Raw genomic sequence first — 56,825 nt, 5'->3', positions numbered from 1 at the left:
CTGCCGGTCGCGCTGGGGCACGACGTGCGCTCGGCCGGGGAGGCGGAGATGGCCTTCGGGTCGGGCGGCGACGACGTCCTGTATCTGCCCATCGGCACCGGGATCGCGGGCGCGCTGGTGCTGTCGAAAGCCCTGTACGGTGGCGCCGGCGGCTGGGCCGGGCAGATCGGGCACATCCCGGTGCGGCCCGGCGGGGCGGCGTGCGGGTGCGGCGGGCGGGGGTGCCTGGCGGCGTACGCGTCGGGCGGGGCCATGGCGGCACGCTACGGGGTCGACGGGGCCGAGGAGGTCGCCAGGAGGGCCGGCGAAGGGGACGCCCGCGCGGCGGAGGTGTGGGACGAGGCCGTGGCGGCGCTCGCGCTGGCGCTGACCACGTACACGCTGCTGCTCGATCCCGCGGCCATCGTCATCGGGGGCGGGGTCGCGCAGGCGGGCGGCACGCTGCTCGTGCCGCTGCGCGAACGCATGGCCGGACTGCTGGCCTTCCGGCGGCCGCCGCCGATCCGGACCTCCAGGCTCGGGGCGGTGGCCGGGGTGATGGGGGCGGGGCTACTGGGGTGGCGGGCCCTGTAGCCCGGCGGGCACCTCGACCTCCCGCGCGCGCAGCTCCTCGCCCAGGGCCTTCGCCTGCGGGTCCATGCGAGGGCTCGCCGCGACGCCCCTGCCCAGGAGGCCGTGGACGACGAAGTTCAGGGCCTTGAGGTTGGGCAGGTCGTGGCGGTCGACGCGGCAGGCGGCCAGGCCGGGCAGGAGCTCCTTGAGCCTGTCTACGGTCAGGTACGCCGCCAGCCAGTCGTAGCGGTCCTGGGTATCGGTCCAGACGCCCAGGTTGGCGTTGCCGCCCTTGTCACCCGACCGCGCCCCGGCGATGCGGCCCAGCGGGATCACGGCACCTCCCTCCACCGGCGGCACCGGCGCTGGATCGGGGACCTCGGGGACGGCGGGCACCGCGAGCGGGATTTCGGCCAGGAAAGGGACCCGCTCGCCGTTCAGGAAGACCTCGGGGTGGACCTCCGTGGCCGGGACCAGGACCGGCCAGTAGACCCCGTACGGCGACGCGTTCCCGGGCGGGGTCAGGCCGTAGAAGCCCGGATAGCTGGCCAGCCCCGTCTCCACCACGGCCGAGGAGAAGGCGCGGCCCGCCTTCTGGGCGTCGGCGTCCATCACCGTGATGCGCAGCAGGCCCGAGTCCGTCAGGGTCACGTCCACGGCGTCGAAGGACTCGCGGGGGATCCTGGCCCAGATCGCCTCCTCCGCCACCCGGGCCTTGGCCGGCAGGTCGAGGCCGGTCAGGACGAGGGTCATCGTGTTGCGGTAGCCGCCCAGGTAGTTGACGGCGACCTTGAGGGTGCCGGGCGGGGGTTCGCCGCGGACGCCCGACACCAGGACGCGGTCGGGGCCGTCGTCGGACAGGGTGATGGTGTCGAACCTGGCCACCACGTCGGGGCCCAGGTAACGGGGGCCGCCGAGCTCGTACACGAGCTGGGCCGTGACCGTGCCGATCGAGACCAGGCCGCCCGTGCCGGGATGCTTGGTGATCACGGCGGAGCCGTCCGCGCGCAGCTCGGCGAGGGGGAACCCGCAGTGGGCGAGGTCCGGTACGTCCTGGAAGAACGCGTAGTTGCCGCCCGTGGCCTGGCAGCCGCACTCGATGACGTGGCCCGCCACCACCGAGCCCGCCAGCGGGTCGAGATCGTCCGGCCCCCACCCGTACCGCCAGATGCCAGGACCGGTCACCAGGGCCGCGTCCGTCACGCGGCCCGTCACCACCACGTCCGCGCCCGCCGACAGCGCGGCCGCGATCGGCCGGCCGCCGAGGTAGGCGTTGGCGGTCAGCGGCGTGGCGTCGAGGCGCTCGCCGGTGTCGGCGTTGACGAGGTCGAGCGGGTGGCCCGTGAGGTCGTCGCCGGTCACGTACGCGACGGCGGGGGAGAGGCCGAGGCGGGCGGCCAGCTCGTGTACGGCCTCCGCGCACCCCGCCGGATCCAGCCCGCCCGCGTTCGTCACGATCTTGATGCCCCGGTCGAGGCAGGGCCCCAGGACGTCTTCGAGCTGGCGCAGGAAGGTCGGCGCGTAGCCGGGACGGCCCTTGAGCCGGTTGCCGGCCAGGATGAGCATGGTCAGCTCGGCCAGCCAGTCGCCGGTCAGCACGTCGATCGGCCCGCCCTCGACCATCTCCCTGGCCGCCGAGAGCCGGTCGCCGTAGAAGCCGCTGCAGTTGGCGACGCGCAGGGCCGGCCCGCTCATCCCGCCGGCACCCACTTCGGGGAGCGCTTGCCCATGTACGCCGCGATGCCCTCCTGGCCCTCCGCCGAGGTGAAGCGCTCGGCCGACAACTCGGTCATCTGACGCAGCCCCTCCGCGAACGACACCTCGGGCACCTCCCTGACCAGCCGCTTCGTGATCGCCAGCGCCTCGGGGCCGCCCTTCATCAGCATCCCGGCGTAGTGCGCGACGGTGGCGTCCAGCTCGTCGTCCGGGACGGCCCGCGACAGCAGCCCGATCTCGGCGGCCCTGGCCGCGTCGAACACCTCGCCGGTCAGGAGGTATTCGGCCGCCGCGCGGGAGCTCAGTCTCCTCAGTACCGGCACCGAGATCATCGCGGGCGCGACGCCGAGGCGTACCTCCGTGAACGCGAACGACGCTGTCAGCGGCGCGATCGCGAAGTCGCACGCCGCCACCAGCCCCAGCCCGCCCGCCCTGGCGGTGCCGTTGAGACGGCAGATCACCGGCTTGGGGCTGTCCCAGATCACCTGCAGGACGTCGGGGAACGACGCCGTCACCGGGGCGTCGGAGCCGCGCTGCTCCTTGATGTCGGCCCCGGAGCAGAACACCTTGCCCGTGGCGGTCAGCACGATCACCCGGGCCGCCGGTTCGGCCAGCGCCCAGGTGAGGTGGTCGGCCAGCTCGCCGAGCAGGCGTACGGACAGGGCGTTGCGGTTGGGCGGCGAGTCCAGCGTGACGGTCGCCACGCCCGCCGCGAGGTCCTTGTGAACCAGGCTCATGAGTCCACCTTCTGGATGATCGCCAGCACGGCGCCCGCGTCCACCTGCCGGCCCTTCTCCACCTGTATCTCGGCCACCACGCCGTCCGACGGCGCGGCGATCCGATGCTCCATCTTCATCGCCTCCAGCACCAGGATCGCCTGGCCCTTCGTCACCCGGTCGCCGGGCTCCACCTCGACGCGCAGCACGCTGCCCGGCATGGGGGCCAGGAGGGAGCCGGGGGCGACGTGCTCGACGGGCTCAGGGAGGTGGGGGACGGGGGTCAGCTCGGCACGCCCGCCGGCGTGGTCGACACAGACCAGGCCGTCGTAGTGGGCCACCTCGAACGTACGGCGGACGCCGTCACGCTCCAGGATCACCTGGTACGGGTCCGCGCCGAGCACGGTGACGCCCTCGGGGAGCGGGTCGTAGACGACCTCGGCCTCCTCGAACCGGGCGCGGCGGGGCTGGGAGCGCACGTTGCGCCAGCCGCTCGGCAGGCCCGCCAGCGCCGGCGCGCCACGGCGGTTGCCGGCGGCCACGGCGAGGGCGGCGGCCAGCACCGCCAGGTCGTCGATCGGCTTCGCGGTGTCCCACACGGGGCCGTCCAGGAAGCCGGTGTGCGTCTCACCCGCCACAAAATCCCGATTTATCAGGATCTCTAGAAGCAAGTCCCGGTTCGTCGTCAGGCCGTGCAGTTTCGCCCCGCGCAGGGCGGCGACCAGCTTGCGCACCGCCGCCGCCCGCGTCGGCCCATGGGCGACGATCTTGGCCAGCATCGCGTCGTAGTGCGGCGACACCACGGACCCCGACTCCACCCCGGCGTCCACCCGCACGTCGCCGGGCACCTCGAACCGCCGCAGCACCCCGGTCTGCGGCAGGTAGGCCGAGTCCTCCGCGTACAGCCGCGCCTCGACCGCGTGCCCGGCCGGCGCGGGCGGCCCCGGCGGCAGCGTGGCCCCTTCCGTCACTTCGAGCTGCAGCCGTACGAGATCGACCCCGTAGACCAGCTCGGTGACCGGATGCTCGACCTGGAGCCGGGTGTTCATCTCCAGGAACGCCACCCGGTCGCCCTTGACCAGGAACTCCACCGTCCCGGCCCCGACGTAGCCGATCTTCTGGGCGGCCCTGACCGCCGACTCGTACAGCAGCTCCCTGACCGCGTCCGAGATCCCGGGCGACGGGCACTCCTCGATCACCTTCTGGTGTCGCCGCTGCACACTGCACTCGCGCTCGCCCAGCGCCCACACATCGCCGTGCCGGTCGGCCAGGATCTGCACCTCGACGTGCCGGGCCCGCTCCAGCAGCGGCTCGGCGAACACCGTGCCGTCGCCGAACGCCGACGCGGCCTCCCGCCGCGCCGACTCGACCGCGCCGGCCAGCTCCCCGGCCGCGCGCACGATCCGCATGCCGCGCCCGCCCCCGCCCGCCGACGCCTTCACCAGCAGCGGGAACTCGCCGGGAGCGGCGGGGTCGAGCGACGGCAGGACGGGCACGCCGGCCTCCGCCATCAGCCGCTTGGCCTCGATCTTGGACCCCATGGCCGCGATCGCCTCGGGCGGCGGGCCGACCCACACCAGGCCGGCCGCCAGCACGGCCCGCGCGAAGTCCGCGTTCTCGGACAGGAAGCCGTAGCCGGGATGCACGGCGTCCGCGCCGGAGGCCCGGCAGGCCGCCAGCACCCGCTCGATGTCCAGGTAGGTGCCGGCGGGCCGGGCGCCGGGCAGGCGTACCGCCAGATCGGCCTCGGCCACGTGCGGCGCGTCCGCGTCGGGGTCGGAGAACACGGCGACAGTGGAGATGCCGAGCGCCCGGCAGGTGCGGAACACGCGCCGGGCGATCTCACCCCGGTTCGCGACGAGCAGACGAGTGATCACGGCCGGAACACCCCGAATCTACCCGGCTCGGGCACCGGCGCGCTGTTGACCGCCGACAGGCACATGCCCAGCACCGTACGCGTGTCGCGCGGATCGATGACCCCGTCGTCGTAGAGGCGCCCGGACAGGAAGAACGCCAGCGACTCGGCCTCGATCTGGGCCTCCACCATCGCCCGCATCGCCGCGTCGGCCTCCTCGTCGTAAACCTGCCCCCTGGCCGCCGCCGACGCCCGGCCGACGATCGACAGGACCCCCGCGAGCTGCGCGGGCCCCATCACCGCCGACTTGGCGCTCGGCCAGCTGAACAGGAAGCGGGGGTCGTAGGCGCGCCCGCACATGCCGTAGTTGCCGGCCCCGTACGAGGCCCCCATGACGACGGTCAGGTGCGGGACGGTCGAGTTGGACACGGCGTTGATCATCATGGCGCCGTGCTTGATGATGCCGCCCTGCTCGTACTCCTTGCCGACCATGTAACCGGTCGTGTTCTGCAGGAACACCAGCGGGGTGCGCGACTGGTCGGCGAGCTGGATGAACTGGGTGGCCTTCTGCGACTCCTCGCTGAACAGCACACCCCTGGCGTTCGCCAGCACCCCCACCGGATAGCCGTGGATCCGCGCCCACCCCGTCACCAGCGAGGCCCCGTACAGCGGCTTGAACTCCTCGAACTCGCTGCCGTCCACCACCCGCGCGAGCACCTCCCGGGGGTCGAACGGCACCTTCAGGTCCTCGGGCACGATGCCGAGCAGGTCGTCCGCCGGATACGCCGGCTCGCGCACGTCCGTGCCGGGCGTGACGCCCCGTTTGCGCCAGTCGAGCGAGCGCACGATGCGCCGGCCGATCCGCAGCGCGTCGTACTCGTCCTGCGCCAGGTGGTCGGCCAGCCCGCTGACCCGGGCGTGCATCTCGGCGCCGCCCAGCGACTCGTCGTCGGACTCCTCGCCGGTGGCCATCTTGACCAGCGGCGGACCGCCCAGGAACACCTTGGCGCGATCGCGGACCATCACGACGTGGTCGCTCATGCCGGGCACGTACGCGCCGCCGGCCGTGGAGTTGCCGAACACGAGCGCGACGGTCGGGATGCCCGCCGCCGACAGCCGGGTCAGGTCGCGGAAGATCTGCCCGCCGGGGATGAAGATCTCCTTCTGCGTCGGCAGGTCCGCGCCGCCGCTCTCGACCAGATTCACGTACGGGAGCCGGTTGCGCAGCGCGATGTCGGCCGCCCGCAGGCTCTTCTTCAGCGTCCAGGGGTTGGAGGCGCCGCCGCGGACGGTGGGATCGTTCGCCGTGATCACGCACTCGACGCCCTCGATCACCCCGATCCCCGACACCATGCTCGCCCCGACGGGGAAGTCGCTGCCCCACGCGGCCAGCGGCGACAGCTCCAGGAAAGGGGAGTCGGGGTCCACGAGCAGCTCGACGCGCTCCCTGGCGAGCAGTTTGCCCCGGCGGCGGTGGCGCTCGACGTATTTCTCGCCGCCGCCGGCCACCGCCTTGGCGTGCTCGGCGTCGAGGTCGGCCAGCTTGGCGAGCATCGCCGCGCGCCGCAGCGCGTGTTCCTCGCTCGTGGTGTCGAGCCTGCTTCTTATCACGCGCCCTCCTCGGTGGCCGGAATTGACGTCGGCGTCAATCCGATGGCCCGCGCCCACAACCGGGTCAGATGGTCAACGGCCGCCTCCTCGCCCGACTCCTCGCCCAACTCTTCGCCCAGGTCGAGCCACACGTGGGCGAAGTGCTCCACCATCCCGCCCAGCATCACGGCGGTCAGCCGGGGGTCGAGCGACGGGTCGGCCAGCCCCTGCTCCTGCAGCCGCCGCAGCCCGTCAGCGCCCCGGCGCACGAACACCTCGCGCAGCTCCAGCAGCAGCCGCCCGAACCGGCCGTCGGCGGTGGCGGCCTGTTCGAGCATCCGGACCAGCCGTGAGTTGGCCGCCCAGGCGCGCAGGTAGAGGCGGTTGGCCGCCTCGATGCGGGCGTACGGGTCGTCGGGGGCCGCCGCGCCCACCACGCTGGCCGCGAACATCTCGCCGACCACCGCCTCCGCCACCTCGCCGAACAGCGCTTCCTTGGAGTCGAAGTAGGTGTAGAAGGTGCCGTGGGAGACCCGGGCCCGCCGGCACACGTCGTCGATCCGCACGGCGTCGTAGCCGTGCTCCTCGAACGCCTCGCGCCCGGCCTGCAGCAGCGCGGCGCGCGTCCGCCGGCCCTTCGAGGTCGGCACCGGAGATCTGACGATCACGTCAATCACGCTAGCGCAGCGCGGTCCCCGGGAACAGAGAAAGCCGCCGCCCGGTCGTACCGGACGGCGGCTCTTCCTTTCGTCAGAGGATCAGGTGCAGTGGCTCCAGCCGGACTTCCACGTCTGGCCGCCCCAGCTACCGCCCCAGATCACGCACTTCTTGTACGCCGACAGACGCACCGGGCCCGCGTACGCGGTGAACCTGCCCGGGTTGCTCCCGCTGCCGCCGCCCTTGACCTGCAGGATGGCGTTCATCTGCATCTTGCCCGGATACACCATGGCCGACAGGGTCGCCACGCAGTTCATCTTCGTGCCGGCGTTGTAGGCCAGGTAGATGGTGGCGCGGCCGAGCGCGTGACTGTCGATCACCTTGTAGCCGGAGCCGCAGACCTGCGTCGCGGTGAAGGTGCTCTTGTACGGCGGCTTCACCGTCGGCTTGGGCGTGGGCTTCGTGGTGGGCTTCGTGGTGGGCTTGGTCGTCGGCTTCTTCGTGGGCGCGACCGTGGGCTGCGGCCCGGAGGAGGCCGTCGGCTTGCCCGTCGGCTCCGTGTCGGGCTCGACCAGCGTCGGGTCGACGACCTTCTTCTTGGTCTTGGTCGGCGTGGGCTCGGGCCTGGGGGCCTTCGTGGTCGTCTGGGGCCGCGGGGCCTCCGTGACCACGGTGGGCACCTGGGCGATGGGCTCCTTGGTGGGCTTGGCGGACTTCTTGTCCTTGTCCGGCTCGATGTCCAGGACCGGCACCGAAGGAGTGGCGTCGGTGCTCGGGAGCACGGGGACCGAGGTCTGCTGGTCGGCGGTGGCCGGCGGCTCGCCGGGCTGTCCCGCGCCGGAGCCGTTGCCCGAGTTGGTCTTGTTCGAGGAGTTGCCCACGGCGACGACCGGGATCTCCTTGTTGTTCGCCTGCACCAGGACGGCACCGACGACCACGAGAGCGGCCGCGGCGGCGGCTCCCGACAGGGCCAGGGTCAGGGTACGACGCTGCTTGGCGGGCGCTCCGTCCTCGGGCCCACCCGACTTACCACCACCGGCGCCACCGGTCGCGAACCGCTGCCCGGCCTGCGCCTGCCCACCCTGCGGCCCACCGCGGGCTCCAGGCTGCCCGCCCATCGGCCCGGCCTGCGGGCTACCCATGGGACCGGCCTGCGGGCCACCCATGGGGCTGCCCTGCTGACCGCCCATGGCACCGGCCTGCGGGCCGCCCATCGGACCGGCCTGGCCGGGCACTCCCGGCTGCTGCGGTCCACCCGGCATTCCGGGGCCGCCCGCCATTCCAGGGCCGCCCGGTATCCCGGGCTGGGGCACGCCGTAGGGCGCCCCGGCGTGGGGACCCTGGGGGCCACCTGCCTGGGGACCTTGAGGGCCGCTCGCCTGCGGGCCACCGTGGAGTGTGCCGCCGTGGGGTCCGGCGGACTGCGGGCCGCCCTGAGGCGCGCTCGTCTGGGGGCCGCCGGGCATTCCGGCCTGGGCGCCCTGCGCGGCGGCGGCCGCGGCCTGGCCGTAGTCGCCCGTCTGGGGCGGGGCCACGGACTGCGGGCCGGTCTGGAGCGCGCCGTTCGCGGGGATGGGGTTCGGCTGGGTCCAGGGGCCGGGGTAAGACTGCCCGGCACCAGTGGCGGCGGCACCGGCGGCACCGGCCGCAGCAGCGGCGGCGGCTCCGGCGGTGTTCTGGGAGCCGGTCACCGGTTCGATGGCCGACTTGGGTGCGGGCTGGCCCGTGAGCTGGACGATGAGCTCGTCCGCGCTCGGCCGCTGCGCCGGATCCTTGGACAGGCAGGCGGCCACCAGGTCGCCCAGCACGCCGCCCTCCATCTTCCCGAGCTCCGGCTCCTCGTTCAGGATCCGGTTCATCACCACGGGAATGGAGTCGGCGCCGAACGCGGGCTTGCCCGTCGCGGCGAACACCATCGTGACGCCCCACGCGAACACGTCGGCCGCCTCGGACACCGCCGCCCCGCTGAGCTGCTCGGGCGCCAGGTAAGACGGCGTCCCCATGGCCATCCCCGTGGCCGTCGCGCCGGGAGAGTCGAGCGCGCGGGCGATGCCGAAGTCGATCACCACGGGACCCTCGGGCCCCATGAGCACGTTCGCCGGCTTGAAGTCGCGGTGCAGGATCCCCGCGCGGTGAATGGCCGCGAGCGCGGTGGCCGTACTGATGGCCAGCCGTTCCAGCGCCGCGCCCCGCCGCGGACCCTCGTTGATGACAAGCTCGCGCAGCGACGGCCCGGGCACGTACTCGCTCACGATGTACGGCCGGCTCCCGTCAAGGTCGGCGTGCAGCACGGGAGCGGTACAGAACCGGGCGACCCGCTGAGCCACCGCCACCTCGCGCAGGAACCGCGTCCTGGCGTCGGCGTCGGCCACCAGGGCATGGTGCAGCAGCTTGACCGCCGCCTGCTCCCCGGAGTCGCTCTTGCCCAAGTAGACAACGCCCTGGCCACCCTCGCCGAGCCGGGCGACGATGTCGTACGCCCCCAGCCGCCGCGGATCGTCCGCCGCCAGCGGCTGGAACTGATTCACGTCAGACCCCCATCACAACCCAATAGATGTGGCAAAACGCTACCAGCGTGACACTTGGGACGTCTGCCGGACCTGACAGAAGTTTCACGTTCTGACGAAGAAAGTCAGTGTTCCCCCGCAGGTCGTGTGCGCTTCTGTGGGCAAGGTCACGGCTTGGTCAAGCCGGGATCAGATGGCCTTGCCCGGGTTGAGCAGGCCCAGCGGGTCGAAGACCGCCTTGATCCCGCGCTGGATCTCGGTGCCCACCGGCCCCGCCTCCAGCTCCAGCCACCGCTGCTTCAACAGCCCGACCCCGTGTTCGCCGGTGAGCGTGCCGCCGAGCGCCAGGGCCTGCCTGAACACCTCGTCCGCCGCCGCCCACACCTCCGCCGGTGGCTCCAGGGTGCCGTGCTCGAAGATGAAGACCGGGTGCACGTTGCCGTCGCCCGCGTGCGCCACCGTGGCGATCCGCACGTCGTGCCGTACGGCCGCCGCCTCGATCGCGGTGATCATGTCGGGCAGCGCGGACCGGGGCACGCAGATGTCCTCGACCAGGCAGGCGCCCATGCGCTCCTTGGCCCCGTACGCCAGCCGCCGCACCCCGATCAGCTCCTCGGCCTCCTCCGGGCTGGACGACACGGCCACGAACGAGGCGCCGTGCTCCATGCACAGCCGCTCCATGCGCTCGACCATGGCGTCGGCGTCGGTCGCGTCCGACTGGCCGATCAGCATGGCCTGCGTCGAGGATTCGAGCCCGATGTTGCGCCAGTCGTCGATGGCCTGGAGCGTGGCCCGGTCGAGCAGCTCCATGAGCGACGGCTGGCAGCCGGCCGCCATGATCGCCGACACGGCGGCCCCGGCGTCCCGCAGCGAGCCGAACTCGGCCGCGAACGTCGACGGCGGCGCGATGGGCGCGCGGCGCAGCCGTACCGTGGCGGCGGTGATCACGCCGAGCGTGCCCTCGGAGCCGACGAACAGGCCGGTCAGGTCGTAGCCCGTGACGCCCTTCATCGTGCGCCGGCCGGTGTTCAGGATCCGGCCGTCGGCCAGCACGACTTCGAGGCCGAGTGCGGAGTCCCTGGTCACGCCGTATTTCACGCAGCGCAGCCCACCGGCGTTGGTGGCCAGGTTGCCGCCGATCGTGGAGATCTCGTACGAAGAGGGGTCCGGCGCGTACATGAGGCCGTGTTCCCTGGCCGCCCGGTCGAGGTCCGCGTTGATGACGCCCGGCTCCACCACGGCGATCTCGTCGGCGGGGGAGAGCTCCCTGATCGCGGTCATCTTGGCCAGTGACAGGACGATCGCGCCGTCACTGGCGACGGACGCGCCCGCCAGCCCGGTGCCCGCGCCGCGCGGAACCACGGGCACCCGGTGCTCGGTGGCCCACTTCATGGTCGTCACCACGTCGTCGCGCGAGGTGGCGAGCACCACGCCGAGCGCCTTGCCCGGCTCCAGGAACGTGCGGTCGCGGGCATAGGAGTCGATCACGTCCGGGTCGGTCACGACCTGGGCTTCGGACAGAGAGTTCACCAAGGCATCAATCGGTCTCACACCATGCACTCTATGGTTTGCGCAGTGCGTTCCTTAAGGCCAGACTGCCCGAGTGGAAGTCAGGTGCCCGGTATGTTCGGAGACTGACCAGGTCGTCGCGGTTCCTGGGGCGGTCGCCGCCGGGACCACGTACAAGATCGGGCGGGTCAGGTTACCGGGGGCGCGCGAGGTCGCCGATCTGCCCATGGCCGCGACCCTGGGCGCGTCGAAGCATGTCATGAGCCGTACGCAGCTCGCGGTCTGGCTGTCGTTCCCGAGCAGGCACTACACGCCGTGGGCCAGGAACCAGGGCTACGTGCTGCTGCTGGTGGCGGCCCTGGTGCATCTGGTCGTGTCGCTGGTGATCGCGATGGGGCAGGACCCGAAGTGGGGCGAGGTGCTCCTCGCCCCGTTCTGCCTGACGGGCCTGTTCTGGGGCTTCGGGCTGCTCAACGTGCTGGGTTCGTACGGCGCCCGCAAGCGCGACCACGTCGAGGCCCCGGCCAGGGAGCAGGCCCTGGCCGTCTGGGAGAAGCTGGCCTACTGCGCCCGCGACAACGTCGCCTTCGAACCGGGGGTCGGCGTCTCGTTCCATCCGAGCGAGACGCGCGAGTACATCTTCGGTTTCCGGGGCAACGGCCGCCAGGAGCGCTAAAGGGAGGGCCGGCCCCGTTCCTCGGCCACCAGCCGGACACAGACGGCCAGGCCGTCGATGGCCTGCTCCAGCTCGTCCAGCTCGGGGTAGGTCGGCGCGATCCGGATCGTCCGGTCGTCCGGGTCGTCGCCGTAGGGGTGGGTGGCGCCCGCCGGCGTCAGCGCGATGCCCGCCGCCTTGGCCTTGGCCACGACCTCGGCCGCGTGCGGCACCTCCAGGCTGATGAAGTAGCCGCCCTTCGGGCTCGTCCAGGTGGCCAGGTCGCCCAGCCGCTCGGTCAGCACCTTGTCCACCAGCTCGAACTTCGGCCCGATCAGCTCGGCGTGCCGGCGCATGTGCGCGGCCACACCCTTGGCGTCGCGCAGGAACTCGACGTGGCGGAGCTGGTTGATCTTGTCGGGGCCGATGGACTGCTTCGAGGTGTTGTGCAGGAACCACTTCACGTTCGCCGGTGAGGAGCCGAAGAACGACACCCCCGAGCCCGCGAGCGTCACCTTGGAGGTGGAGGCGTACACGAACACCCGGTCGGCGTTGCCCCGCTCGGCGCTGAGCGCCAGCAGGTCGGCCAGCTCGGCGGGCTCGTCGGTGAGGTGGTGCACCGCGTAGGCGTTATCCCAAAAAATCCGGAAATCGGGGGCGGCGGTCGGCATGGCGGCCAGCCTGCGCACCGTCTCGTCGCTGTAGACGACGCCCGACGGGTTGCTGTACTTCGGCACGCACCAGATGCCCTTGACGCTCGCGTCCTCGGCGACCAGCCGCTCGACCACGTCCATGTCGGGGCCCTCGGCGTTCATGGGCACCGGCACCATCTTGATCCCAAAGCGCTCACAAATCGTGAAATGCCGGTCATATCCGGGGACCGGGCACAGGAACGTGATCTCCGGCTCCTCCACCCACCGGCGCTCGGCGCCCGGCAGCGGCGTCAGCAGCGCGTGCACGATCGTGTCGTGCATCAGGGCCAGGCTGGCGTTCCCGCCGACCACGATCTGCTCCGCGGGCACCTGGATCAGCGGCGCGAACAGCTCGCGCAGCTCGGCCAGGCCCTGCAGGTTGCCGTAGTTGCGGCCGTCGGTGCCGTCGGCCGCCCGGTAGGACGCCGGCAGTTTGAGCAGATCGTCGGAGAGATCGAGCTGGCGCGGCGACGGCTTGCCTCTGGTGAGGTCGAGCGAGAGCCCTCGCTGGACGAGGGCGGCGTAGTCACGCTGAGCGGTCACGAGCTTCTCCTCCGAGTCGGTTCGGTTCGAAGGATAGAAGATGTCATCAGGTGAACAGGTAAGCATCCGCAATCTGGACAGGCCGCCGATCAAAGCTCTCGGCGGTGAATGTTAAAGAACTGCTTCCCCCACGGCGATCGTTGGCGTGGAATGGGTAGATCGGGGCAGGCAAAACTCCGCGCTGGAGGGAGCAGCCGTGACGACGGTTCGAGAGACCTCGATCGAGCAGGTCAGGCGCCGCCGTACCGGGACCGTCATCGCGTCCTGGATGTCGACGACCGACCACAAGGTCATCGGCTACCTCTACCTGATCACCTCGTTCGGGTTCTTCCTCGTGGCCGGGGTCATGGCCATGCTCATCAGGGCCGAGCTGGCCGCGCCCGGCATCCAGATCGTCAGCCAGCAGCAGTACAACCAGCTCTTCACCATCCACGGCACGGTCATGCTGCTGCTGTTCGCCACCCCGCTGTTCGCCGGGTTCGCGAACGTGGTCATGCCGCTGCAGATCGGCGCGCCCGACGTGGCGTTCCCGCGGCTGAACGCGGTGGCGTACTGGCTGTTCCTGTTCGGCGGGCTGATGGTGGTGGCCGGGTTCTTCACGCCGGGGGGCGCGGCCGACTTCGGGTGGTTCGCGTACACGCCGCTGTCGTCGTCGATCTTCTCGCCGCAGATCGGCGCCGATCTGTGGATCATGGGGCTGGCGCTGTCCGGCCTCGGTACGATCCTCGGCGCCGTCAACTTCATCACCACGATCATCGGCATGCGGGCACCCGGCATGACCATGTTCCGGATGCCGCTGTTCACCTGGAACGTGCTGCTGACCAGCATGCTCGTGCTGATGGCGTTCCCGGTGCTGGCCGCGGCGCTGCTGGTGCTGGAGTCCGACCGCAAGTTCGGCACGCAGGTCTTCCTGTCGGAGAACGGAGGCGCGCTGCTCTGGCAGCACCTGTTCTGGTTCTTCGGCCATCCCGAGGTCTACATCATCGCGCTGCCGTTCTTCGGGATCATCTCCGAGGTCATCCCGGTGTTCAGCCGCAAGCCGCTGTTCGGCTACATGAGCCTGATCGGCGCCACCATCGCCATCGCCGGGCTGTCGATGACCGTGTGGGCGCACCACATGTTCCCCACCGGGCAGGTGCTGCTGCCGTTCTTCTCGTTCATGACGTTCCTCATCGCGGTGCCGACGGGCGTGAAGTTCTTCAACTGGATCGGCACGATGTGGCGGGGCCATCTGAGCTTCGAGACGCCGATGTTGTTCGCGATCGGGTTCCTGGTGACGTTCCTGCTCGGCGGGCTCACCGGGGTCATCCTGGCCTCGCCGCCGCTCGACTTCCACATCAGCGACACCTACTTCGTCGTCGCCCACTTCCACTACGTGGTCTTCGGCACCGTCGTGTTCGCCATGTTCTCCGGCTTCTACTTCTGGTGGCCGAAGATGACCGGCCGGCTGCTCGACGACAGGCTCGGCAAGGTGCACTTCTGGACGCTGTTCATCGGCTTCCACACCACGTTCCTGGTGCAGCACTTCCTCGGCCAGATCGGCATGCCCCGGCGTTACGCCGACTACGGCGCGGCCGACGGCTTCACCACGCTCAACGAGATCTCCTCCGTCGGCGCGTTCCTGCTCGGCGCCTCGACGCTGCCCTTCCTCTACAACGTCTTCAAGACCGCCAGGCGCGCGCCCAAGGTCACGCTCGACGACCCGTGGGGCTACGGCAACTCGCTGGAGTGGGCCACGAGCTGCCCGCCGCCGCGGCACAACTTCACCCGCATGCCGCCGATCCGCTCCGAACGGCCGGCCTTCGACCTGCACTATCCGCACGAGCGGCCGGACGAGACCCCCAAGGTCGAGCAGGACGAGACCGCCGAGGTGCCCCCGCGCCAGGACGAACCCGGCTGACCCTTTCCCGAACGTGATCGCGGTGCTTGTGTGGAGATGACGTTTCGCCCATCTAAGGAGATCGGCGATGACAGGCACGAAGATTCCCTTCGACCCCGAGACGGCCCCCTGCGGCAAGAAGTTCGGCGGTGAGCGTCTCGTCGACGACGACGGCTACGGCCTGGTGATCCGGGACCAGTTCTTCGAGTGCGGCTGCCGCCGGATCCGGCACGAGTACCACGACGGAAGCATCCACCTGTCCGCCATCCGCCATGACGGCAAGCGGGTGAAGGACCCGATACAACCCGACCACGGGAAGTGACTCAATGATCGATGTGCTCATCGTCGGAGGAGGCGGAGCGGGCCTGCGGGCGGCCATCGCGGTCGCCGAGACGGACCCGTCCCTCAAGGTGGCGGTCGTGTCGAAGGTCTATCCGATGCGCAGCCACACCGTCTCCGCCGAGGGCGGCGCCGCCGCGGTGATCGGCCTCGGGGACACCCTCGACGAGCACTGCTACGACACGGTCTCCGGGGGCGACTGGCTCTGCGACCAGGACGCGGTCGAGGCGTTCGTGGCCGAGGCCCCCGAAGAGCTGATCCAGTTGGAGCACTGGGGCTGCCCGTGGAGCCGCGAGAGCGACGGCCGCGTCGCGGTCCGCCCGTTCGGCGGCATGAAGAAGATGCGCACCTGGTACGCCGCCGACAAGACCGGCTTCCACCTGCTGCACACGCTCTTCCAGACCACCCTGAAATACCAGGACGTCATCAGGTACGACGAGTGGTACGTCACCAAGCTGGTCGTCGACGACGGCCGCGTCCACGGCGTGGTGGCCGTCGAGATCAGGACCGGCCGCATCGAGACCATCCCGGCCAGGACCGTCATCCTGGCCACCGGCGGCTGCGGCAAGGTCTTCCCCTTCACCACGAACGCCGCCATCAAGACCGGCGACGGCATGGCCCTGGCCTACCGCGCGGGCGCGCCGCTGAAGGACATGGAGTTCGTCCAATACCATCCGACCGGCCTGCCGTTCACCGGCATCCTCATCACCGAGGCGGCCAGGGCGGAGGGCGGCTGGCTGATCAACAAAGACGGCTACCGCTACCTTCAGGACTACGACCTCGGCACGCCCACACCCACGCCGAAGCTGCGCAGCATGGAGCTCGGCCCGCGCGACCGGCTCTCCCAGGCGTTCGTGCACGAGCAGCACAAGGGCCGCACCGTGGACACCCCGTACGGGCCGGTCGTCTATCTGGACCTGCGCCACCTCGGTGAGCGCAAGATCGACTCGCGCATCCCGTTCGTCCGCGAGCTGTGCAGGAGCTACCAGAACCTCGACCCGGCCACCGACCTCATCCCGGTACGCCCGGTCGTGCACTACATGATGGGCGGCGTCCACACCGACATCGACGGCGCCACCCCGATCGCGGGACTGTACGCGGCCGGGGAGACGGCCTGTGTGAGCATCAACGGAGCCAACCGGCTCGGCTCCAACTCGCTGCCCGAGATCCTCGTCTTCGGCCGCCGGGCCGGGATCGCCGCCGCCGCGTTCGCCACGTCGCACCGGGAGGCGGAGGCGGCCGCCGTACACAGTCAGGGGGAGGACGAGCGGCGGCGATTGGAACGCGCGCGCGAGGGCAGCAGGCACGGTGAGCGCATCGCCGACCTGCGCGAGCAGATGCAGCACACGCTCGAAGGGGCCGCCGGCATCTACCGCACGGGCGACGTGCTGACCAAGGCCGTCGACACGCTCGCGGACCTGCGCGAGCGCGCCGAGGAGGCCCGGGTCGAGGACAACAGCACGACCTTCAACACCGAGCTGATCAACCTGCAGGAGCTGCACACCATGCTGGAGGTCGCGCAGACCATCGTGGCCTGCGCGCTGAACAGGCAGGAGTCGCGCGGCGCGCACCAGCGCACCGACTACTCCGCCAGAGACGACGACGCCTACCTGGCGCACTCGCTCGTGCACCGCGCACCCGACGGCACGCCGTCCGTCGGGCTGCTGCCCGTGACGATCACCCGCTGGCCTCCGGGAGAAAGGGTTTACGGCCGTGACTGACACCAGCGAAGCGGTACGGCAGGCGGCGGGCACGCGCACGATCCGGGTGGAGGTCTCCCGCTATCGGCCCGGCGAGGACACCGAGCCGGTGCTCCAGGGCTACGACGTGCCGCTCATGACCGACTGGGCGGTGCTCGACGGGCTCAACTACATCAAGGACCAGCTCGACGGCAGCCTGTCCTACCGCTGGTCGTGCCGGATGGGCGTGTGCGGCTCGTGTGGCATGACCGTCAACGGCGAGCCCAGGCTGACCTGCGGCACCTTCCTCACCGAGTACGGCGACGGGCCTGTGCGCATCGAGCCGCTGAAGGGCTTCCCGGTCATCAGGGACCTGGTGGTGGACATCGACGACTTCCTGGGCAAGCTGTCGTCCGTGCGGCCCTGGCTGATCAGGGAGGGCGAGGAGCTGCCGCTGACCACCGAGTACGCCCAGACGCCCGAGCAGTTGGAGGCGTACAAGCAGTACAGCATGTGCATCAACTGCCTGCTCTGCTACTCGGCCTGCCCGGTCTACGTGCTCGACCCCGACTTCCTCGGCCCGGCCGCCATCGCGCTGGCCCAGCGCTACAACCTGGACTCCCGCGACATGGGCGACCGGTTCGACGTGCTCAACCTCGACGAGGCGGTGTGGGGGTGCACGTTCGTCGGAGAGTGCACCCGGGTCTGCCCCAAGCACGTGGATCCGGCCGAGGCCATCCAGCGCTACAAGCTGACCGCCGCGCTGCGCTCGGTGCTGCCGTGGAGCAAGGGGAGCAAGGGGAGCAAGCGGTGACGGCCGGCGATCGGGCCACCGCCTACCGGCCCCGGCGCGACCCGCTGTGGTTCGCCCGCACCCGCACCTACACCCTCTTCGTGCTGCGCGAGCTGACCAGCGTCTTCGTGGCCTGGTCGATCGTGTTCCTGCTGATGCTGGTCGACGCGGTGCTCGGCGGGAGCCTGGAGCGCTTCGCCGACCTGGCCGCCCGGCCCTGGATGATCGCCGTCAACGTGGTGGCGCTGGCCGCGACCGTCTTCCACACGATCACGTTCCTGAACCTGGCGCCGAAGGCCACCGTGGTGCGCCTCGACGGCTACCGGCTGCCCGCCTGGATGATCCAGGGCGGCAACCACTCGCTCTGGCTGGCCGTTTCGGCCGTCATCGCCTTCTTCGTCCTGCGGGGGTTCCGGTGAAGCGCACGCTGGAGCCGTACCTGTGGCTGCTGTTCAGCGGCGGGGGAGTGGTGGCGGCGCTCGTGCTGCCGGTGCTGGTGCTGCTGTTCGGGGTGCTCATGCCGCTCGGCGTGCTCGACTGGCCGGCCGCCGGGCACCTCCAGGGGCTGCTGGGCAACGTGCTCGTACGGCTGGCGCTGCTCGTCGTGGTCGTGCTGTGCCTGTTCCACGCCGCGCACCGGATCCGTCACACCAGCGAGGAACTGCTCGGCATCGCCAGGTTCGACCTGGTGATCGCGATCCTCTGTTACGGGGCCGCCATAACGGGCGGGATTTACGCCGCAGTACTGATGTTCTGAAATGTCGTGGTTTGATCACGTTTCGACAACGTACTTTACGGCCCCTTTACTCAGCCTCTAGCGTCCGGCATTGCATACCCCATGGCCATTGCGCCCGGCGACCCCGGGCAGAGAGGGTTCCTGGTGCCCAGCACAAAGCGCCTGTTAGCAACACTTCCGGCGGTCGCCCTCCTCGGCGTCGCCCTGTCCGTGCCCGGTGCTCAAGCGTCCTCCGTGGCGAACTACGAGCCCGCCGCCTCCGACTTCTACATCAACTACGCGCCCCCGCGCGACGCGAAGGACCCGGCCGACCCCAAGGTCACCGACGGGCAGGCCCGCTCGCTCACGCAGGCGGAGAAGTTCGACCGGAAGTTCACCAGCGGAAACCCGGCCGCAGGGCGCATTCTGGCCGCCCGCGAGGCCCAGGCCGTCAAGACCGGCCGCAACCCCGCCGAGTGGATGAAGAAGGCCGACCAGACCCGCACGGCCAAGCTCCTGACGGTTTTGGTCGAGTTCAACGACCAGGCCAACGACGACTTCTCGGGCTTCAGGCGGCCGCGTACGACCGACAGCGACGGCAACGACTGCGTGACCGAGCCGCCGGGCACGCTCAAGAACGGCCCGCTGCACAACAACATCCCCGACCCGGCCACGCTGCCGCACAAGGACAACAACTCCTTCTGGGTCGACGACTTCAGCACCGCGCACTTCAACAAGATGCTCTACACGGACACGGGCATCACCGAGCGCGTCCGCCCCGACCTGAAGGACCCGCGCGACGGCAAGCCCGGCATCGACATCTCCGGCTTCACGATGAAGAAGATGTACGAGGAGATGTCGAAGGGCGCCTACTCCGTCACCGGCTCGGCCGTCGGCTGGATCAAGGTCCCGCACTCCGAGGCCTGGTACGGCGCCGCCGCCTGTGGCGCGGCGCCCCAGGACATGTCCGGCCACCCGGACAACGAGCTCGGCGCCCAGCAACTCGCCATCGACACGGTCAACACCCTGGCGCAGTCGCAGCCCAACTTCCCGTGGGCCGACTACGACCTTGAGGACATCTCCGACTCCGACGGCGACGGCAACCACGTCGAGCCCGACGGCGTCATCGACCACCTGGTGCTCGTGCACGCCGGCAAGGACAAGTCCTCCGACGGCGGCGCCGAGGGCACCTACGCCATCTGGGCGCACTCCAGCGCGGTCGCCGGCGGCTACAAGGTCCCCGGCACCGACAAGAAGATCTCGAACTACATCGTGCAGCCCGAGGACTCCGGCGTCGGCGTCTTCGCCCACGAGTACGGCCACGACCTCGGCCTGCCCGACCTGTACGACACCTCGGGCCAGGCCAGCTCCGCCGTGGACTTCTGGGACCTGATGTCCAGCGGCTCGCACTCGGGCCCGATCTTCCAGTCGATGCCGAGCCATATGGGCCTCTGGGACAAGTGGGTGCTCGGCTGGGCGAACCCGAAGACGTTCGATCCCGGTGACGCCGCCCAGCGGGTCACGGTCGGCCAGACCTCGCGCACGCCCAAGGACACCGAGGACGGCATCCGGGTCAACCTGGCCTCCGAGCCGTCGAAGATGATCGACGTCCACAGCGGCTCGAACGCCTGGTGGAGCGGCCTGGACCAGGACTGGGCCAACCTCTCGCTGACCCGCGACCTGGCCGTCCCGGCCGGTGGCGACCTCAAGCTGTGGATGTGGAACAACTACGAGATCGAGGCCGACTGGGACTACGGCTTCGTCGAGGTCTCCACCGACAACGGCGAGACGTGGGCCCAGCAGAAGGTCTACGACGAGGCCGGCAACGAGGTCTCCACGCCGGACGACTATCCGGACCCGAACAAGAACCTCAAGACGTTCGGCGACAAGAAGTACGGCCTCACCGGTGACACCGGCGGCGCCTGGCGGCACGACTACGTCAACCTGACGCCGTTCGCCGGGAAGACGGTCAAGGTGCGACTGGCGTACAACACCGACGCCGCCTTCCAGATGCGCGGCTGGCACGCCGACGACTTCCAGCTCACCAACGGCGGCACGGCCGTCTGGAGCGACGACGTCGAGGGCGGCGACAACGGCTGGGTGGCCGTCGGCGGCACGTTCACCAACACCTCCGGCCAGGGCTGGACCCGCAACAACGGCGAGCGGGAGATCTCCCGGTTCTACCTCGCCGAGTGGCGCAACTTCGACGGGTTCGACCAGGGCCTGAAGTACGCCTACGACACCGACTACTCCCGCGACGGGGCGTGGAAGGTGCAGAAGCTGGCCTACAACGCGCCGGGCCTGCTGGTGTGGCTGCGCGACTCGACGTACATCAACAACAACATCGCCGACACCCTCAGGAACCCGCCGAGCCTCGGCCCGAAGGGCAGCCTGCTGGTCGTGGACTCCCACTACGACCCGCTCCGGCGGACCGGGACCGCGGCCGCGAAGGACCCGACGCTCAACAAGAACCTCCAGGGCCGTGTGCAGACCTCGGACGCCGCGTTCGGCTTCGGCCGTCCGTATCCGTTCAGGGAATGCCTGGAGGCGCCGGATGAGCCGTTCAGTGAATACTGCACGGACTTCCCCGGCGGCCGGGCCGTCTCGGACTTCACCGACGCCAAGACCTGGTACCCGGGCCTCGAAGTGATCGACGGCACGCTCTACTACCGCGACGCCGACGCCTCCGTGGTCGTGCCGTCCAAGGGCGACCAGCCCTACACCACCCGCGTGGTGAACAAGAACGGCACCCCGGCCACCAACCTGTACGGCCAGGTGGCCGCCGGCTCCGTGCTCGGCACCGGTAACCCCGGTGACGCGGGCAAGGCTCTGGGCGTGGAGTTCAAGCTGGTGAAGCCGCTGCTCAACAACCTTGGGGCCGTCGTCGACGTGGTCCCGCCGAAGAACTGAGTCGAACGGGGCCGCCGGGACGTCCCGGCGGCCCCGCCTTTGCGGATACAGGCAGCTATTTCTGCACCTACGATTGATGACCATGAGCGAACTGCGCACCAAAGACGAGCACACCGAGGCGATCCGGCGGGATCGCCGGGTGGCGGTGGTGGTGAACACTCGCTCGCGCCGTGGCCGCCGGCACTACTTCGAGGTCATCGACCACATTCACAACCTCGGTTTCGAACCGCTGGTCGAATTGTCGGTCTACAACCCCAAGAGGCTGCGCGACCTGCTCGACACGGCCCTGGCCACCAACCCCGACCTGCTCATCGTGGGCGGCGGCGACGGCACGCTGTCGTCGGCCGTGCGCCATGTCGCCCACCGCGACGTCGCGCTCGGCGTGCTGCCGCTCGGCACCACCAACAACTTCGCCCGCAGCCTCGGTCTCCCGCTCGACCTGGCCGGTGCGATCGGGGTGTTCCTCACCGGCAAGGTGGCCGACATCGACCTCGGCATGGCCGACGACCGGCCCTTCGCCAACCTGGCCAGCTTCGGGGTGTCGGTCGAGGTGGCGCACAAGGTCAAGCCGTGGCTCAAGCGCATCGTGGGCCGCCCGGCCTACCCGATGACGGCCCTGACGATCCTGCCGGGCCACCGGCCGTTCCGGGCCTACATCACGGTGGAGGGCCAGCGCCACGAGCTGCTCACCCACCAGCTCAACATCGCCAACGGCCGCTTCCACGGCGGCTGGCAGGTGGCCAGAGACATCAGCATCGACAACGGCATGCTGGTGGCCTACCAGCTCGGTTCGGGCAAGAAGCTGCGCCTGCTCGGCGAGACCCTGATCAGGGCGACCACGGGCCGCTGGCGCAGCATGGCGGGCGGGCCGTTCGTGGTGGGCAGGGAGATGCTGCTGGAGACCGACCCGCCGATGGCCGCCGACGTGGACGGCGAGGTGCGGTTGCGCACCCCCATCAGGCTCCGCGTGGTCCCCAACGGGGTGCGCGTCATGGTCCCCGCCGCCTTCGAGGACCGCTGACCGTTCACGTCAGGTTTCGGTAGGCGGGGCCGAGCGTGCGCGCGAGGTCGCCGGGCGGCGGGAAGACCCGCAGCAGCAGATCGGGAGCGGCGGCCGACGGGCGCCGTTCGGGGCGGTGCGCGGTGGCGCCCGGCGCGTAGAAGTCGGCCAGCCGGTCCGCGAACGGCACGTCCGCCACCGCCAGCGGATCCGCCGCCGGCTCGTCGGCCAGCGAGCCGAGCAGTTGCTCGCGAGTGCGCCCCCGCCAGGCCAGCACCAGGAACGGATCGTCGTCGAACGACTCGGCCAGCAGGTAGAGCACGGCCGACAGGTGCTTGCACGGAAAACCCCAGTCGGGACACGAGCAGTCCATGTCCAGATCGCGCGGGAACAGGTCGATCCCCAACGCCGCGAACAGCTCCTCGATCTCCGTCGGCATCTCGCCCGCCAGGAGCTTGGCCCGGTAGACGGCCTGCGCCGCGATCGACTCCTCGATGGTGCTCCAGCGCGCCTCGCCGTACGCCTCGACCCTGATCACGATCCGGTACGGGTCTCGCCGCGACCCCTGCACCGCCGCCCTGACCTCACCCGCGGCCAGGTCGATGGAGAGCACCTGGCCCTGACGGGCGTAGGCCCGGCCGCGCGACAGGCGGCCCTTGTCGCAGATGCGCTCCAGGATGTCGATGAACCGGCGCGACCACCAGGTGGAGCCGATGCTGCCGCGCTGCGAGCGCGCCTTGAGCCCGCCCTCGACCTTGATCGGCCGGCCGCCGTCGTACCAGCCCGCCATGCTCAGCCCACCCCCTCGGCCGTCAGCGTGAACACCTCGCGCAGCTCGGCCGTGGACAGGTCGGTCAGCCACTCCTCGCCGGTGCCGACCACGCGCTCGGCCAGCGCCTTCTTGCGCTCGATCATCTGGTCCACCCGCTCCTCCAGCGTGCCGCCGCAGATGAGCTTGCGGACCTGCACGTTCTTGCGCTGCCCGATCCGGAACGCGCGGTCGGTGGCCTGGTCTTCGACGGCCGGGTTCCACCAGCGGTCCACGTGGACGACGTGGTTGGCGGCCGTCAGGTTGAGGCCGACGCCGGCGGCCTTGAGCGAGAGCACGAACAACATCGGCTCGGGGTCGTGCTGGAACCGGTCGACCAGGCGGTCGCGCGTCTTCTTCGGCAGGCCGCCGTGCAGCCACAGGACCGGCCGGTCGAGGCGCTGGGCGAGGTAGGGCTGGAGCATCGTCCCGAACTCGGCGTACTGCGTGAACAGCAGCGCCTTCTCGCCCTCGGCCAGGATCTCCTCCGACAACTGCTCCAGCCGGGCCAGCTTGCCCGAGCGGCCGGCCAGGAGCGAGCCGTCCTTGAGCAGGTGGGCGGGGTGGTTGCAGACCTGCTTCAGCTTGGCCATGGCCGCCAGGACCAGGCCCCGCCGCTCGATGCCCTCACTGCTGTCGATCTTGGCCAGCATGTCGTCCACGACCGCCTGATAGAGCGTGGCCTGCTCGGTCGTGAGAGGGCACCACTCCTTGACCTCGATCTTGTCCGGCAGGTCGGAGATGATGGACTTGTCGGTCTTGAGGCGGCGCAGGATGAACGGGCCCGTCGCCCGTTTGAGCGCCTGGGCGGCCTGCTCGTCCTGGCGGGCCTCGATCGGCTCCTGGAACCGGGTCCTGAACCGTGCCCGCGGGCCCAGCAGCCCCGGGTTGGCGAACTCCATGATCGACCAGAGCTCGGCCAGGTGGTTCTCGACCGGCGTGCCGGTCAGCGCGAGCCTGGTGCCCGTGGGGATCGACCGTACGGCCTGGGCCTGCAGCGTGCCGCTGTTCTTGATCGCCTGGGCCTCGTCGCAGACGACCCTGCGCCACTCGTGCGCCTTGAGGGTCTCCAGGTCGCGGTAGGCGGTGCCGTACGTGGTGATCACCAGGTCGGCGCCGTCGATCTCGGCGGCGTCGCGCCCGCTGCCGTGGTGCACGTAGACCCGCAGCCCCGGCGCGAACCTGGCCGCCTCCCGCTGCCAGTTGCCGATCAGCGACATCGGGCACACCAGCAGCGTCGGCGCCCCGGCCCGCTCGCGGCCCGCCGTCTCTGCCCGCTCGTGGACCAGCAGCGCCAGTGTGGTGATCGTCTTGCCGAGCCCCATGTCGTCGGCCAGCACCCCGCCCAGGCCCAGCTCCGACAGGAAGCTCAGCCAGGCCAGCCCCCGCTCCTGGTAGGGCCGCAGCGTGGCGTCCAGGCCCGCCGGGGTGACCAGCGGGGTGAGCCGCCGCTCGGCCTGCCCGGACAGCAGGTCGCCGAGCACGCCGTCGGCGTCGATCTCCAGCAGCGGCAGCTCGTCGTCGCCCTGGACGACCTCGCGCAGGATGTCGGCGGCGCTCGCCTCACCCGTGCGGCCGCTCTCCACGGCCTTGAGCGCCGCCTTGAGCTGCCTGTCGTCCAATTCCACCCACTGGCCGCGCACCCTGACCAGCGGAACCTTGAGCCGGGCCAGCTCGGCCAGCTCCTCCTCGCCGATCGTCTCGTCGCCCACCGCCAGGTCCACCCGGAAGTCGACCAGCTCCCGCAGCCCGAACCCCTGACTCGTGGCCGCCGCCTGCTTCTTGGTCCTGGTGGTGAGCTTCAGGCCCAGGCGGGTGCGGCCGGCCCAGCGGGGGAGCTGCACCCCGAACCCGGCCGCCTGGAGCAGCGGCGCGGCCTGCCGCAGGAACCCGAACGCGCCCGCCGTGTCCAGCGTCAGCTCGCTCGGCTCGGGGACCCGGAGGGCGTGGTCCAGCTCGGGATAGAGCCTGACCGCCCGGCCCAGCCCGGCCAGCAACTCCCGCTCAGGACGCCCCGGCAGCCCCGTCGCCCGCTCACCACTCCAGACGACGGCGGCCGGAACGTAGAGGCTGGGGTCGTCGGCGGCCTGCAACGCCAGCTCCACCCGCCAGTCGTCACTGTCGGCGGGCTCCAGCAGGCGGAAACACACGCGGGTCGCGCCCTCGGCGGCCGCCACGGACTCGTGCCACTTCTCCAGCTCCCGGCGCAACTCGGGAACGTCGGGACAGGCCGCGTCCGGACCGGTCAGGGCGGCGAGCCAGCGGTCGTGCGCGGTTCTGGGGGCGGTGACCAGGGGTTCGGTGACCGCCTGGCGTACGAGCGCGTCGGCGAACGTGTCGAGGGCCTCGCGCAGCACCTCCGCCGACGGGCGTTCGGTGCCGGAGGTGCGGCAGGCGGGCGGCATGGCCAGCGCCAGCTCACGGAAGTAGGCGGCATCGGCCCTGGTGAGCACGGCCCGCCACCCCGCCCGCGCGTCGAGCGGCGGAACCACCCACATGTCCGTCTCAGCCCGTGGTCCTTCGGGAGGGATCAGGCAGGGGAGGACCCGGCCCCGGCGGACCAGGTCGCGGGCGAAGGTGGCGACGGTGGCCCAGTGGCGCAGGGTCGCGGTGGCCGCGTGCTCGTCGAGGAGCCGGAGCGCCTGTGCGGCGGGCGGGACGACGGCGGGCACCTGCCACGGACGCAGCCGCGGCCGGGTCACCTCGGCCAGGCGGCCGGTCTCCGGCGAGGGCAGCGGCTCGGCGGCCGAACCGGGCAGCAGCAGCTCCAACGTCCGCGACGGCGCGTCCACCAGCCCGAGCACGGCGGCGACGCCGTCGGCGGGAGCGGCCCAAGGATGCGGGCGCGACGCGGCGGCCCCGCGCGATCTGGGCGTGCTCGGCGAGATGTCCGGGGTTTCCGCCCAGAAGGCGAGCCCGTCGGTCGCCCAGACACCGTGTACCAGCACCCAGGAAGGTTACCCCTGCCAGCGGAAGATCGGTTCCCAGCGTTTAGGATCTTGGCATGCGGTTTTCCGGTGCCGAAGGGAAGTGGAGCGAGCGCCTGGGATCGTTGCGGAACGTCGTCCGGCAGGCCCTGGTCACCCGGCAGCTCATCGAGCACCTCCCCGCCACCTCCTGCCGCATCCTCGACGTAGGCTGCGGCCAGGGCACCCAGGCCCTCAGGATGGCCGCCCGAGGACACCGCGTCACGGCGCTCGACGCCTCCCGCGAGCTCCTCGGCCTCCTGGAGGCCGGGGTCCAGCCGGGCATGCGCGTCCACGTCGTCCAGGCGGAGGCCGAGCGGCTGGGTGAGCTGTTCGAGCCGGGCGGCTTCGACGTGGTCCTGTGCCACGGCGTGCTGATGTACTTCGACGACCCCGGCCCGCTCCTCGCGGATCTGGCCCGCATGCTGGCCCCCGGCGGCCTGCTCTCGCTGCTGGTGCGCAACGGCGACGCCCTGGCCCTGCGCCCGGGGCTGCGGGGTGACTGGGCGGCGGCGCGGCGGGCGTTCGACGGCACGCACTATGTCAACAGGCTCGGCGTCCCGGCCAGGGCCGACCGGCTCGACGACCTGACGGCGCGGCTGGCCGTACCAGGTCTGGAAGTGCGCCGGTGGTACGGCGTGCGCGTGCTCACCGACGCCGTACCCGACGACGCGCCCATCCCCGCCGACCTGGACGACCTGCTCGCGGCCGAGGAGCGGGCGGGCAGGACGGACCCCTACCGGCGGGTGGCCGCCCTGACGCACCTCATCTGTCAGGCCCGGTCCGGCGGCAGCGGTGGCATCGGCGGCAGCGGCAGGCCCTCGGCCTGAGCCAGCGCCACCCACGCCTGGGCGGCGATTCCGGCCAGGCGCTGCTGTTCCTCGCCCGGCTCGTACCATTCGCCGACGGGCGTCTCGGGCAGTTCGCCGCGCAGGTAGAGGGGCAGCGCGACGGACAGCGGGAGCTCCCAGCCGATGCCCACGCCGACCACGCCGTCCTCCGGCAGCAGGTAGTGCTCCAGTTCCAGCATGGTGTGCCCGATCGAGGGGACCGTGAGGCGCAGCTCCACCCGGCTGTCGGGGAGGTCGCCGTACTTCCAGGTGACCGCGAGCAGGTGGGGCCGCTCACAGCGGAGGATCTCGCCGCGCGCGTTCCCCTCGAGCTCGAACGTGCCGCCCGGGCTCAGGTCCCCGCCGACTTTGAGGAACCAGCGGTTCAGCCGGTCGGGTTCCGTGCACGCCGCCCACACGTCCTCGATGGCCGCGTCGTAGCCGCGGCGCAGGACCATGCTCCGCGCACCGTCGCGGCGGCCGATCTCGCGATGGTTGCGGGTGAGCCAGTCGGACATATCTGTCATGCGGGAGAGCTTATATAAGCGGCACCTGAGGTTGTAGGATAACGGTATGAACACTCCCGGATCGTGGTGTGAGCGGCCCAAGCCGCAGGCTCCGTCGTGCGAGCTCCCGTCCCCGTGGAGCAAGCCCCGGCAGCCCGACAACTGGTGTGAGGTCCAGAAGGACCCCATCGTGTCCGTGCTGAAGTTCGTCCTCAAGGCCGCCAGGCGCTAAATAACGGGTGATACAAGGCCATTTGTCTGGGTAGTCGCCTCCTCAGCGGAGGAGGCGAACGTCGTGAACGACACCCACAAACTGGTCAGCGATCTGTCCGAGCAGGTCTCCAGGCTCGTCAAGGACGAGCTTCGCCTGGCCAGGATGGAACTCACGGAAAAGGGCAAGCGCGCCGGCTTCGGCGCGAGCCTGTTCGGTGCGGCGGGATTCGCCGCGTTCTTCGGCGGTGCGGCCCTCGTGGCCGCCGTCGTCATGCTCCTCGCTCTGGTCATGCCCGGATGGGCGGCCGCCGCGATCGTCGCGGGCGCGCTGTTCGTCGCGGCCGCGCTGCTCGGGCTGATCGGTAAGAACCAGGTACAGCGAGCCACGCCGCCGGTCCCGGAGGAGACCATCGCGAGCGTCAAGGCCGATATCGACATGGTCAAGGAGAGGGCACGGCGATGAGTGAGACCGATCCCGGATACAGCGAACAGCATGCCGGAAACGTCGGCGCTCGCCGGGCGACCGTGGGCACGCCGACGGAGCGCGAATCGATCAACGTACCCCCGACGAGGCCGGGCGCGGCGGAGAACGCTCGCGCGGCGGAGGCCGCGCGGCAGGAACACGAAACCTTCATCCCCGAAACCCCCATTCCAGATGAGCGGTCGGAGGCGGCCGAGCACACGCGGACGGAAGAGGAGTCCCTGAAGGGGGCGCGCGGGGAAGACGATGAGGAGGAAGAGGACGACGTGCGCAAGGACATCCAGGAAACGCGAAGAGAGCTGGGCGAGACCGTCAGCGCGCTGGCCGGGAAGGCCGATGTGAAGGGCCGGGCGGGCCACGCGGCGGAGGTGGCCAAGGACAAGGCCGCCGACACGGCGGAGCTCGTCAAGGACAAGGCCGCCGACGCGGCCGAACTCGTCAAGGACAAGGCGGCGGAGGTCGCGGGCAAGGTCCGTGACAACACTCCCGACCAGGTCAAGGACGCCGCCGAGGAGGCCAGGAAGCGCCCCGTGCTGCTCATCGCGGTGGTGGGCGCCGTGACCGCCTTCGTGGTACGCCGCATGATGAGGCGCCGCCGGGCCAACCGGTAGTCACCCGAGAACATGTCCCCCCGAGATGTTCCGGACAAGCCCGCCGAGCTGCCGCGCAGGGCGTGGTGGAAAGTGCTGCGCCGCACGGTCGCCGAGTTCGGCAACGACCGCGTGCAGGATCTCGCGGCCGGGCTGACGTACTACGCCGTCCTGTCCATCTTCCCCGCGCTGCTCGTTCTGGTGTCGCTGTTAGGGCTGATGGGCAGGAAGGACGCGGCCGTGCTGATCGGCGGCCTGGTGGGGCCCGCGCCAGAAGAGGTGCGCCGGCTCATCGAGGAGGGGCTGGACTCGTTGCAGGCCGGCAGCCAGACGGCGAGCCTGGTGGCCGTCGCCGGGCTGCTGGTCGCCCTCTGGTCCGCCTCCGGCTACATCGGCGCCTTCATCAGGGCGGGCAACCAGATCTACGACATCGAGGAGGGCCGCCCGTTCTGGAAGGTGACCCCGCTCAGGATCGGCCTGACGCTGCTGGCCACCGTGCTGCTCGCGGCCGGTTCGATCGCGGTGACGCTGACCGGCGAGCTGGCCGACGCCGCCGGCCAGGCCCTCGGCGTCGGCGGCGCGGTGGTGACGGCGTGGAACGTGCTCAAGTGGCCGGTCATCGCGCTCGTCGCGGCCGGGTTGATCATGGTGCTGTACTGGGCGGCGCCCAACGTGCGTCAGCCCGGCATGCGCTGGATCACGCCGGGCGGGCTGCTCGCGGTCGTGCTGTGGGTGCTCGTCTCCGGCGGTTTCGCCCTGTACGTGAGCTACTTCGGCTCCTACAACAAGACGTACGGGACGCTGGCCGCCGTCGTCGTGTTCCTGATCTGGCTGTGGTTGTCCAACATGGTGCTGCTCCTGGGCGCCGAACTGGACGCCGAGCTCATCAGGGAACGCAAGATCGCCGCAGGACAACCGGCGGGACGGGAGCCGTACGCGGTGCCCCGGGATCCGCCGAAGGCCGATAACCTGCCGGAGTGAGGCGTCTAACGGTCGTGACCGGCCTGCTCGTCCTGCTGACGGCCGGATGCAACGCCGGGTCGGCGGTCAGCGACTACGGCACGGTGATCAAGGGCGCCAAGGGCGCGAGCGTGCGGGTCGACGTCCGGCCGGGTCAGCGGTTCTCGCTGGCCGTGGCCGACAACCCGTCCGTCGGTGACTCCTGGGACCTGGTGGCGGTGCCCGACCCGAAGGTGGCCTCCTACATCAGCGAGGAGCGCCAGAGCGACGGCGACGCACCCGGGTCCGGCGGCACCACCTACTTCGTCTTCAACGGCAAGCGGCCGGGCACGACCGAGATCCGGCTGCGCAACTGCTGGCGATGCGGTCAGGACAGAACGCCCGCCACCGAGGAGAGCAGGCGGCAGTCGGGGGAGGCCGTGTTCGCCGTGACCGTCGCCGGTTAGTCTGGCGATCATGGACTTCATCCGGGTGCGCGCGTCCGCCGACGGTGCGGAGACGATCTCCTACTGGACCGGCGACGTCTACGGCTGGCAGGACGACGACGGTCCGCATCACCTGTTCGGGTTCGAGGGGCTCAACGTGGCCAGGGCGGTCGAAGCCGACGGCGGCTGGCAACTGCTGACCAGGGAGGCCGCCCTCTACCTCGACCCGAAGACCAGGCAGGTGCTCGACTCGTGGGACAACCCGTTGACCGGGCGCGAGGTCGAGGTGCGGCACGTCTTCAACGACCCGGTCAACCAGCGGCTCGGCGCCTACCCGGTGCCCGAGACCCGGCTGGGCGGCCAGGTGGTCTACAACGTGGACATCCGGCTGGCCTACCCCTCGCCGCTCAAGGTGGCCGACTATCCGGAGAACTCGGCGAACGACACCTACCGGGCGCTGGAGTTGTTCCAGTTCTTCGTCGCGGCGGCCGACCTGGAGTCCGGGGTGGCCGACGTGCCGTGCGTGTTCTCGTGGTGCCGGGTCTCGCCGTGGCTGCCGTGGATGGCGATGGGGCCGCGCGGCGGCGGCCTGGTCTACCACTGCCGGGGCGCCAAGGTGAGCGAGGCGCCGGAGCGGTTGCGCGAGCGGGTGGGCGAGCACTTCCTGCACGCGCCCGCCGAGTGGTCGGCGCCCAACGTGACGAGCTGGACGGACTTCGCGGATAAGGTCGGCCCGTGAGCACCGACCTGTTCTGCGAGATCGTCGCCGGGGAGCGGCCCGCCTATGTGGTGAGCTCCGACGAGGTGGCGGTCTCGTTCCTCGACACCCGGCCCGTCTTCAAGGGGCATGTGCTGGTCGTGCCCCGCGTGCACGTCGAGACCCTGACCGACCTGGCCGACGTCGGCCCGTTCTTCGAGCGGGTCCAGGCGATGGCGCGGGCCGTGGAGGAGGGGCTGGAGGCGGCGGGCACGTTCGTGGCCATGAACAACCGCGTCAGCCAGAGCGTCGCCCACCTGCACGTGCACGTGGTGCCGCGCAACAAGAAAGACGGGCTGCGCGGCTTCTTCTGGCCCCGTACGAAATACGACTCCGCCGAGGAGGCCGAGTCGTACGCGGACCGGATCGCCAAGGCGCTCTGAGCTAAGCTCTGGCCGCGTGGAATACCTGGTCGGGGTCGCCGTGGTGACCGTGCTCGTCGGGGTGCCCGCGATCGTGCTGTGGCGGGTCATGCGCGGCCGCCGTGAGCTGGGCACCAGCCCGGCGGAGCGGGCCACGTTCGAGACCCTGCACACCGCCTCGCTGGCCGGGCCGCCGCTGCGCGCCGGGCTGACCGCAGACGGGGCCGAGCGCGCCTCGCGCCACCTGCGCGCGCTGCTCGGCTCGGCCGCCGTGGCGATCACCGACGGGGAGCGGCTGCTCGTCTACGACGGCGCCGGCGACCACCACGCCGGCCAGTCGTTCGAGCACGCGGCCGCCACCCTGAAGGACGGCCGCACCCAGGTCCTGGACATCGAGTGCGACCTGCTGGAATGCCCGATCAGGCAGGCCGTGGTGGTGCCGCTCACCACCGACGACCGCGTGGTCGGCGCGCTGGCCGCCTACGGGCAGAGCGCCTCCGCCGGCCTCGTCAGGGCCGCTCAAGAGGTGGCCGGCTGGGTGGACTCGCAGCTCGAACTGGCCGAGCTGGACCGCTCGCGCACGCTGCTCATGGAGGCCGAGGTGCGGGCGCTGCGCGCGCAGATCTCGCCGCACTTCATCTACAACTCGCTCACCACGATCGCCTCCTTCGTCCGCACCGACCCCGAGCGGGCCAGAGAGCTGCTGCTGGAGTTCGCCGACTTCACCCGCTACTCCTTCCGCCGGCACGGCGAGTTCACCACGCTGGCCGAGGAGCTGCGCTCGATCGACCGCTATCTGATTCTCGAACGGGCCAGGTTCGGCGACCAGCTCCAGGTCACGCTGCGCATCGCGCCGGAGGTGCTGCCGGTCGCGGTGCCGTTCCTGTGCCTGCAGCCGCTGGTCGAGAACGCCGTACGGCACGGCCTGGAGAGCAAGAACGGCGTCGGCCGCATCACGATCATCGCCGAAGACGCGGGCGCCGAGTGCCGCATCAGCGTCGAGGACGACGGGCTCGGCATGGACCCCGACAGGCTGCGCCGCATCCTCGCAGGTGAGATCACTCCGGCGGGCGGCGTCGGGCTGGCGAACGTGGACGAACGGCTGCGCCAGGTCTACGGCGACGACTTCGGCCTCGTCGTCGAGACGGCCACCGGAGCGGGCACGAAGGTCAACGTCAGATTGCCGAAATATCACCCAGGGGTCTCCGCCCGTTGACCTCGATCTTTGTTGTCGGTTTCATCACTGTCTATGGCACAACTCCGGGTCCTCGCGGTCGACGACGAGCTGCCCGCCCTCGAAGACCTGTCGTACCTGCTGCGCTCCGACCCCCGCATCGGCGAGGTGGCCACGGCCAGGGACGGCGCGGCGGCGCTGCGGCTGCTCGACCGCGCCATCGCCGACGGCCGGCCGATCGACGCGGTGTTCCTCGACATCAGGATGCGCGGGCTCGACGGTGTCGTGCTCGGGCGGCTGCTGTCGCAGTTCGCGAACCCGCCCCGGGTGGTGTTCGTGACCGCGTACGAGGAGCACGCGGTGGACGCGTTCGAGATCAAGGCCGAGGACTACCTGCTCAAGCCCGTACGGCCCGAGCGGCTGGCCGAGGCGATCCGGCGGGTGGCGATCTCGGCCGACGTGCCCGTGGAGGCCGGCGAGAGCGACACCATCCCCGTCGAACTGGGCGGCGTGACCCGGTTCGTCTCCAGCTCCGACGTCATGTACGTCGAGGCGCACGGCGACTACGCGCGGCTGCACACGGCGGCGGGCAGCCACCTCGTCCGCATCCCGCTGGCCACGCTGGAGGAGCGGTGGGCCTCGGCCGGTTTCGTCCGGGTGCACCGCAGCCACCTGGTGGCCGTCAAGCACATCGACGAGCTGCACATCGACTCGGGCAAGTGCATGGTGCGGGTCGGCGACACGGAGATCCCGGTGAGCCGCAGGCACACGCGCGAGCTGCGCGACCTGCTGGTGCGGCGGGCCAGGAAGGGCAGACAGGAATGAGTCCCGAGCCACGCCCCGGGCGACGCCCGGCCCAGCCCCGCACCGACGTCCCGCGCCGGGTCGCGGTCACGAGCCCGCGCACCGCCGCCGCCCGGCGGCCCCGTTACCCCGCCACCCGGGAGATCGACGAGCAGACGGGGCTCGGCGAGGTCTACATGCGCTCGCTGCTGCGCACCCAGTTCCGGCTGGCGCTGTTCGTGTGCACGGTGCTGGCGTGCGTCGTCGGAGGGCTGCCGCTGCTGTTCCTGCTCATGCCCGACCTGCGCGAGATGCACCTGCTGGGCGTGCCGCTCCCATGGGCGGTGCTCGCCGGCCTCATCTACCCCGCCTTCGTCATCGGCGCCTGGCTGTACGTCCGCCAGGCCGAGCGCAACGAACGCCACTTCGCCGAGCTGGTCGAGCGCCGATGAGCCTGACGGCGGTGCTGGTCGTCGTGGTGGCGGCCGTGCTCATCGGGGCGTTCGGGATCCGGTTCTCGCGTACCACCTCCGACTTCTACGTCGCCTCCCGCACGGTCAGCCCGCTGTGGAACGCCTCGGCCATCGGCGGCGAGTACCTGTCGGCGGCCTCGTTCCTGGGCATCGCCGGGCTCATCCTGTCGTTCGGCGTGGACATGCTCTGGCTGCCCGTCGGCTGGACCGGGGGATACCTGGTGCTGCTGGTGCTGGTGTCGGCGCCGCTGCGGCGGTCGGGGGCGTACACGCTGCCGGACTTCGCCGAGGCCCGGCTGGAGTCGATGGTGGTGCGACGGACCGCGAGCGTGCTGGTCGTGCTGATCGGCTGGCTCTACCTGATGCCGCAGTTCCAGAGCGCCGGGCTGGTGCTGCGCACGATCACCGGCGCGCCCGTGTGGGTGGGCGGGCTGCTGGTGGCGGTCGTCGTGGCGGTGAACGTGCTGTCGGGCGGGATGCGGTCGATCACGTTCGTGCAGGCGTTCCAGTACTGGCTCAAGCTGACCGCGCTGGCCGTGCCGCTGGTGTTCCTGCTGATGGCCTGGCAGGCCGACGGGGCGCCGCACGTGAGCGCGCACGACGCGGCCGTGTGGCAGATGCCGCTCGCCGGGGGCAAGGAGTACGGGGTCTACTCGACGTATTCGCTGATCCTGGCCACGTTCCTGGGCACCATGGGGCTGCCGCACGTCCTTGTGCGCTTCTACACCAACCCGGACGGGCAGGCCGCGCGGCGTACGACGCTGGTGGTGCTGTCTCTGCTGGGGGCGTTCTACCTGCTGCCCGCGATCTACGGCTGGCTCGGCCGGCTCTACGCCCCCGACCTCGTCCGCACCGACACGGTCGTGCTCACGCTGCCCTCGCGGATGATCGAGGGCACGCTGGGCGACCTGCTGACGGCGCTGGTAACGGCCGGGGCGTTCGCGGCGTTCCTGTCCACCTCGTCCGGGCTGACCGTGTCCGTGGCCGGGGTGATCGCCCAGGACCTGCTCAAGGGCGGCGTGCGCTCGTTCAGGATCGCGACCCTGATGGCCGTGGCGGTGCCGCTGGTCCTGGCGCTGTGGGCGCGGGCGCTGCCGGTGGCCGACGTGGTGGGGCTGGCCTTCGCGGTGGCGGCCTCGTCGTTCTGCCCGCTGCTCGTGCTGGGCATCTGGTGGCGGCGGCTGTCCACGACGGGGGCGCTGGCGGGGTTGTTCGTGGGAGGCGGGCTGGCGTGCGCGGCGGTGCTCGTCACGATCACCGGCGGGCCGCACGAGGGGCTGGCGGGGGCGCTGCTGGCCCAGCCGGCGGCGTGGACGGTGCCGATCGCGTTCACGGTGATGGTGGCGGTGTCCTTCCTGACCCCGCACCGCGTGCCGCCGGGGGTGGCCAGGACCATGGTCCGGCTGCACACCCCGGAGGACCTGGACCTCGATCGCGGCGACTGGCGGCCCCGCTCGTCCTGAGTCAGGGCGGTGGCACCTCGCCGGATCCCCTGGCCACCAGCTCCACCGGCACCTTGATGCGGCGGGGCGCCGGTGAGGGGTTGAGGAGGAGGTCGACGGCGCTGCGGGCCAGCCGGGACACGTCGTAGCGGACCACCGTCACCCCGGGGCTGAAGACGTCGGCCAGGGCGAAGTCGTCGAAGCTGACGTAGGCGGGCCGCTCGGGGCGCTCCCGCAGCGCCTGGAGGATCCCGATCGCCGCCCGGTTGTTGGTCGCGAAGAAGGCCGTGGGCGGCGACGGCAGGTCGAGCAGCCTGGTGACCTCCCGCGAGACCCGTCCCGGCTCGAACACCCCGCGCACCACCAGCTCCTCGTCGGCCGGCACCCCGGCCGCGGCCAGCGCTGTACGGTAGCCGGTCGCGCGGTCGTGCACCGAGCTCAGCCCGTGGTCGTCGGAGATCAGGGCGATCCGGCGGTGGCCGCGGGCCAGCAGGTGCTCGGTCGCCGTGCGCCCGCCCCACACGTCGTCCAGCAGCACCACGTCCGCCGCCGCCAGGCCCAGGGGCACCCGGTCCACGAAGACCGTGGTGAGGCCGGGGTGCTCGGCCAGCCAGCCGTGGTCGGCCGCCGACGGGACGACGATGAGGGAGTCGACGCCGCGCGCGTACATGGACTCGATGAGCATGCGCTCCTTGTCGGCGCTCTCCTCGTACGAGCCGAACACCACCAGCGCCTCGTGCTCGGCCGAGGCCGCCTCCACCGCGGCCGCCAGACGCGAGTAGAACTCGTTGGAGATGTTCTCCATCACCAGGCCCAGGGTCAGCATCGTCGCGCCCCTGGCCAGCCGCGCCGCGGCCTCGTTGCGCCGGTAACCGAGCGCGCTGATCGCCGCGTGCACGCGCTGCTGCAGGGTGGCCCGGACGTGCGGCTCCTGGTTGACGACCCGGGACACGGTCTTGAGGCTGACCCCCGCCTGCCGAGCCACGTCGGCCATGGTCGGCTTGCGGGTATTCATGGCCTCACTCCGTGAGACGGCTCGGTCGCCGGATGGCGCCGTCTTCCCCCGCTCCGCTCCCGCCGCTCCTCCAGACGACGGCACTCCCTCGCTGTCATATTGTGCCCCCATGGATGATGAATGGATCTGTGGCCGGCTGGGTGAGGACGAGCCTTGGATGCTGGGCGCGGTCAACCCGCCGGTGTTCGAGAACTCGCTGTTCACGTTCGCGACGGCGGAGGAACTGGGCGAGGCCATCAGGAATGAGGACGAGCGCTACGTCTACTGGCGGGGGACCAACCCGACGGTCGATCTCGCCCAGCGTAAGCTGGCGGCGCTCGAGCGGGGAGAGCGCGCCAAATGTTTCGGGTCGGGAATGGGGGCCATCTCGGCGACCATCTCCTCGATCGTGTCGGCGGGCGACCACGTGCTGGTGCTGGGCGCGGTCTATGGGCCGACCACCCAGTTCCTGCGCTACCTGGAGAAATTCGGGGTCACGCATACGCATGTCGATGACCTCGCGGGATGTGACAGCGCTATCAGGGACAGCACCCGCCTACTCTACTTCGAGTCGCCCTCCTACATGGCCTACGCGGTGGTCGACATCGCCGAGGTGACCGGGTGGGCGCGGGAGCGCGGGCTGGTGACCGTGATGGACAACACCTGGTCGACGCCGCTGTTCCAGAAGCCGCTCACGATGGGCGTGGACCTGGTGGTGCACTCGTTGTCGAAGTACATCGGCGGGCACAGCGACCTGGTGGGCGGCGTGGTGATCGGGCCGAGCCGGCTGGTGCGGCCGCTGGCGCTGAAGGAGTATCAGCTCTACGGGGCGGCCATGTCGCCGCACGACGCGGCCAAGGTGATCAAGGGGTTGCGCACGCTGCCCGTGCGGATGGCGGCGCACCAGGAGCGGGGGCTGGCGGTGGCGGCCTTCCTGCAGGACCATCCGGCCGTGCGGGCGGTGAACCATCCGGGGCTGCCGTCGCATCCGGGGCATGCGATCGCGGTGCGGCAGATGGCCGGGTTCTCCAGCCTGTTCAGCCTGGTGCTGGACACGGAGTCGCGGGAGGAGGTCGGAGCTTTCCTCGATAAGTTGCGACATTTCAGGATTGGGGTGTCCTGGGGTGGATTTGAGAGCTTGGTGAACGCGCCCGCGCTGTCCACCGAGGAGAGCGTGCGCGCGACCATGGGCATCCCGGTGGGCCTCGTACGGCTCTCGGTGGGCCTGGAGCCGGCTGACGTGCTGATCAAGGATCTCGGTCTAGCGCTGGAGGGGGTCGGTCGCCTAGCGTGACTGACAGCGCTGTCTGAACCGGCGCTGTCCGATTCATCGGGAGGCTCCCCCATGACCAAGCCCCTCCTGGCGGTCGCAGCCGCCGCAACGCTGGTGCTCGCCGGATGCGGCTCCGGCTCGTCGTCCTCGGGAGAGGTACGGCTCCGCATGATCGAGAGTCTGACCAGCCCCGAGCGTACGAAGCTCATCAAGACCCTGCTGGCCGACTTCGAGAAGGCGAACCCCGGCGTCACCGTCGAGCTGATCTCCCCGCCCCTCGACAGCGCCGACCAGAAGATCACCCAGATCCTGCAGACGAAGAAGGACCTGGACGTGCTGGAAGTGCGCGACCACACGGCCAAGTCCTTCTCCAACAACGGCTGGCTGGCCGAACTGCCCACCGACCAGTGGCCCGGCTGGGCCGACCTGACCGAGCTGGCCCAGAAGAAGGCCGTCGAGGTCGGGGGCAAGGCCTATCTGATCCCGTACGGGTTCTACCAGCGCACGCTGTTCTACCGTACGGACTTCGGCATGACCCAGCCCCCCACCACCTGGCAGGAGCTGTACGAGGCCGGCAAGAAGATGACCTCGGGCGACCGGTTCGGCTACTCGTTCCGGGGCGGCAAGGGCGGCGCCGACTACGCGGTGCAGATGATCAGCGCGTACAACGGCGAAGCCCTGAATCCCGAAAAATCCTTCTATCTGAAGGACAAGCGCACCATCTTCTCCACCCCGGAGGCCGCCCAGGCCCTCGACCTCTTCGTCAAGATCTTCAAGGAGGCGTCGCCGCCCGACTCCGTCTCCTGGGGCTACCCGGAGATGGTCCAGGGCTTCACCTCGGGCGTCACCGGCATGCTCATCCAGGACCCCGAAGTGATCAAGACGGTCGAGGAGAGCGGCGTCACGGCCTGGTCCACCGCGCCCATCCCCAAGGGCCCCTCCGGGTACGCCTACCAGCCCGTCGGCTACGCCGGCTGGGGCGCGACCTCCTTCGGCAAGCACCAGAAAGAGGCGCTCAAGCTGGTGCAGTTCCTGTCGGAGTCCAAGCAGAGCATCGCCTTCGCCAAGGGCAACTCGCTCATCCCGATCTCCAAGCAGGCCCAGAGCGACCCGCAGTTCTCGCAGGGGGCGTGGAAGGCGTACCTGCAGGCGCAGCAGGACCCGAAGCAGGTCATCACGATCCGGCCGGTGGACTATCCGGGCTGGAGCCAGTTCCTGGTCGACTCCGACCGTGACGTCCAGGCCCTGATCACCGGCAAGAAGACCACGGCCGAGGTGCTCAAGTCGTGGGACGCCTTCTGGGCCGACCAGGCCGGGAAGGTCTCGTGAAGCCTGCCTTCACGGTTCGCAGGGCCAGGTTCATCGCGCTGTGCCTGCTGCCCGGCGTGGTGTTCGTGGTCCTGTTCACGTACTACCCGGTGATCCGCGGCGCGGCGATGGCCTTCCAGCGCTACAACCTGTTCGACCTGACCTCGACGCCGTTCGTCGGCCTGGAGAACTTCCGGGCGGTCCTGGCCGAGGACCGGTTCTGGACGGCGCTGCGGAACACCGGCACGTGGGTCGGGGTGTCGCTGTTCTTCCAGTTCTTCCTCGGCTTCGGGCTGGCGCTGCTGCTGCGCCGGCACTTCCGGGGCCGGGGGCTCTACCAGGCGTGGGTGTTCTTCCCGTGGGCCATGTCGGGGTTCCTGATCGGGCTGCTGTGGCGGTGGATGTTCAACGGGCAGTTCGGCGTGATCAACGACCTGCTGCTCAAGACGGGCCTCATCGACCAGCGCATCGGCTTCCTGGCCACCCCCGGCTGGGCGATGACCTCGGTGATCGTGGCGAACATCTGGTACGGCGTCACGTTCTTCGCCATCATGATCATGGCCGCGCTGCAGTCGGTCCCCAAGGAGCTCTACGAGGCCGCCTCCGTGGACGGAGCCTCCCGGCTGCGCCAGTTCTGGCACGTGACGCTCCCGCACATCCGGCCCACCCTGGCCCTGATCGTGCTGCTGCGGATCATCTGGATCCTCAACTTCCCCGACCTGATCTACTCGATGACCGGCGGCGGCCCGGCCGGCAGCACCGACATCATCACGACCTTCCTCATCCAGCAGGTCATCGGCGGCGACTACGGCCGGGCGGGCGCGGTCGGCCTGCTCGTCCTCGGCCTGCTGCTCGCCTTCAGCGTCTTCTACCTGAACGCCACGAGATTCGAGAAGGCCCGATGAGACGACTCGCCGTCGCCGCCAAGGTCGTCGTGCTGGCCGCCTGGCTGCTGATCACCCTGTTCCCGCTCTACTGGATCCTCGTCACCTCGCTCAAGCCCAAGTCCGAGATCTTCTCGGTGCCGCTGCGCTACTGGCCGGCGAACCTGACGTTCGAGCACTACGCGGAGCTGTTCTCGTTCGCCGACTTCGGCGCGTACCTGCTCAACTCGCTCTTCGTCTCCCTCGCCGCCGCCGCGGCGGTGACCGCGATCGGCGTGCTGGGCGGCTACACGCTCGCCCGCTTCGCCTTCCCCGGGCGCGGGGCGGTGATGCTGGCGTTCCTGGTCACCCAGATGCTTCCGCTGTTCATCGCGCTCGGGCCGCTCTACCTGCTGATGTCCGACCTCGACCTGCTCAACCGGCTGGCCGGGCTGATGCTGGTGTACGTGGCGATGCTGGTGCCGTTCGCGACCATCATCATGCGCGGCTTCTACGAGCGGGTGCCGGTCGCGCTGGAGGAGGCCGCCCAGGTGGACGGGGCCTCGCGGCTGGTGGCGATGGTGCGGGTGGTGATCCCGGTCATGCTGCCGGGGATCGCGGCGACGTTCATCTTCGCGTTCGTGCAGTGCTGGAACGAGTTGTTCCTGGCGATCACGTTCATCGACAGCGAGGACGCCAAGACCATCCCGGTGGCCATGAACTCCTTCATCACCCAGTACGACATCGACTGGGGCTCCATGGCGGCCGCCACGGTGATCTCCGTGCTGCCCACCCTCGTCCTGTTCGCCGCCATCCGCCGCTACATCGTCGAAGGGCTCACCGCGGGAGCCGTCAAGGGCTGACGCATCCGATGAATTTCGGTTGACACGCCTTGACCGAGGTAATTTTCTGTGTCATACAGACAAAAGATCCGACGTATCGTCTCTGATCTGGAGTCCCGATGACACCCCCCATCGAAGACCCGAGCCGTCGTGCCGTCCTGGGCGGCTTAGCCCTGGCCCCGATCGCCCCCGCACTCGCCGCCCGCGCGCCCGCCTGGCGCATCGAGGACGGCGTGAACTGGCCCGAGTTCATGAAAAATCAGGACCTGATCTGGGGCAGGATGCCCAAGTCCTGGTACGAGGGCCCGTTCCTGGGCGACGGGCTCCTGGGCAGTATGATCTACCAGGAGCCGGGCCAGAACAAAGTCCGCTTCACCGTCCAGCACGGCCGCGTCCAGGACCACCGGCCCCAGTTCGGCAGCGGCTGGGGCACCTGCCGCCTGCCCGTCGGCCACCTCACCCTCGACCCGGCCGGCACGATCACCGCGGTCGACTGGCGGCTCGGCCTGTGGGACGCCGAGGTCACCGGCACGATCACGACCGACAAGGGCAGGCTGTCGTTCTCCGCGTTCATCCACGACGAGCTGCTGGTCATCAGGGCCGAGGCGAGCGGCGGCGAGCAGGTGCGCTGGGTCTTCCACCCCGAGCCGGCCGTCAGCCCCCGTTCGGCCACCGAGGCGCCGCCGACCGGCTACGTCCCCCACCCGGCGTGGACCACCGCGACGACCGGCGGGATCGAGCAGGTGCTCCAGCCGCTGACCGGCGGCGGGCAGACCGCGACCGCCTACCGCGTCGACGACGGTGTGCTGACGCTCACCGTCGCCCACAGCTTCCCCTCCGCCACGGAGGCGGCCACCACGGCGCTGGAGCGTGTGCGGAAAGCCCTGCCGTACGCCCGGCTGCGCGCCGGCCACCTCGCCTGGTGGCACGACTTCTACCTCAAGAGCTTCGTCTCCCTGCCCGACGAGCGGCTGCAGAGCTTCTACTGGATCCAGCTCTACAAGGTCGCCTCCGCCAGCCGCGCGGGCGGCCCGGTCATGGCCACCACCGGCCCGTGGCTGGAGCCCACCCCGTGGCCGGCGGTGTGGTGGAACCTCAACGCGCAGCTCGAATACTGGCTCATCCACGGCTCCAACCACCTGGAGCTCGACTCGCTCACCAGCACGCTCGACCAGAACCGCGACCAGCTCGTCGCCAACGTGCCCGCCGCCTACCGCGCCGACTCGGCCGGGGTGGGCCGCAGCTCGGACATGTTCTGCACGCGGAGCGTCGGCACGCCCGGCTCCGGAGCCGAGGTGGGCGACCTGACGTGGGCGCTGCACAACGCCTGGCTGTCCTACCGGCACACCATGGACGACCGGCTGCTGCGCGACACGGTGTTCCCGCTGCTGCGCCGGGCGATCAACTATTACCTGCACTTCCTGGCGCCCGGCGCGGACGGCAGGCTGCATCTGCCCAGCACGTTGTCACCCGAATATCCGGTCACCCCGCCGCGCGACACTAACTACGACCTGGCGCTGATCAGGTGGGGTTGTCAGACGCTGCTGGAGTCGGCCGCGCGGCTCGGCGTCGACGACCCGCTCGCGCCGAAGTGGCGGCAGGTGCTGGACACCCTCACCGACTACCCGGCCGACGCGAACGGCTTCATGATCGGCGCCGACACCCCGTACGCCCAGTCTCACCGCCACTACTCCCACCTCCTCATGATCTACCCGCTCTACCTCGTCACCTGGGACCAGCCGGGCAACAGGCCGCTCATCGAGCGGTCCGTCGCCCACTGGCAGTCGCTGACCAGCGCGCACCGGGGCTACAGCCACACCGGCGCCGCTTCCCTCTACGCGATGATGGGCAAGGGCGACACCGCGCTGTCCTACCTCGACAGCTTCTTCGACCCGGCCGCCCGCTATCCGGTCCGGGCCAACACCCACTACGCCGAGGGCGGGCCCGTCATCGAGACGCCGCTGTCGGGCTCCCAGTCGATCCACGACATGCTCTGCCAGAGCTGGGGCGGGATCGTCCGGGTCTTTCCCGCCGTGCCGGCCGCCTGGCGTGATCTCGTGATCCACGACTTCAGGACGCAAGGGGCGTTCCTGGTCTCGGCGGTGCGGCGCGACGGGCGTACGAGCTTCGTCAGGGTGCGGAGCCTGGCGGGCGCGCCGCTGCGGCTGCGGCACGGCCTCGCCGGCACGGTCACGGCCGTCCTCGACGATGGAAAGCCGGCGCAGGTGAAGGACCTCGGTGGGGGAGTCGTGGAGATCACGCTGGCTCGTGGCCGGGAGGTGCTGCTGCACACCGGCGCGCGGCCCGGCCTGGTCATCACCCCGGCGAAGATCGGCAAGCCGGGGGCGCGCTGGGGGCTGCCGCCGGTGCCGCCGCCCGGCCGGACCACGCCGGTGGACCTGTCGGCGCACTTCGACAACGACGGCGTCTCCGCGCACGAGGCCATGACCGACGGGAACGTGGACGGCTCCGGCTACACCTATCCGGCCGAGGAGCTGCCGCCGGCCGGGCCGCTGGCCCACGAGGGGCTGAGCTTCGTCTTCCCCGCCTATGGCGGTGGCGCCCTCAACAACGTCACCGGCCAGGGGCAGCGGATCGACGTGCCGGCCGGCACGTACGCCAAGGTCCGGCTGCTCGGGGCGGGCACCTCGGGCGGTGTCAGCGCCGCGCTGACCGCGACGTACACCGACGGCTCCACCGCCCAGATCCCGTTCGTCCTGCCCGACTGGGGCGGCCAGCCCGGCGCGGGGACCACGGAGGTGCTGCGCTGCACCCACCGGCACGGCCAGAGCGGCGCCCACACCCTCCGCGTCGGCCTCTTCGAGACCCAGGCCGCGCTCGATCCCGCGAAACAACTGCGCTCTCTCACCCTGCCCCAGCTGTCCCGCCCGCAACTTCACTTATTCGCGCTTTCGCTGGAGTCCGTAAGGGGGTGAAAGGGATAGCCGACCGCTCGTCGCGCTATACAGACCTTTCACCGCAGACCATTCCCAACTAATCGCCGGACGGCAGCGGCTCGCCGAACAACCCCGTTACGGGCCTCCACGAGGGGTATGTTGCGCTCTTACGTTGAGCGTGATCCGCATCACAGTGGAGGTCTCGTGACGACCAGAGAACATGACGCGTCGGTCTATGAACAGGTACAGGAGAGCAGTGAATTCCAGGAATTGAAGCGGCGCTTCCGCCGCTGGACGTTCCCCATGACGGTGGCGTTCCTCGTGTGGTACCTGCTGTACGTGGTGCTGTCCGGGTGGGCGCGCGACTTCATGGCGATCAAGCTGCTCGGCGAGATCAACGTCGGGCTGATCTTCGGTCTGTTGCAGTTCGTGTCCACGTTCCTCATCGCCTGGGCCTACGCCAGGCACGCCGAGAAGAAGCTGGACCCGATCGCGGACAAGCTCCGCCACGAGGTTGAGGAGAAGACCCAGTGAGCTCGACGACCCTGGGGATGATCCTCTTCCTCACCTTCGTGGCCGCCACCCTGGGGATCACCTTCTGGGCGAGCCGGCAGACCAAGACGGCCGCCGACTACTACGCGGGCGGCCGGTCGTTCACGGGCGTGCAGAACGGCCTGGCGATCGGCGGCGACTACATGTCGGCCGCCTCCTTCCTCGGGATCGCCGGCATCATCGCGCTGTCCGGTTATGACGGGTTCCTGTACTCGATCGGCTTCCTGGTGGCGTGGCTGGTCGCGCTGCTGCTGGTGGCCGAGCTGATGCGGAACTCCGGCAAGTTCACCATGGCCGACGTGCTGGCGTTCCGGATGAGCCCGCGCCCGGTGCGCACGGCGGCCGGCGTGTCCACGATCGTGGTGAGCATCTTCTACCTGCTGGCCCAGATGGTCGGCGCGGGCGCGCTGGTCGGCCTGCTGCTCGGCATCACCACCGAGGCCGGCAAGATGTGGACGATCGTCGGCGTGGGCGCGCTGATGATCGTATATGTGGTGTTCGGCGGCATGAAGGGCACCACCTGGGTCCAGATCGTCAAGGCCGTGCTGCTGATGGGCGGCGCCGCGCTGGTGACGGTGCTGGTGCTGGCCAAGTTCGGCTTCAACCTGTCGAGCCTGCTCGGCCAGGCGGCCACGACCAGCGGCCCCAAGGGCAACCCCGAGGCGTTCCTCAGCCCCGGTCAGAAGTACGGCACCGAGGCGCAGGGCCTGGCCGGCAAGATCGACCTCATCAGCCTCGGTCTCGCCCTCGTGCTGGGCACGGCGGGCCTGCCGCACATCCTGATCCGCTTCTACACCGTTCCCACCGCCAAGGACGCCCGCAAGTCCGTCCTGTGGGGTATCGGCATCATCGGCACGTTCTACCTGCTGACTCTGGTCCTCGGCTTCGGCGCGGCGGCCCTGGTCGGCAAGACGGCGATCGTCGCGGGTGACAAGGCGGGCAACACGGCCGCTCCGATGCTGGCGCAGGCGATCGGCGCGGACATCTTCGGCCCGGTGGGCGGCACGATCCTGCTGGCCCTGATCGGCGCCGTGGCCTTCGCCACGATCCTGGCCGTGGTCGCGGGACTCACCCTCGCCTCCTCCTCCAGCTTCTCCCACGACCTGTACGCGCACGTCTTCAAGCGCGGCCAGGCCACGGAGCGCCAGGAGGTCCTGGTGGCCCGCGTCTCCGCCCTGGTCATCGGCGCCGTCGCGATCGGCCTGGGCATCCTCGCCCAGGGCCAGAACGTGGCGTTCCTGGTGGCGCTGGCGTTCGCGGTGGCGGCCTCGGGCAACCTGCCCGCGATCCTCTACAGCCTGTTCTGGAAGAGGTTCAACACCGTCGGCGCGGTCTCGGCCATCTACGGTGGCCTGGTCTCGGCCCTGGTCCTGGTGATCTTCTCGCCGGTCGTGTCCGGCGGCGAGACGGCGCTGTTCAAGACGGCCGACTTCGTGCTGTTCCCGCTGAGCAACCCCGGCATCGTCTCGATCCCGCTGGGCTTCCTGTGCGGTTACCTCGGCACGATCCTCAGCAAGGAGTTCAACGCCGCCAAGTACGCCGAGATCGAGGTCCGCTCGCTCACGGGTGTCGGCGCGGAGAAGGCGACGGAGCACTAGACGCCCTGCTCCCTCCCCAAGGCGCCCGTCCCCCTGCCCCAGGGCGCCTGCCACCGAGGACCCGGCCTTGCCCAAGGCCGGGTCCTCTCGCATGTACGGGATCCCCGCCGGGCCATGACACCCCACCCGGTAACGTCGGATCATGCGAGTATTCGTTGCGGGCGGCACCGGTGCGATCGGCGGTCACACGATTCCGGCGCTGCTCAGAGCCGGGCACGAGGTGACCGCTCTCGCGCGCACGCCCGGCAAGGCCGCCGCGCTCGCCGACCAGGGCGCGATGCCCGTGCGGGTGTCGCTGTTCGACCAGGAGGCGCTCACTCCCGTCATGGCCGGCCACGACGCGGTGGTGAACCTGGCGACCGCGATCCCGTCCATGGACAAGTTCATGAACACCGAGGCGATCGACGCCAACTACCGCGTCCGCGCCGAGGGCTCGGCCGCGCTGGCCGGCGCCGCCCTCGCCGCCGGCGTGGGCCGGATGGTGCAGGAGTCGGTCAGCATGGTCTACCGCGACCAGGGCGATCGCTGGATCGACGAGGACGCGCCGGTCGACGACTATCCGCTCACCCGGGGCAACTTCGCCGCCGAGGCGAGCGCGCGGCGGTTCGCCGAGACCGGGGGTGGGGCCGGGGTGGTCCTGCGCTTCGGCTGGTTCTACGGGCCGGGGGCCGCCCACAGCGAGCAGTTGTACGCGATGGCGCGCCGTCACGTGGGCATGGTGCTCGGCCGCCCCGACGGCTACGTGTCCTCGATCCACATGGACGACGCCGCCTCCGCCGTGGTGGCGGCGCTGGAGGTGCCGGCGGGGACGTACAACGTGGTCGACGACGAGCCGCTGACCAAGCGCGCCTACGCTTTCGCGCTCGCCCGCGCGGCCGGCGCCGCCACTTGGGTGAGCGGCCCCGGCCGGCTGGGTTACCTGTTCGGCGACCGGCTCACCTCGCTGACCCGGTCGCTGCGGGTCGGCAACGGCCGCTTCCGTACGGCGGCCGTCTGGTCACCCCGCCACCGCAGCGCCCGCGAGGGCTGGCTGGCCACGGCCCGCGACCTGGGCTAGAGCCACGGTTTCCGCACGATCGCCACAGATCAACGGGCCTCGCCGGTGGACGTGCTAGCCATCGAGGTCCTTGATGAAGACGACTCCATCGGTCTTGTCCAGGTGGCCGGGGTCCAGCGGAAAATAGCCATGGTTGTCCGCCCGTTCCGTGCGCAGGGTCAGCTTCTTCCCCTGGACGGCCTCGGAGAGGGCGCGGGCGTCGATGACCCGCCGGTCCAGGGCTGACAGGACGCCTTCCACGGTGTCGGGGCTCGGCGCGCCGATGCCCTGGTGGCGCATGGCGCCGATGGCCATGGCCAGGAACGCGTACTCGTCGCCGAGTTGCGCGCCGGCGATCGCGCCCGCGCTCCACCACTCCAGTGCCATGTCGGCCAGTTGCCACGTGCTCTTCTCGCGCTGGAGATGCCTGTTCGCGGCGAAGACGAGCGTCGGGCCGCGGCGGGCCTCCTGCCGGGCGATGGCGAGGAGGTTGTCGGCCATCATGGCGTCGCGCAGGCTCATCAGCCGCCATACGCGGGCGGGGGAGGTGCCGGCCATGGCGGCGTGGTAGCGGAGCAGGAACGTGGCGCTGCGGCCGTACAGGGTGGCCCGCCACCACTCCTCGCGCGAGGTCCGGGCGATCAGGTGCGGCGACTCGGCCGTGAGCAGCGCCACCAGGTAGTCCGCGATCAGGTGCAGCTCGGTCACCTCCGGCGCGCCGCCCACCGACCGGGACGGGTCCATGGCCGCCGCCTGATCGGTCCACCGGGCGTCGTCGCCGGCGAGGCGTTCGATGGTGGCGGCGTCGCAGGGCAGGAGGCCGGCGTCCACGTGGGCGGCGAGGTAGCCGTGCAGGGCGGTGAGCGCCTGGCGGGGGCTGTGGGCGTACATCATCTCCAGAGGGCCGTCGAAGCCGAAGAAGCGCAGCTCGCCGGGGTGTTCCTCGTTGTGGGCGCGCATCAGGCGCAGGAGCTCGCGGTTGGCCTCGGACGCGCCGAAGCCGTGGCTGAAGCCGCGCGCCATGACGTCGTCGAGCGAGCCCGCGCCCGTGGTGACGTAGTCGTTCACGATCAGGCCCGCGAGGGCGTCGCTCTCGATCGCGATCGACCGGTAGCCCTCGTGCTCGACGAGCTCGCGGAAGATCTCGTTGCGTAGTTCCAGCAGCGCTTCCTCGCCGTGCGTGGGCTCGCCCAGACCGAGCAGGCGCGGGCGCGCGGGGAGGGAGCGGAGCAGGCCGATGACGGATGCCGAAGTCATGCCTTCAACGGTATCGTTGAACTTTCTGTGTAAACTTTGGCCGCTGCTTCGCCTTCAGAGGCGGGCCGACCTTCAACATGGTGAGGTGACGATGCCCGGCGCGCGACTCCGGCCGGTCGATCTCGCGCGCGAGCACGGCCTGTCCACCCAGGCGGTCAGAAACTACGAAGAGGCCGGCATCCTGCCACCGTCCGGCCGGACGCCGCACGGTTACCGCACCTATACTCCGCTGCACGCCCAGGCGCTGCGCGCGTTCCTCGCCCTGATCCCCGGCCATGGGCACCGGACGGCGACGTCGATCATGCGGGCCGTCACCGAGGACACCGTCGAGGAGGCGCTGCGGCTCATCGACGAGAGCCACGCCCAGCTCCTCGACGACCGGCGGACTTTGCTGGCCGTCGAACGCGCCCTGCGCGACCTGGAACCCCCGGAACCGGAGACCGCCGGCGTCACCTTCATCGGGCCGCTCGCCAGGCGGCTCGGCATCCGGCCCGCGACGCTGCGCAAGTGGGAGCGCGCCGGCCTGGTGCGCCCCGACCGCGACCGGCGGACCGGCTACCGCGTCTACACCCCCGCCGACGTGCGCGACGCCCTGCTCGCCCACCAGCTCAGGCGCGGCGGCTACCTCCTGGAGCAGATCGCTCCGCTGCTCGCGCAGGTGCGGGCGGCGGGCGGGCTGGCACCCCTGGAGACGGCCCTGCACGACTGGCACGGCCGCCTGTCGGCCCGGGGCCGCGCCATGCTGACCGGCGCCGCCGCCCTGGACACCTACCTGACAGACCGCGACGGCCTCCCTTGACCCTGCCCGCTCGTCACAAGAACTACTGGGGATCCTGATCGGCTTCGGGGGCGCCTTCTCGCGTGTCCGGCGTGATCAGCTCTACCTCGTTCTCCGCCAGCGCCTCCAGGAGATCGGGCGGTGGAGTGGAGTCGGTGACGAGGTAGTCGGCGCCGCCGAGCTCGGACACCTGGGCGAAGAGCCGGCGACCGAACTTGGAGGAGTCGGCCAGGATCGCCACCCGCGCCGCCCGGGAGATCATCTCTCGCATCATCGCCGCCTCGGCGAGGTTGCTCGTCGTGTATCCGGCGGCCGTCGAGACGGCGCCGACCCCGATCAACGCCAGGTCGCAACTGATGTCCAGCTCGCTTCCGCCGGACGCCCGGAAGCTGACAGGGCCGATGGTGGCCAGCGTGAGGGTGCGGACCGCGCCTCCGAAGACGTACACGTCGCGGACGGCCGAGGGTGACAGCGCGGGGGGTACGAGCAGACTGTTCGTCACCACCGTCAGGTCCCGGTGGTTGCGCAGGTTCCGGGCTACGGCGAGCGTGGTCGTGCCGCCGTTGATCATGACGATCGAGCCGTCCTCGACCAGCGACGCGGCGAGTACCGCGATCTTTTCCTTCTCGCGTTCCTCCATCTTGAGCCGCACGTCCACGGCCCGGTCGACCCGGGAGAGGGTCGACTGACTGACGGCTCCGCCGTAGGTGCGGACCAGGACGCCGTCGGCGCTGAGCTGGTCCAGGTCCCGCCGGATCGTGTCGATGGAGACGCCGAAGCGCTCCGCGAGTGCGCTGACCGTGACCTGCCCGGTCTCGGCGACGTATGCCGCTAGCTGGGCTTTTCGTCCTGCGGGTAGACGACGCTGCCGGTCGTCTTCGTCAAGGGTCACCGACCCTCCCCTCTCTGCGGTAGTTGCGCGGTGTACTCACGCAACAAAGGAGTGATACAGGTCCTAGAACCGCAGACTACCGCACAATGCTGCCCTTGCCGGGCAAGATGCCGCTTGCTTCGAGAGCTCGACATCAGGAAACCTCGGTGTGGGAGCACTTCTTTCGGTTGTGTGCCGAACTGTGCTGGATTTTGCGTTACTAGGTCTTGTGATGTGACGTCACGCGTTGTTAATGTGGCGGAAATCAGCAAAGAGCGGTAACGCCAGTACGGCAAGGAGGTCGCGATGACCGGAGGCAGCACCCGGTTGCAGACCCGGACGCGACGGCTACTCGGGGCGATGGCGGTGGTCGTTCTCGGCGCCACCGCCGTGGGGTGTGGTTCCACCTCGGGATCGAGCGGAGGGTCGGGCGGGGACGGGCCGGTCACCCTGGAGTTCGCGCAGTGGTGGGCGCCGGAGCTACCGGCGGGATCGTTCGACAAGCTCATGTCGGAGTTCACGGCGCAGAACCCGACCATCAAGGTCAAACTGCTGAGCGGTCCGTACGCGTCCACGAAGCAGCAGTTGGTGTCCGGAGCGGCGTCGAGGACGCTGCCCGATGTCGTGGGCCTCGACGGCGCGTGGGTGAGCGACTTCGCCAAGCAGGGTTCCATCGCCGATCTGTCCGAGCTCATGACGGCTGCGAAGTACGACTCCAGCCAGCTCGCGAGCCAGATACAGATCAAGGGGAAGACCTACATGATCCCCGTGGTGAACTTCGTCTATCCCCTGTTCGTCAACAACGACCTGCTTGCGAAGGCGGGGATCAAGACGCCGCCGAGCACGCGCACGGAGTTCTCGGAGGCGGCCAAGAAGATCAGCGCGCTCGGCGGCAACGTCAAGGGCTGGGCCCTGCCGCTCGACACCGCCGTTCCCAACGGTGTCCAGAACGACGTGATGTCATGGCTGTGGGCGTCGGGCGGCAGCATGCTCACCAAGGACGGCAAGCCCGACCTGACCGGCCAAGGCGTCAAGAACACCGTGAACTTCGTCAAGAGCCTCAACGACGCGGGCGTCATCGCGCCGGGAACGCTCACCATGAAAGAGCAGGACAAGGTCGAGAAGTTCGCCACCGGCCAGGTCGGCATGGTGATCGATTCTCTGGCGCACATCACGCTGATCAAGAAGAACAATCCGAAGCTGGACTTCACGGTGGTGCCGATCCCGGCCGAGGACGGCTACACCGGCAAGCGCGGCATCCCGTACGCGTCCTGGGGCATCGGCGTCGCCGAGTCCTCGGAGCACAAGGCCGAGGCGTTCAAGCTGGTCCAGTTCCTGATGAACAAGCAGGCGAACGCGCAACTGAGCACGCTGGCGAACGGCTTCCCCGGCAACAAGACGGCCGAGCCCGACTTCAGCACGAGTGACCCGCTGTTCAAGACGGCCTTCGACATCTACAAGGCGGGGTATCCCGCCAACGAGTTCGTGGGACTGCCGAAGTCCGAAGACCTCATGCGCAGCTTCGATGAGCAACTGCAGCTCGCGCTCACCGGCAAGCAGAGCGTCGACGACGCCCTCAACAAGGCACAGCAGGCCTGGGCGCCGGTGCTCTGACCTTCCGTACTTCGTGGGCCGCGCCGACCGTGCGGCGCGGCCCCGAACCAAGGAGACATCGATGGAAACCGCGAAACTCGATCCCGCGGGCCCCCCGGGAGCCGCGAAATCGGCATCGGACTCCTCTGCGGGCCGGCGGAGAAGGGCGCGGCCTTTCCCCGTGCGGCGTGTCGTCCCGTACGGCTATCTCTCGCCGACGCTGATATTGATCTTTGTGCTGATGATCATCCCCATCACGATGGTGGTCGGCTATTCCTTCAAGGACAATGTGATCGTCGAGCAGAATCCGGTCTTCGCCGGTCTCGCCAACTACGCCACGGTGCTCACCGATCCCGACTTCCTGGCGGCGCTGAAGAACACGTTCATCTTCATCATCGTGAGCACCGTCGCCCATCTCGGCCTCGGGCTGGCCTTCGCCACGATGCTCAACACGCCCTTGCTGGGCGGAATGACGAAAGCCATCTTCCGCATCGTCTACATCCTGCCCTGGCTGTTCACGGTCGCCGTGATCGCGGTCATCTGGCGGCTCATGCTGGACCCGTCAGGGGTGGTCAACTACCTGCTGACCGCGATGGGCGTGATACAGGCGGAGGTGAGCTGGCTCTCCGACCCGAACATGGCGCTCTGGGCCCTGACGTTCATCAACATCTGGGCCGGCTTCCCCTTCTTCATGATCAGCATCCTCGCCGGGTTGCAGGGAATCTCGCCCGTTCTGTACGAGGCGGCCTCCGTGGACGGCGCGACCGCTTTCCGCCAGTTTCGCAATGTGACGATTCCGCAACTGAAACCGGTGCTCCTCAGCATGGCCGTGCTCGATCTCATCTGGACCTCCCAGCAGTTCGCCCTCATCTGGATGACCACAGGTGGTGGCCCGCTGAATGTCACCGAGATGCTCAGCACCTACACCTACAAGCAGGCCTTCAGCAGTTACGAGTTCGCCACCGCGTCCGCCGCCGCCGTCATAGTCCTGCTGCTCACGATGATTCTGGCCTTCTTCTACGTTCGCCTGCAAAAGGAGAGGTGATCATCCGTGCTCACCCGCAAAAGGCGGCGCCTCGGCGCGAAGATCGCCGTGTTCGCAGGTTTGTGCGCCGGTGCGGCCTTCGCCGGTCTTCCGGTCGTGTGGATGCTGTCGACGTCGTTCAAGACCAACGGGGAGGTCTTCCAGGTTCCGCCGCGGCTTGTCACCGACAATTTCTCGTTCGACGCCTACGGCAAGATCCTGGGCGACACGACCCAGTTGAGATTTTTCATCAACAGTTACATCGTCGCGCTGACGGTCACGGCATTGACCTTGTTCGTGGCGATCCTCGCGGCGTATGGATTCAGCCGCTACAACTTTCCGCTGAAGCGATCCATCAATGCCGTGATCGTGACCGTTCAGGCGGTGCCGCCGATCACCCTCGTCATTCCCTATTTTGGTCTCGTGGTGGGGCTCGGCCTGTACAACACCTATCCGGGCCTGATTCTCACGCACATGGTGTTCACCCTGCCCTATGCGATCATCATGATGACCGCGTACTTCAACACCCTGCCCCGGGAACTGGACGAATCCGTCAAGGTGGACGGGGCGTCGAGCTGGACGGCTCTCTGGCGGATCCTGGTGCCCATTTCGACTCCCGGGCTCGTCGCCGTCGGCGTCTACACCTTCATGATCTCGTGGAACGAATATCTGTTCGCGCTGACCCTCACTCGTACCGATGACATGCGAACCGTTCCCATCGGCATCCAGCTCCTGATGGGCCAGCACTCCTACGAGTGGAACCAGATGATGGCCATGAGCATCCTCGGATCCATTCCGGTGCTCGTGTTGTTCCTGCTCTTCCAGCGGCGATTCATCGGTGGCCTCACCTCCGGCGCCGTCAAGGCCTGACGCACTGTGCCCGTCCCGATCGATAATTCACCACCAAGAAGGAGAAACAAAGCAATGCTAACGACCGGCAAGGTGCTCTTGGCCGTCGCGAACGAAAGAAACTTCGCGGTGCCCGCCTTCAATATCAGTGACTACGCCATGTTCAACGGCATCGTGGACATCAGCGAAGAGAAGAACGCGCCGCTTTTCATCGGGATCCATCCCGACGAGGTGCGGCACATCGGCGTGGACGTGATCGCCGCGATGACCCAGCGAGCCCATCGGTCGTCCGTGCCGATCGCGATTCACTGGGACCACGGCGCGACCTATCAGGAGATGCTGACCGCGATCCGGATCGGCTTCACCTCGGTGATGATCGATGCCTCGATGCAGTCCTTCGAGGAGAACATCGCGCTCTCCAGGAAGGTCGCCGACACCGCGCACGCGGTCGGCCTGTCGGTCGAGGCGGAGCTGGGGACCATCGGCAAGACCGACGGCGAGGCCGAGGACGGCAGCGACGCGATCATCTACACCGACCCGGCGGACGCCGTGACCTTCGTGCGGGAAACCGGGGTGGACAGTCTCGCCGTGGCCATCGGCACCTACCACGGCATCTACCCGAAGACCCTGAAGCCGGAGCTCAAGCTCGACCTGCTGAAGGAGATCAAGGACCGGGTCAGGATCCCCCTGGTGCTGCACGGCGGCTCGGGCAATCCCGACGAGGAGATCGCGCAGTCGGTCAAGCTCGGCATCAACAAGATCAATATCTCCAGTGACATCAAGCTGGCCTACCACATGAAGATGCGTGAAGTCCTGGCCGATGAGGGCCTGCGCGAACCGCTCTCCATTCAGCCGCCGTGCATCGACGCGATGAAGGCGGTGGCCGGGCAGAAGATCGACCTCTTCGAAGCGGCCGGCAAGGCCTCTCTGTACTGACATGACCAGTCATGTGGTCCTGGGCTTGGGGGGATGCGTCGACTACGAACTCAAGCTGTCCTCGCCGGTCTTGAATCGGCTGGTCGGCGAATACCGGATCCACCATGCCGAGCTGACGTCATCGGTCACCGTGACCACCGAGCGCGAGCTGGTCATCTCGATTCTCAGCTACCTCGACAAGGGCGGAGGAGGCGAGCACTTCGTCGCCTCCTCCGAATGCCTGAGCGCGTTCGCGGGGCGATTCCCCAAACGAACGACCTTGGGCGGGACCTCCGTTCGGGCGGCGATGGAGATGAGCCGGCTCGGCGTACCGTCCACCCTGCATCTGGTCAGCCTCAACGACATCGTCCGCCGTCTGCTGCCGGCAGACTGCGACTACATCTGCAGCGGCGACCAGGACACCCTCTATCCGCACCTGATCGTGCAGTACGACCAGGGCATGCGGGTCCGGGCGGGTGACATCGACATCCGTGCGCCGTTTCCGAACCGATTGATCTATGTCAACGATCCGGCGAACGAGTCCATGCTGCTGAGCGATGAGCTGGGCTCGTCGCTTCGCGACGCACGGGTCTTTCTGATCTCCGGATTCAACGCGGTACGGGACCGGCGAACACTCGACCTGCGTCTGTCGGCGCTGAGAGACCACATGCGACGACTTCCGGCCGAGGTGGTGGTCTACTACGAGGATGCCGGATTCCACGAGCCGGGCCTCAGCCAACGGGTCCGCGACGCGCTCGTGGAAGTCATCGACATTTACGGACTGAACGAAGACGAACTGCAGGCGCACCTGGGCCACGCCGTCGACCTGCTCTCCGTGGCGGAGGTGGCACGTGCCCTCGAATCGCTGCGAGCCCTCATTTCCGTGCCGACGCTGGTGGTGCACACCAAGTATTGGTCGGCGGCGTTCGGTGAGAGAGCCGGCGAGTACGCGGAGTCGCTGAACGAGGGCATCGTGATCGCCAGCACTCGCTACTGTCACGGCGACGCGTACACGAACCACCACGACGAACTCATGCGGAACCGTCAGAGGCGAACGGAGTCCGTGGAGTTCGCCGCGGCCCTGGAAAGCCGAATGGGCGGGGCCGTTCGTTGCCTGCCAGGCTTCGATCTCGACGTCGCCGCGCCCACGACCGTCGGGCTCGGCGATGCGTTCGTCGGCGGTTTCCTCGCCGCGCTCGCCCAGGGCGGTTCAGGTGGCCGGCGCGGCACGTGAGACGGCTCGTCTTCTCATCAGGTGCCCAAGGGGAAGGCGCCGGCCTCGCTCCAGTGTTCGCCGTCGTCGCACACCAGCAGCGACACGGCCCTGGCGCGGCCGGTCAGGGGCAGTGCGGCGGCCACCAGGTCGACCTCGGCTTCGGCCGCCACGGTCAGGTGGGGGATGACGGTGTCGAATCGCCCGCCGTACGGAGGCGCCTCCGGCCAGCGGGCGACCACCGCCTCGGTCAGCCGGACGAACGGGTCCGCCGGCTCGGGCACCAGATAGACCACGTCGGGAAACCGGCCGATCTCGCGGAAGGTCACCTCGAAGGCCGGATGGCGCAGGAACAGCTCCCGTAGCTCATCGCGTATCGTGTCATCGACCCGGCTCACGTGCAGGAACGGCACCAGCACCGTGACGTGCGCCAGGAAGCCGAGCTCCCGCGCCCGCCACCGCCGCACCAGCGGCTCGGCCTCCGGCACGTTGACGATGAGCGCGGTGTCACCCACCGAGGACATGATCGGTCTCCTTCGTTCGCCGCATGGCCTCGATGCCCGCCACCAGCAGGTCGAGCACGGTCTCGAACAGGGCGTCCGGCGCGAGGGCGGCGGCGTCGCCCGCGGCCTCCGCTTCGGTCAGGTGCGGGAGCTCGGCGGGCGCGGCCGGCGGGAGCCCGCCCCACGTGGCCGGATCCGCGCCCGGCGGCGGACGGTCGTGCCAGGCGTCCCAGACCTCCGCGAACCCGGCGACCTGCAGGACGGTGACCGCCCAGGCCCGGTACGCGTCCCGCGGGGACAGCCCGATCTCCAGGAAGAACGCCACCAGCGCGTCGTCGGCGCGCAGCAGGTCGGCGGAGGCGAAGGCGGTCAGGTCTTCGGCGCGGGCCAGGGCGAGCAGCCCCGGATGAGCCCGGTACCAGGCGCGCAGCCGCCGGCAGTAACCGCGCAGGCTCTCCTCGGGCCGGGCCGGATCCAGGCGCGGCTCGGGCCGGGCGGCCTGGCTGAGGGAGATGATCAGCTCCAGCAGGTGGGCGCGATCGGTGACGTAGTTGTAGAGCGCCCTGGGAGACACGCCGAGCCGCTGCGCGAGGGCGCGCATCGTCAGCTCGGCCGGGCCCTTGTCACCGAGCAGGTCGAGCGCCGCCCGGGCGATGCCCTCTTTGGTGAGGGTCGGCCGCCCCGACCGGTATGCGGGCCGGCGGCGCCGCCTGACCTCACCGCTGTCCGACATCGGCCCATCCTAGCCGCGTCCCTTGAACTTCACACTCCGTTGACTTTAAGGTGAGGCGCATGGAATGGAACGCCATCGTCGGTCACGGCATCGGCTACGGCCTGGTCATCAGCCTGTTATTCACCATCGCCCTGCTCGCGGGCTTCGCGGTCAGCAGGGACTTCCTGCTCGGCGACTACCCGCCGGCCATCCAGGAGCGCTACGGCAAACCCAGGAGCGCCCGAGGCGGAAAAGTGGCGATCTGGGTGGGGATCCTGTTCTGGGGCGTGTGCTTCCTGCCCCTGCTGACCGCCGCCGTGCTCGATCTGCGCGCCTCGATCGGCCACGACCTGGGCTTCTGGCGTGCCGCCGCCTGCGCCGCGATCGCCTTCGCCACCATGACGCTCTTCGACCTGGTCGTCCTCGACTGGCTCATCCTCGCCGGCCTGCGCCCCGCCCTCATGGTCCTGCCTGGTACGGAGGGCATGAAGGAGTATCGTGACCTGTGCTTTCACGCCGTGGAGGCGCTCAAGGGCAGCCCGCTGATCCTGGTCGTCGGCCTCGTCGCGGGCGGCCTGACCACGGCCGCGGAGGCGATCGTCTAACGGTGGCTCATTGGCCGCGGAGGCGATCACCTGAGGCCGGCTCATTTCGACAATCCAGAAAAAGC

At 69.8% G+C, this 56,825-nt stretch carries 53 protein-coding genes (1 of these 53 only partly in view); 37 read left to right on the top strand and 16 right to left on the bottom strand.

Annotation, left to right across the window (positions count from 1 at the left end):
• Positions 1-573 carry the 3' portion of an ROK family protein gene (locus tag C4V41_RS07745; protein ID WP_103955069.1) on the top strand. The gene continues 297 nt to the left of window position 1, outside the view, so 573 of the gene's 870 nt are visible here — the last part of the coding sequence; its start codon lies off the left edge, out of view; its stop codon occupies positions 571-573.
• Here C4V41_RS07745 and C4V41_RS07740 read toward each other — a convergent pair.
• The 7 genes from C4V41_RS07740 to C4V41_RS07710 all read right to left on the bottom strand — a co-directional run bounded on the left by C4V41_RS07740 (position 550) and on the right by C4V41_RS07710 (position 11,144).
• The gene (locus C4V41_RS07740) at positions 550-2,247 is read right to left on the bottom strand and encodes an acyclic terpene utilization AtuA family protein (protein WP_103955686.1); all 1,698 of its coding nucleotides are present in this window, start codon (positions 2,245-2,247) and stop codon (positions 550-552) included. The genes C4V41_RS07745 and C4V41_RS07740 overlap by 24 nt on opposite strands.
• A complete protein-coding gene (locus tag C4V41_RS07735; protein WP_103955068.1) occupies positions 2,244-3,005 on the bottom strand; it encodes an enoyl-CoA hydratase-related protein in 762 nt (253 codons plus the stop codon). Before C4V41_RS07735 ends, C4V41_RS07740 begins: the two co-directional genes overlap by 4 nt.
• A complete protein-coding gene (locus tag C4V41_RS07730) occupies positions 3,002-4,861 on the bottom strand; it encodes an ATP-binding protein (RefSeq protein WP_103955067.1) in 1,860 nt (619 codons plus the stop codon). The genes C4V41_RS07735 and C4V41_RS07730 overlap by 4 nt, the downstream gene beginning before the upstream one ends.
• Positions 4,858-6,393, bottom strand: coding sequence for an acyl-CoA carboxylase subunit beta (locus C4V41_RS07725; protein ID WP_103955685.1), 1,536 nt, complete (start codon positions 6,391-6,393; stop codon positions 4,858-4,860). The genes C4V41_RS07730 and C4V41_RS07725 overlap by 4 nt, the downstream gene beginning before the upstream one ends.
• Before the next feature lie 53 nt (positions 6,394-6,446).
• Positions 6,447-7,097: a TetR/AcrR family transcriptional regulator gene (locus C4V41_RS07720; protein WP_235029964.1), complete on the bottom strand. Its 651-nt coding sequence runs from the start codon at positions 7,095-7,097 to the stop codon at positions 6,447-6,449.
• Positions 7,098-7,187: 90 nt separating this feature from the next.
• Complete coding sequence (locus C4V41_RS64065) at positions 7,188-9,614, bottom strand: serine/threonine protein kinase (RefSeq protein WP_235029963.1); 2,427 nt, start codon at positions 9,612-9,614, stop codon at positions 7,188-7,190.
• Positions 9,615-9,782: 168 nt separating this feature from the next.
• Entirely contained in the window at positions 9,783-11,144 is a 1,362-nt protein-coding gene (locus C4V41_RS07710) for an FAD-binding oxidoreductase (protein WP_235029962.1), read from the bottom strand.
• Positions 11,145-11,196: 52 nt separating this feature from the next.
• Here C4V41_RS07710 and C4V41_RS07705 point away from each other — a divergent pair, with 52 nt between their 5' ends.
• Positions 11,197-11,778, top strand: coding sequence for a hypothetical protein (locus tag C4V41_RS07705; RefSeq protein ID WP_146103582.1), 582 nt, complete (start codon positions 11,197-11,199; stop codon positions 11,776-11,778).
• Here C4V41_RS07705 and C4V41_RS07700 read toward each other — a convergent pair.
• Complete coding sequence (locus tag C4V41_RS07700) at positions 11,775-12,992, bottom strand: aminotransferase class I/II-fold pyridoxal phosphate-dependent enzyme (protein WP_200823822.1); 1,218 nt, start codon at positions 12,990-12,992, stop codon at positions 11,775-11,777. The genes C4V41_RS07705 and C4V41_RS07700 overlap by 4 nt on opposite strands.
• A 268-nt stretch (positions 12,993-13,260) precedes the next feature.
• Between C4V41_RS07700 and ctaD the strand changes: the two genes are divergently transcribed.
• The 8 genes from ctaD to C4V41_RS07660 all read left to right on the top strand — a co-directional run bounded on the left by ctaD (position 13,261) and on the right by C4V41_RS07660 (position 22,328).
• Positions 13,261-14,892, top strand: coding sequence for an aa3-type cytochrome oxidase subunit I (gene ctaD / locus C4V41_RS07695; RefSeq protein WP_235030041.1), 1,632 nt, complete (start codon positions 13,261-13,263; stop codon positions 14,890-14,892).
• Positions 14,893-14,959: 67 nt separating this feature from the next.
• Complete coding sequence (locus C4V41_RS07690) at positions 14,960-15,193, top strand: hypothetical protein (RefSeq protein WP_103955063.1); 234 nt, start codon at positions 14,960-14,962, stop codon at positions 15,191-15,193.
• A 4-nt stretch (positions 15,194-15,197) separates the two neighbouring features.
• Positions 15,198-16,931, top strand: coding sequence for a fumarate reductase (quinol) flavoprotein subunit (frdA, locus tag C4V41_RS07685; RefSeq protein ID WP_103955062.1), 1,734 nt, complete (start codon positions 15,198-15,200; stop codon positions 16,929-16,931).
• On the top strand, positions 16,924-17,703 hold the full coding sequence (gene sdhB / locus C4V41_RS07680; protein ID WP_200823821.1) for a succinate dehydrogenase iron-sulfur subunit: 780 nt from the start codon (positions 16,924-16,926) through the stop codon (positions 17,701-17,703). The genes frdA and sdhB overlap by 8 nt, the downstream gene beginning before the upstream one ends.
• Positions 17,700-18,101 (top strand): fumarate reductase subunit C, encoded by a 402-nt coding sequence (locus tag C4V41_RS07675; protein WP_103955061.1) that lies wholly within the window; start codon positions 17,700-17,702, stop codon positions 18,099-18,101. The genes sdhB and C4V41_RS07675 overlap by 4 nt, the downstream gene beginning before the upstream one ends.
• Positions 18,098-18,439 carry a fumarate reductase subunit FrdD gene (gene frdD, locus C4V41_RS07670; protein WP_103955060.1) on the top strand — a complete coding sequence of 114 codons (342 nt, stop codon included), beginning with the start codon at positions 18,098-18,100 and terminating at the stop codon, positions 18,437-18,439. The genes C4V41_RS07675 and frdD overlap by 4 nt, the downstream gene beginning before the upstream one ends.
• A gap of 123 nt (positions 18,440-18,562) precedes the next feature.
• A complete protein-coding gene (locus tag C4V41_RS07665; RefSeq protein ID WP_235029961.1) occupies positions 18,563-21,307 on the top strand; it encodes an immune inhibitor A domain-containing protein in 2,745 nt (914 codons plus the stop codon).
• 82 nt (positions 21,308-21,389) lie between these two features.
• On the top strand, positions 21,390-22,328 hold the full coding sequence (locus tag C4V41_RS07660; protein ID WP_103955058.1) for a diacylglycerol/lipid kinase family protein: 939 nt from the start codon (positions 21,390-21,392) through the stop codon (positions 22,326-22,328).
• A 4-nt stretch (positions 22,329-22,332) separates the two neighbouring features.
• Here C4V41_RS07660 and C4V41_RS07655 read toward each other — a convergent pair whose 3' ends face one another.
• Entirely contained in the window at positions 22,333-23,097 is a 765-nt protein-coding gene (locus C4V41_RS07655; RefSeq protein ID WP_103955057.1) for an SWIM zinc finger family protein, read from the bottom strand.
• 2 nt (positions 23,098-23,099) lie between these two features.
• Positions 23,100-26,063: a DEAD/DEAH box helicase gene (locus tag C4V41_RS07650; RefSeq protein ID WP_103955056.1), complete on the bottom strand. Its 2,964-nt coding sequence runs from the start codon at positions 26,061-26,063 to the stop codon at positions 23,100-23,102.
• A gap of 56 nt (positions 26,064-26,119) precedes the next feature.
• Between C4V41_RS07650 and C4V41_RS07645 the strand changes: the two genes are divergently transcribed.
• Positions 26,120-26,911 carry a class I SAM-dependent methyltransferase gene (locus C4V41_RS07645; RefSeq protein WP_103955055.1) on the top strand — a complete coding sequence of 264 codons (792 nt, stop codon included), beginning with the start codon at positions 26,120-26,122 and terminating at the stop codon, positions 26,909-26,911.
• On the opposite strand, the gene C4V41_RS07640 is transcribed toward C4V41_RS07645, so the two are convergent.
• Positions 26,854-27,438, bottom strand: coding sequence for an SRPBCC family protein (locus C4V41_RS07640; RefSeq protein WP_160150214.1), 585 nt, complete (start codon positions 27,436-27,438; stop codon positions 26,854-26,856). The genes C4V41_RS07645 and C4V41_RS07640 overlap by 58 nt on opposite strands.
• A gap of 46 nt (positions 27,439-27,484) precedes the next feature.
• Between C4V41_RS07640 and C4V41_RS61730 the strand changes: the two genes are divergently transcribed.
• The 11 genes from C4V41_RS61730 (at position 27,485) to C4V41_RS07590 (ending at position 35,098) form a co-directional block, all read left to right on the top strand.
• Positions 27,485-27,649: a hypothetical protein gene (locus C4V41_RS61730; protein WP_160150213.1), complete on the top strand. Its 165-nt coding sequence runs from the start codon at positions 27,485-27,487 to the stop codon at positions 27,647-27,649.
• A 63-nt stretch (positions 27,650-27,712) separates the two neighbouring features.
• A complete protein-coding gene (locus C4V41_RS07635; RefSeq protein ID WP_103955053.1) occupies positions 27,713-28,093 on the top strand; it encodes a phage holin family protein in 381 nt (126 codons plus the stop codon).
• Positions 28,090-28,722: a DUF3618 domain-containing protein gene (locus tag C4V41_RS07630; protein ID WP_103955052.1), complete on the top strand. Its 633-nt coding sequence runs from the start codon at positions 28,090-28,092 to the stop codon at positions 28,720-28,722. Before C4V41_RS07635 ends, C4V41_RS07630 begins: the two co-directional genes overlap by 4 nt.
• A gap of 12 nt (positions 28,723-28,734) precedes the next feature.
• The gene (locus C4V41_RS07625; RefSeq protein ID WP_103955051.1) at positions 28,735-29,682 is read left to right on the top strand and encodes a YihY/virulence factor BrkB family protein; all 948 of its coding nucleotides are present in this window, start codon (positions 28,735-28,737) and stop codon (positions 29,680-29,682) included.
• Positions 29,679-30,107: a protease inhibitor I42 family protein gene (locus tag C4V41_RS07620; protein WP_103955050.1), complete on the top strand. Its 429-nt coding sequence runs from the start codon at positions 29,679-29,681 to the stop codon at positions 30,105-30,107. Before C4V41_RS07625 ends, C4V41_RS07620 begins: the two co-directional genes overlap by 4 nt.
• Positions 30,108-30,117: 10 nt before the next feature.
• Positions 30,118-30,825 (top strand): DUF1838 family protein, encoded by a 708-nt coding sequence (locus C4V41_RS07615; RefSeq protein ID WP_103955049.1) that lies wholly within the window; start codon positions 30,118-30,120, stop codon positions 30,823-30,825.
• On the top strand, positions 30,822-31,226 hold the full coding sequence (locus C4V41_RS07610) for an HIT family protein (RefSeq protein WP_103955048.1): 405 nt from the start codon (positions 30,822-30,824) through the stop codon (positions 31,224-31,226). The genes C4V41_RS07615 and C4V41_RS07610 overlap by 4 nt, the downstream gene beginning before the upstream one ends.
• 16 nt (positions 31,227-31,242) lie before the next feature.
• Positions 31,243-32,421: a sensor histidine kinase gene (locus tag C4V41_RS07605; protein WP_103955047.1), complete on the top strand. Its 1,179-nt coding sequence runs from the start codon at positions 31,243-31,245 to the stop codon at positions 32,419-32,421.
• A 33-nt stretch (positions 32,422-32,454) separates the two neighbouring features.
• Positions 32,455-33,204 (top strand): LytR/AlgR family response regulator transcription factor, encoded by a 750-nt coding sequence (locus C4V41_RS07600; protein WP_103955046.1) that lies wholly within the window; start codon positions 32,455-32,457, stop codon positions 33,202-33,204.
• The gene (locus C4V41_RS07595) at positions 33,201-33,614 is read left to right on the top strand and encodes a hypothetical protein (protein WP_103955045.1); all 414 of its coding nucleotides are present in this window, start codon (positions 33,201-33,203) and stop codon (positions 33,612-33,614) included. Before C4V41_RS07600 ends, C4V41_RS07595 begins: the two co-directional genes overlap by 4 nt.
• On the top strand, positions 33,611-35,098 hold the full coding sequence (locus C4V41_RS07590; RefSeq protein WP_103955044.1) for a sodium/solute symporter: 1,488 nt from the start codon (positions 33,611-33,613) through the stop codon (positions 35,096-35,098). The genes C4V41_RS07595 and C4V41_RS07590 overlap by 4 nt, the downstream gene beginning before the upstream one ends.
• A 1-nt stretch (position 35,099) precedes the next feature.
• Here the strand turns inward: C4V41_RS07590 and C4V41_RS07585 are convergent, their stop codons facing one another.
• The gene (locus tag C4V41_RS07585; protein ID WP_160150212.1) at positions 35,100-36,092 is read right to left on the bottom strand and encodes a LacI family DNA-binding transcriptional regulator; all 993 of its coding nucleotides are present in this window, start codon (positions 36,090-36,092) and stop codon (positions 35,100-35,102) included.
• Positions 36,093-36,201: 109 nt separating this feature from the next.
• On the opposite strand from C4V41_RS07585, the gene C4V41_RS07580 reads away from it, so the two are divergent.
• The 8 genes from C4V41_RS07580 (at position 36,202) to C4V41_RS07545 (ending at position 46,461) form a co-directional block, all read left to right on the top strand.
• Entirely contained in the window at positions 36,202-37,365 is a 1,164-nt protein-coding gene (locus C4V41_RS07580) for a trans-sulfuration enzyme family protein (RefSeq protein WP_103955681.1), read from the top strand.
• 51 nt (positions 37,366-37,416) lie between these two features.
• Complete coding sequence (locus tag C4V41_RS07575) at positions 37,417-38,673, top strand: ABC transporter substrate-binding protein (protein ID WP_103955042.1); 1,257 nt, start codon at positions 37,417-37,419, stop codon at positions 38,671-38,673.
• Positions 38,670-39,557 carry a carbohydrate ABC transporter permease gene (locus C4V41_RS07570; RefSeq protein ID WP_200823820.1) on the top strand — a complete coding sequence of 296 codons (888 nt, stop codon included), beginning with the start codon at positions 38,670-38,672 and terminating at the stop codon, positions 39,555-39,557. Before C4V41_RS07575 ends, C4V41_RS07570 begins: the two co-directional genes overlap by 4 nt.
• Positions 39,554-40,378: a carbohydrate ABC transporter permease gene (locus tag C4V41_RS07565; RefSeq protein WP_103955040.1), complete on the top strand. Its 825-nt coding sequence runs from the start codon at positions 39,554-39,556 to the stop codon at positions 40,376-40,378. Before C4V41_RS07570 ends, C4V41_RS07565 begins: the two co-directional genes overlap by 4 nt.
• A gap of 98 nt (positions 40,379-40,476) precedes the next feature.
• The gene (locus C4V41_RS07560) at positions 40,477-43,293 is read left to right on the top strand and encodes a glycosyl hydrolase family 95 catalytic domain-containing protein (RefSeq protein WP_200823819.1); all 2,817 of its coding nucleotides are present in this window, start codon (positions 40,477-40,479) and stop codon (positions 43,291-43,293) included.
• A 165-nt stretch (positions 43,294-43,458) separates the two neighbouring features.
• A complete protein-coding gene (locus C4V41_RS07555; RefSeq protein WP_103955039.1) occupies positions 43,459-43,788 on the top strand; it encodes a DUF485 domain-containing protein in 330 nt (109 codons plus the stop codon).
• A 17-nt stretch (positions 43,789-43,805) separates the two neighbouring features.
• Positions 43,806-45,404, top strand: a complete 1,599-nt coding sequence (locus C4V41_RS07550; protein ID WP_103955679.1) for a solute symporter family protein — start codon at positions 43,806-43,808, stop codon at positions 45,402-45,404.
• A gap of 142 nt (positions 45,405-45,546) precedes the next feature.
• Positions 45,547-46,461 carry an NAD-dependent epimerase/dehydratase family protein gene (locus C4V41_RS07545; protein WP_103955038.1) on the top strand — a complete coding sequence of 305 codons (915 nt, stop codon included), beginning with the start codon at positions 45,547-45,549 and terminating at the stop codon, positions 46,459-46,461.
• Between the two features lie 54 nt (positions 46,462-46,515).
• Here the strand turns inward: C4V41_RS07545 and C4V41_RS07540 are convergent, their stop codons facing one another.
• Positions 46,516-47,697: an erythromycin esterase family protein gene (locus C4V41_RS07540; RefSeq protein WP_103955037.1), complete on the bottom strand. Its 1,182-nt coding sequence runs from the start codon at positions 47,695-47,697 to the stop codon at positions 46,516-46,518.
• A 91-nt stretch (positions 47,698-47,788) separates the two neighbouring features.
• Here C4V41_RS07540 and C4V41_RS07535 point away from each other — a divergent pair, with 91 nt between their 5' ends.
• A complete protein-coding gene (locus C4V41_RS07535; protein WP_103955036.1) occupies positions 47,789-48,496 on the top strand; it encodes a TioE family transcriptional regulator in 708 nt (235 codons plus the stop codon).
• A gap of 22 nt (positions 48,497-48,518) precedes the next feature.
• Here the strand turns inward: C4V41_RS07535 and C4V41_RS07530 are convergent, their stop codons facing one another.
• A complete protein-coding gene (locus C4V41_RS07530; RefSeq protein WP_103955035.1) occupies positions 48,519-49,367 on the bottom strand; it encodes a DeoR/GlpR family DNA-binding transcription regulator in 849 nt (282 codons plus the stop codon).
• A gap of 285 nt (positions 49,368-49,652) precedes the next feature.
• Between C4V41_RS07530 and C4V41_RS07525 the strand changes: the two genes are divergently transcribed.
• From C4V41_RS07525 to C4V41_RS07505, 5 genes are all read left to right on the top strand, one after another.
• On the top strand, positions 49,653-50,960 hold the full coding sequence (locus tag C4V41_RS07525; RefSeq protein WP_200823817.1) for an ABC transporter substrate-binding protein: 1,308 nt from the start codon (positions 49,653-49,655) through the stop codon (positions 50,958-50,960).
• Between the two features lie 61 nt (positions 50,961-51,021).
• Positions 51,022-51,984 (top strand): carbohydrate ABC transporter permease, encoded by a 963-nt coding sequence (locus tag C4V41_RS07520; protein ID WP_103955034.1) that lies wholly within the window; start codon positions 51,022-51,024, stop codon positions 51,982-51,984.
• A 6-nt stretch (positions 51,985-51,990) separates the two neighbouring features.
• Positions 51,991-52,833, top strand: coding sequence for a carbohydrate ABC transporter permease (locus tag C4V41_RS07515; RefSeq protein WP_200823816.1), 843 nt, complete (start codon positions 51,991-51,993; stop codon positions 52,831-52,833).
• 6 nt (positions 52,834-52,839) lie between these two features.
• Complete coding sequence (locus C4V41_RS07510; RefSeq protein WP_200823815.1) at positions 52,840-53,748, top strand: ketose-bisphosphate aldolase; 909 nt, start codon at positions 52,840-52,842, stop codon at positions 53,746-53,748.
• Position 53,749: 1 nt separating this feature from the next.
• Positions 53,750-54,961, top strand: coding sequence for an ADP-dependent glucokinase/phosphofructokinase (locus C4V41_RS07505; RefSeq protein ID WP_103955032.1), 1,212 nt, complete (start codon positions 53,750-53,752; stop codon positions 54,959-54,961).
• 17 nt (positions 54,962-54,978) lie between these two features.
• On the opposite strand, the gene C4V41_RS07500 is transcribed toward C4V41_RS07505, so the two are convergent.
• A complete protein-coding gene (locus C4V41_RS07500; RefSeq protein ID WP_103955031.1) occupies positions 54,979-55,464 on the bottom strand; it encodes a 2'-5' RNA ligase family protein in 486 nt (161 codons plus the stop codon).
• Positions 55,448-56,176, bottom strand: coding sequence for a TetR/AcrR family transcriptional regulator (locus C4V41_RS61725; RefSeq protein WP_160150211.1), 729 nt, complete (start codon positions 56,174-56,176; stop codon positions 55,448-55,450). The genes C4V41_RS07500 and C4V41_RS61725 overlap by 17 nt, the downstream gene beginning before the upstream one ends.
• Positions 56,177-56,235: 59 nt before the next feature.
• Here C4V41_RS61725 and C4V41_RS07490 point away from each other — a divergent pair, with 59 nt between their 5' ends.
• A complete protein-coding gene (locus C4V41_RS07490) occupies positions 56,236-56,760 on the top strand; it encodes a hypothetical protein (protein WP_103955030.1) in 525 nt (174 codons plus the stop codon).
• Positions 56,761-56,825 lie beyond the last annotated feature (65 nt).

The sequence above is a fragment of the Nonomuraea solani genome (assembly GCF_900108335.1).
GTDB lineage: Bacteria > Actinomycetota > Actinomycetes > Streptosporangiales > Streptosporangiaceae > Nonomuraea > Nonomuraea solani.
Note: the sequence above shows the minus strand (reverse complement) of the source record. Positions and strands in the feature narration are given on the sequence as shown.

What these genes read in the sequence shown, in the direction of transcription:
- C4V41_RS07740 (WP_103955686.1), bottom strand. Translation starts at nt 2,247, where the DNA reads ATGAGCGGGCCGGCCCTGCGCGTCGCCAACTGCAGCGGCTTCTACGGC.
- C4V41_RS07735 (WP_103955068.1), bottom strand. Translation starts at nt 3,005, where the DNA reads ATGAGCCTGGTTCACAAGGACCTCGCGGCGGGCGTGGCGACCGTCACG.
- C4V41_RS07725 (WP_103955685.1), bottom strand. Translation starts at nt 6,393, where the DNA reads ATGCTCGCCAAGCTGGCCGACCTCGACGCCGAGCACGCCAAGGCGGTG.
- ctaD (WP_235030041.1), top strand. Translation starts at nt 13,261, where the DNA reads ATGTCGACGACCGACCACAAGGTCATCGGCTACCTCTACCTGATCACC.
- C4V41_RS07690 (WP_103955063.1), top strand. Translation starts at nt 14,960, where the DNA reads ATGACAGGCACGAAGATTCCCTTCGACCCCGAGACGGCCCCCTGCGGC.
- frdA (WP_103955062.1), top strand. Translation starts at nt 15,198, where the DNA reads ATGATCGATGTGCTCATCGTCGGAGGAGGCGGAGCGGGCCTGCGGGCG.
- C4V41_RS07660 (WP_103955058.1), top strand. Translation starts at nt 21,390, where the DNA reads ATGAGCGAACTGCGCACCAAAGACGAGCACACCGAGGCGATCCGGCGG.
- C4V41_RS07655 (WP_103955057.1), bottom strand. Translation starts at nt 23,097, where the DNA reads ATGGCGGGCTGGTACGACGGCGGCCGGCCGATCAAGGTCGAGGGCGGG.
- C4V41_RS07645 (WP_103955055.1), top strand. Translation starts at nt 26,120, where the DNA reads ATGCGGTTTTCCGGTGCCGAAGGGAAGTGGAGCGAGCGCCTGGGATCG.
- C4V41_RS07640 (WP_160150214.1), bottom strand. Translation starts at nt 27,438, where the DNA reads ATGACAGATATGTCCGACTGGCTCACCCGCAACCATCGCGAGATCGGC.
- C4V41_RS61730 (WP_160150213.1), top strand. Translation starts at nt 27,485, where the DNA reads ATGAACACTCCCGGATCGTGGTGTGAGCGGCCCAAGCCGCAGGCTCCG.
- C4V41_RS07630 (WP_103955052.1), top strand. Translation starts at nt 28,090, where the DNA reads ATGAGTGAGACCGATCCCGGATACAGCGAACAGCATGCCGGAAACGTC.
- C4V41_RS07625 (WP_103955051.1), top strand. Translation starts at nt 28,735, where the DNA reads ATGTCCCCCCGAGATGTTCCGGACAAGCCCGCCGAGCTGCCGCGCAGG.
- C4V41_RS07615 (WP_103955049.1), top strand. Translation starts at nt 30,118, where the DNA reads ATGGACTTCATCCGGGTGCGCGCGTCCGCCGACGGTGCGGAGACGATC.
- C4V41_RS07600 (WP_103955046.1), top strand. Translation starts at nt 32,455, where the DNA reads ATGGCACAACTCCGGGTCCTCGCGGTCGACGACGAGCTGCCCGCCCTC.
- C4V41_RS07595 (WP_103955045.1), top strand. Translation starts at nt 33,201, where the DNA reads ATGAGTCCCGAGCCACGCCCCGGGCGACGCCCGGCCCAGCCCCGCACC.
- C4V41_RS07590 (WP_103955044.1), top strand. Translation starts at nt 33,611, where the DNA reads ATGAGCCTGACGGCGGTGCTGGTCGTCGTGGTGGCGGCCGTGCTCATC.
- C4V41_RS07585 (WP_160150212.1), bottom strand. Translation starts at nt 36,092, where the DNA reads ATGAATACCCGCAAGCCGACCATGGCCGACGTGGCTCGGCAGGCGGGG.
- C4V41_RS07580 (WP_103955681.1), top strand. Translation starts at nt 36,202, where the DNA reads ATGGATGATGAATGGATCTGTGGCCGGCTGGGTGAGGACGAGCCTTGG.
- C4V41_RS07575 (WP_103955042.1), top strand. Translation starts at nt 37,417, where the DNA reads ATGACCAAGCCCCTCCTGGCGGTCGCAGCCGCCGCAACGCTGGTGCTC.
- C4V41_RS07565 (WP_103955040.1), top strand. Translation starts at nt 39,554, where the DNA reads ATGAGACGACTCGCCGTCGCCGCCAAGGTCGTCGTGCTGGCCGCCTGG.
- C4V41_RS07560 (WP_200823819.1), top strand. Translation starts at nt 40,477, where the DNA reads ATGACACCCCCCATCGAAGACCCGAGCCGTCGTGCCGTCCTGGGCGGC.
- C4V41_RS07550 (WP_103955679.1), top strand. Translation starts at nt 43,806, where the DNA reads ATGATCCTCTTCCTCACCTTCGTGGCCGCCACCCTGGGGATCACCTTC.
- C4V41_RS07545 (WP_103955038.1), top strand. Translation starts at nt 45,547, where the DNA reads ATGCGAGTATTCGTTGCGGGCGGCACCGGTGCGATCGGCGGTCACACG.
- C4V41_RS07540 (WP_103955037.1), bottom strand. Translation starts at nt 47,697, where the DNA reads ATGACTTCGGCATCCGTCATCGGCCTGCTCCGCTCCCTCCCCGCGCGC.
- C4V41_RS07535 (WP_103955036.1), top strand. Translation starts at nt 47,789, where the DNA reads ATGCCCGGCGCGCGACTCCGGCCGGTCGATCTCGCGCGCGAGCACGGC.
- C4V41_RS07525 (WP_200823817.1), top strand. Translation starts at nt 49,653, where the DNA reads ATGACCGGAGGCAGCACCCGGTTGCAGACCCGGACGCGACGGCTACTC.
- C4V41_RS07520 (WP_103955034.1), top strand. Translation starts at nt 51,022, where the DNA reads ATGGAAACCGCGAAACTCGATCCCGCGGGCCCCCCGGGAGCCGCGAAA.
- C4V41_RS07505 (WP_103955032.1), top strand. Translation starts at nt 53,750, where the DNA reads ATGACCAGTCATGTGGTCCTGGGCTTGGGGGGATGCGTCGACTACGAA.
- C4V41_RS07500 (WP_103955031.1), bottom strand. Translation starts at nt 55,464, where the DNA reads ATGTCCTCGGTGGGTGACACCGCGCTCATCGTCAACGTGCCGGAGGCC.
- C4V41_RS61725 (WP_160150211.1), bottom strand. Translation starts at nt 56,176, where the DNA reads ATGTCGGACAGCGGTGAGGTCAGGCGGCGCCGCCGGCCCGCATACCGG.
- C4V41_RS07490 (WP_103955030.1), top strand. Translation starts at nt 56,236, where the DNA reads ATGGAATGGAACGCCATCGTCGGTCACGGCATCGGCTACGGCCTGGTC.